Source organism: Aeromonas sp. FDAARGOS 1410 (assembly GCF_019048745.1).
In the GTDB taxonomy this organism is placed as follows: Bacteria; Pseudomonadota; Gammaproteobacteria; order Enterobacterales; family Aeromonadaceae; genus Aeromonas; species Aeromonas jandaei.
Genome location: NZ_CP077401.1, coordinates 357,501 through 405,000, shown reverse-complemented (window position 1 = coordinate 405,000; position 47,500 = coordinate 357,501). Strand labels below are relative to the sequence as shown.

46 protein-coding genes, 1 tRNA gene and 2 rRNA genes (2 of these 49 only partly in view) are annotated in these 47,500 nt (G+C 60.6%); 29 read left to right on the top strand and 20 right to left on the bottom strand.

Annotation, left to right across the window (positions count from 1 at the left end; translation table 11 throughout):
• The 3 genes from I6L40_RS01900 to I6L40_RS01890 all read left to right on the top strand — a co-directional run.
• Positions 1-2,659, top strand: a 23S ribosomal RNA gene (locus I6L40_RS01900) (it extends 231 nt beyond the left edge of the window).
• Positions 2,660-2,740: 81 nt separating this feature from the next.
• Positions 2,741-2,855: ribosomal RNA gene (rrf, locus tag I6L40_RS01895) — 5S ribosomal RNA — on the top strand.
• A gap of 29 nt (positions 2,856-2,884) precedes the next feature.
• Positions 2,885-2,961 (top strand) — tRNA-Asp (locus I6L40_RS01890).
• 273 nt (positions 2,962-3,234) lie between these two features.
• Here I6L40_RS01890 and I6L40_RS01885 read toward each other — a convergent pair.
• Together I6L40_RS01885 and I6L40_RS01880 are read right to left on the bottom strand one after the other, a co-directional pair.
• Positions 3,235-5,811, bottom strand: a complete 2,577-nt coding sequence (locus I6L40_RS01885) for a bifunctional acetate--CoA ligase family protein/GNAT family N-acetyltransferase (protein ID WP_216994907.1) — start codon at positions 5,809-5,811, stop codon at positions 3,235-3,237.
• A 73-nt stretch (positions 5,812-5,884) separates the two neighbouring features.
• Positions 5,885-6,076 (bottom strand): hypothetical protein, encoded by a 192-nt coding sequence (locus I6L40_RS01880; RefSeq protein WP_019446537.1) that lies wholly within the window; start codon positions 6,074-6,076, stop codon positions 5,885-5,887.
• Between the two features lie 191 nt (positions 6,077-6,267).
• Here I6L40_RS01880 and I6L40_RS01875 point away from each other — a divergent pair, with 191 nt between their 5' ends.
• On the top strand, positions 6,268-7,134 hold the full coding sequence (locus I6L40_RS01875; protein ID WP_071914938.1) for a hypothetical protein: 867 nt from the start codon (positions 6,268-6,270) through the stop codon (positions 7,132-7,134).
• On the opposite strand, the gene ilvY is transcribed toward I6L40_RS01875, so the two are convergent.
• Positions 7,123-8,016, bottom strand: coding sequence for an HTH-type transcriptional activator IlvY (gene ilvY, locus I6L40_RS01870; RefSeq protein WP_071914935.1), 894 nt, complete (start codon positions 8,014-8,016; stop codon positions 7,123-7,125). The genes I6L40_RS01875 and ilvY overlap by 12 nt on opposite strands.
• A gap of 221 nt (positions 8,017-8,237) precedes the next feature.
• Between ilvY and ilvC the strand changes: the two genes are divergently transcribed.
• A complete protein-coding gene (gene ilvC, locus I6L40_RS01865; RefSeq protein ID WP_041210772.1) occupies positions 8,238-9,719 on the top strand; it encodes a ketol-acid reductoisomerase in 1,482 nt (493 codons plus the stop codon).
• A 156-nt stretch (positions 9,720-9,875) separates the two neighbouring features.
• Here ilvC and pgi read toward each other — a convergent pair whose 3' ends face one another.
• From pgi to coaBC, 5 genes are all read right to left on the bottom strand, one after another.
• A complete protein-coding gene (pgi, locus tag I6L40_RS01860) occupies positions 9,876-11,525 on the bottom strand; it encodes a glucose-6-phosphate isomerase (protein WP_005339491.1) in 1,650 nt (549 codons plus the stop codon).
• A 338-nt stretch (positions 11,526-11,863) separates the two neighbouring features.
• Positions 11,864-12,700, bottom strand: coding sequence for a mechanosensitive ion channel domain-containing protein (locus I6L40_RS01855; RefSeq protein ID WP_041210774.1), 837 nt, complete (start codon positions 12,698-12,700; stop codon positions 11,864-11,866).
• Between the two features lie 165 nt (positions 12,701-12,865).
• On the bottom strand, positions 12,866-13,462 hold the full coding sequence (slmA, locus tag I6L40_RS01850; protein ID WP_005339495.1) for a nucleoid occlusion factor SlmA: 597 nt from the start codon (positions 13,460-13,462) through the stop codon (positions 12,866-12,868).
• A gap of 68 nt (positions 13,463-13,530) precedes the next feature.
• Positions 13,531-13,989 carry a dUTP diphosphatase gene (gene dut, locus I6L40_RS01845; protein WP_005339498.1) on the bottom strand — a complete coding sequence of 153 codons (459 nt, stop codon included), beginning with the start codon at positions 13,987-13,989 and terminating at the stop codon, positions 13,531-13,533.
• 81 nt (positions 13,990-14,070) lie between these two features.
• Positions 14,071-15,273: a bifunctional phosphopantothenoylcysteine decarboxylase/phosphopantothenate--cysteine ligase CoaBC gene (coaBC, locus tag I6L40_RS01840; RefSeq protein WP_071914933.1), complete on the bottom strand. Its 1,203-nt coding sequence runs from the start codon at positions 15,271-15,273 to the stop codon at positions 14,071-14,073.
• Positions 15,274-15,421: 148 nt separating this feature from the next.
• Here coaBC and radC point away from each other — a divergent pair, with 148 nt between their 5' ends.
• From radC to I6L40_RS01810, 6 genes are all read left to right on the top strand, one after another.
• Positions 15,422-16,096 carry a DNA repair protein RadC gene (gene radC / locus I6L40_RS01835; RefSeq protein ID WP_033113596.1) on the top strand — a complete coding sequence of 225 codons (675 nt, stop codon included), beginning with the start codon at positions 15,422-15,424 and terminating at the stop codon, positions 16,094-16,096.
• Positions 16,097-16,232: 136 nt separating this feature from the next.
• Entirely contained in the window at positions 16,233-16,469 is a 237-nt protein-coding gene (gene rpmB / locus I6L40_RS01830) for a 50S ribosomal protein L28 (RefSeq protein ID WP_005307492.1), read from the top strand.
• An 11-nt stretch (positions 16,470-16,480) separates the two neighbouring features.
• On the top strand, positions 16,481-16,648 hold the full coding sequence (gene rpmG, locus I6L40_RS01825) for a 50S ribosomal protein L33 (RefSeq protein ID WP_005307500.1): 168 nt from the start codon (positions 16,481-16,483) through the stop codon (positions 16,646-16,648).
• Positions 16,649-16,741: 93 nt separating this feature from the next.
• A complete protein-coding gene (locus I6L40_RS01820) occupies positions 16,742-17,197 on the top strand; it encodes a hypothetical protein (protein ID WP_071914931.1) in 456 nt (151 codons plus the stop codon).
• Positions 17,198-17,231: 34 nt separating this feature from the next.
• Positions 17,232-18,044, top strand: a complete 813-nt coding sequence (mutM, locus tag I6L40_RS01815; RefSeq protein WP_041210777.1) for a bifunctional DNA-formamidopyrimidine glycosylase/DNA-(apurinic or apyrimidinic site) lyase — start codon at positions 17,232-17,234, stop codon at positions 18,042-18,044.
• Between the two features lie 176 nt (positions 18,045-18,220).
• Positions 18,221-19,093 carry a VirK/YbjX family protein gene (locus I6L40_RS01810; RefSeq protein WP_071914929.1) on the top strand — a complete coding sequence of 291 codons (873 nt, stop codon included), beginning with the start codon at positions 18,221-18,223 and terminating at the stop codon, positions 19,091-19,093.
• 73 nt (positions 19,094-19,166) lie between these two features.
• Here I6L40_RS01810 and coaD read toward each other — a convergent pair whose 3' ends face one another.
• Positions 19,167-19,652 (bottom strand): pantetheine-phosphate adenylyltransferase, encoded by a 486-nt coding sequence (coaD, locus tag I6L40_RS01805; protein ID WP_071914926.1) that lies wholly within the window; start codon positions 19,650-19,652, stop codon positions 19,167-19,169.
• Between the two features lie 134 nt (positions 19,653-19,786).
• On the opposite strand from coaD, the gene I6L40_RS01800 reads away from it, so the two are divergent.
• Positions 19,787-20,824 (top strand): glycosyltransferase family 9 protein, encoded by a 1,038-nt coding sequence (locus I6L40_RS01800; protein WP_071914924.1) that lies wholly within the window; start codon positions 19,787-19,789, stop codon positions 20,822-20,824.
• Between the two features lie 333 nt (positions 20,825-21,157).
• Here the strand turns inward: I6L40_RS01800 and I6L40_RS01795 are convergent, their stop codons facing one another.
• Positions 21,158-21,934 (bottom strand): glycosyltransferase family 2 protein, encoded by a 777-nt coding sequence (locus tag I6L40_RS01795; RefSeq protein ID WP_031227896.1) that lies wholly within the window; start codon positions 21,932-21,934, stop codon positions 21,158-21,160.
• Positions 21,935-22,142: 208 nt separating this feature from the next.
• Here I6L40_RS01795 and waaF point away from each other — a divergent pair, with 208 nt between their 5' ends.
• Both waaF and waaA read left to right on the top strand, forming a co-directional pair.
• Positions 22,143-23,177, top strand: coding sequence for a lipopolysaccharide heptosyltransferase II (waaF, locus tag I6L40_RS01790; RefSeq protein WP_071914922.1), 1,035 nt, complete (start codon positions 22,143-22,145; stop codon positions 23,175-23,177).
• 1 nt (position 23,178) lies between these two features.
• Positions 23,179-24,444, top strand: coding sequence for a lipid IV(A) 3-deoxy-D-manno-octulosonic acid transferase (waaA, locus tag I6L40_RS01785; RefSeq protein ID WP_071914921.1), 1,266 nt, complete (start codon positions 23,179-23,181; stop codon positions 24,442-24,444).
• 78 nt (positions 24,445-24,522) lie between these two features.
• On the opposite strand, the gene I6L40_RS01780 is transcribed toward waaA, so the two are convergent.
• From I6L40_RS01780 to I6L40_RS01770, 3 genes are read right to left on the bottom strand one after another with little or no spacing between them, the layout of a single operon-like run.
• Complete coding sequence (locus I6L40_RS01780) at positions 24,523-25,782, bottom strand: PTS ascorbate transporter subunit IIC (protein ID WP_071914948.1); 1,260 nt, start codon at positions 25,780-25,782, stop codon at positions 24,523-24,525.
• A gap of 51 nt (positions 25,783-25,833) precedes the next feature.
• Positions 25,834-26,121 (bottom strand): PTS sugar transporter subunit IIB, encoded by a 288-nt coding sequence (locus tag I6L40_RS01775; RefSeq protein ID WP_005356014.1) that lies wholly within the window; start codon positions 26,119-26,121, stop codon positions 25,834-25,836.
• 35 nt (positions 26,122-26,156) lie between these two features.
• Positions 26,157-26,600 carry a PTS sugar transporter subunit IIA gene (locus I6L40_RS01770; RefSeq protein WP_071914919.1) on the bottom strand — a complete coding sequence of 148 codons (444 nt, stop codon included), beginning with the start codon at positions 26,598-26,600 and terminating at the stop codon, positions 26,157-26,159.
• 251 nt (positions 26,601-26,851) lie between these two features.
• On the opposite strand from I6L40_RS01770, the gene I6L40_RS01765 reads away from it, so the two are divergent.
• The 4 genes from I6L40_RS01765 (at position 26,852) to I6L40_RS01755 (ending at position 29,559) form a co-directional block, all read left to right on the top strand.
• Entirely contained in the window at positions 26,852-27,874 is a 1,023-nt protein-coding gene (locus tag I6L40_RS01765) for a LacI family DNA-binding transcriptional regulator (protein ID WP_041210783.1), read from the top strand.
• Between the two features lie 34 nt (positions 27,875-27,908).
• Positions 27,909-28,889 carry an MDR family oxidoreductase gene (locus I6L40_RS01760; RefSeq protein WP_071914917.1) on the top strand — a complete coding sequence of 327 codons (981 nt, stop codon included), beginning with the start codon at positions 27,909-27,911 and terminating at the stop codon, positions 28,887-28,889.
• 73 nt (positions 28,890-28,962) lie between these two features.
• Positions 28,963-29,088 (top strand): hypothetical protein, encoded by a 126-nt coding sequence (locus tag I6L40_RS21100; protein ID WP_255940094.1) that lies wholly within the window; start codon positions 28,963-28,965, stop codon positions 29,086-29,088.
• A 138-nt stretch (positions 29,089-29,226) separates the two neighbouring features.
• On the top strand, positions 29,227-29,559 hold the full coding sequence (locus I6L40_RS01755) for a DUF2799 domain-containing protein (RefSeq protein ID WP_071914915.1): 333 nt from the start codon (positions 29,227-29,229) through the stop codon (positions 29,557-29,559).
• 18 nt (positions 29,560-29,577) lie between these two features.
• Here the strand turns inward: I6L40_RS01755 and I6L40_RS01750 are convergent, their stop codons facing one another.
• Together I6L40_RS01750 and I6L40_RS01745 are read right to left on the bottom strand one after the other, a co-directional pair.
• A complete protein-coding gene (locus I6L40_RS01750) occupies positions 29,578-29,742 on the bottom strand; it encodes a hypothetical protein (RefSeq protein WP_104016832.1) in 165 nt (54 codons plus the stop codon).
• A 111-nt stretch (positions 29,743-29,853) separates the two neighbouring features.
• Entirely contained in the window at positions 29,854-30,291 is a 438-nt protein-coding gene (locus tag I6L40_RS01745; RefSeq protein WP_033113609.1) for a flagellar basal body-associated FliL family protein, read from the bottom strand.
• 145 nt (positions 30,292-30,436) lie between these two features.
• Between I6L40_RS01745 and I6L40_RS01740 the strand changes: the two genes are divergently transcribed.
• Both I6L40_RS01740 and ubiA read left to right on the top strand, forming a co-directional pair.
• A complete protein-coding gene (locus I6L40_RS01740; RefSeq protein WP_043851864.1) occupies positions 30,437-30,973 on the top strand; it encodes a chorismate lyase in 537 nt (178 codons plus the stop codon).
• Positions 30,970-31,839, top strand: a complete 870-nt coding sequence (ubiA, locus tag I6L40_RS01735; protein ID WP_071914913.1) for a 4-hydroxybenzoate octaprenyltransferase — start codon at positions 30,970-30,972, stop codon at positions 31,837-31,839. The genes I6L40_RS01740 and ubiA overlap by 4 nt, the downstream gene beginning before the upstream one ends.
• Positions 31,840-31,907: 68 nt before the next feature.
• On the opposite strand, the gene plsB is transcribed toward ubiA, so the two are convergent.
• Entirely contained in the window at positions 31,908-34,331 is a 2,424-nt protein-coding gene (gene plsB, locus I6L40_RS01730; protein ID WP_071914910.1) for a glycerol-3-phosphate 1-O-acyltransferase PlsB, read from the bottom strand.
• 204 nt (positions 34,332-34,535) lie between these two features.
• On the opposite strand from plsB, the gene lexA reads away from it, so the two are divergent.
• The 4 genes from lexA (at position 34,536) to dinF (ending at position 38,036) form a co-directional block, all read left to right on the top strand.
• Entirely contained in the window at positions 34,536-35,162 is a 627-nt protein-coding gene (gene lexA, locus I6L40_RS01725) for a transcriptional repressor LexA (protein WP_071914908.1), read from the top strand.
• Positions 35,163-35,623: 461 nt separating this feature from the next.
• Positions 35,624-35,839 carry a hypothetical protein gene (locus I6L40_RS01720; RefSeq protein WP_081849401.1) on the top strand — a complete coding sequence of 72 codons (216 nt, stop codon included), beginning with the start codon at positions 35,624-35,626 and terminating at the stop codon, positions 35,837-35,839.
• 206 nt (positions 35,840-36,045) lie between these two features.
• A complete protein-coding gene (locus tag I6L40_RS01715; protein WP_216994906.1) occupies positions 36,046-36,672 on the top strand; it encodes an SCO family protein in 627 nt (208 codons plus the stop codon).
• Between the two features lie 2 nt (positions 36,673-36,674).
• Positions 36,675-38,036, top strand: coding sequence for an MATE family efflux transporter DinF (dinF, locus tag I6L40_RS01710; RefSeq protein WP_216994905.1), 1,362 nt, complete (start codon positions 36,675-36,677; stop codon positions 38,034-38,036).
• 13 nt (positions 38,037-38,049) lie between these two features.
• On the opposite strand, the gene trmL is transcribed toward dinF, so the two are convergent.
• The 3 genes from trmL to I6L40_RS01695 form a co-directional block, all read right to left on the bottom strand.
• Positions 38,050-38,514, bottom strand: coding sequence for a tRNA (uridine(34)/cytosine(34)/5-carboxymethylaminomethyluridine(34)-2'-O)-methyltransferase TrmL (gene trmL, locus I6L40_RS01705; protein ID WP_042030399.1), 465 nt, complete (start codon positions 38,512-38,514; stop codon positions 38,050-38,052).
• Positions 38,515-38,588: 74 nt separating this feature from the next.
• Complete coding sequence (locus I6L40_RS01700) at positions 38,589-39,959, bottom strand: ATP-binding protein (protein WP_242526716.1); 1,371 nt, start codon at positions 39,957-39,959, stop codon at positions 38,589-38,591.
• Positions 39,941-40,636: a response regulator gene (locus tag I6L40_RS01695; protein ID WP_041210792.1), complete on the bottom strand. Its 696-nt coding sequence runs from the start codon at positions 40,634-40,636 to the stop codon at positions 39,941-39,943. The genes I6L40_RS01700 and I6L40_RS01695 overlap by 19 nt, the downstream gene beginning before the upstream one ends.
• 85 nt (positions 40,637-40,721) lie before the next feature.
• Here I6L40_RS01695 and I6L40_RS01690 point away from each other — a divergent pair, with 85 nt between their 5' ends.
• From I6L40_RS01690 to I6L40_RS01675, 4 genes are all read left to right on the top strand, one after another.
• Positions 40,722-41,633 carry a cation diffusion facilitator family transporter gene (locus I6L40_RS01690; protein ID WP_182926535.1) on the top strand — a complete coding sequence of 304 codons (912 nt, stop codon included), beginning with the start codon at positions 40,722-40,724 and terminating at the stop codon, positions 41,631-41,633.
• 8 nt (positions 41,634-41,641) lie between these two features.
• Positions 41,642-42,421 (top strand): serine O-acetyltransferase, encoded by a 780-nt coding sequence (gene cysE / locus I6L40_RS01685; RefSeq protein WP_071914897.1) that lies wholly within the window; start codon positions 41,642-41,644, stop codon positions 42,419-42,421.
• A 20-nt stretch (positions 42,422-42,441) separates the two neighbouring features.
• Positions 42,442-43,722 carry a hypothetical protein gene (locus I6L40_RS01680; protein ID WP_216994904.1) on the top strand — a complete coding sequence of 427 codons (1,281 nt, stop codon included), beginning with the start codon at positions 42,442-42,444 and terminating at the stop codon, positions 43,720-43,722.
• Between the two features lie 167 nt (positions 43,723-43,889).
• On the top strand, positions 43,890-44,099 hold the full coding sequence (locus I6L40_RS01675) for a cell division protein ZapB (RefSeq protein WP_033113622.1): 210 nt from the start codon (positions 43,890-43,892) through the stop codon (positions 44,097-44,099).
• Between the two features lie 72 nt (positions 44,100-44,171).
• Here I6L40_RS01675 and elbB read toward each other — a convergent pair whose 3' ends face one another.
• On the bottom strand, positions 44,172-44,822 hold the full coding sequence (gene elbB, locus I6L40_RS01670) for an isoprenoid biosynthesis glyoxalase ElbB (protein ID WP_071914944.1): 651 nt from the start codon (positions 44,820-44,822) through the stop codon (positions 44,172-44,174).
• A 400-nt stretch (positions 44,823-45,222) separates the two neighbouring features.
• On the opposite strand from elbB, the gene polA reads away from it, so the two are divergent.
• Positions 45,223-47,500, top strand: the 5' portion of a protein-coding gene (gene polA / locus I6L40_RS01665; RefSeq protein WP_071914892.1) for a DNA polymerase I. The gene runs 476 nt beyond the window's last position; only the first 2,278 of its 2,754 coding nucleotides appear in the window; it begins with the start codon at positions 45,223-45,225; its stop codon lies off the right edge, out of view.

Below are 47,500 nucleotides of genomic sequence, written 5' to 3'. Positions count from 1 at the left end.
AGATTCCCTCAGTAGCGGCGAGCGAACGGGGATTAGCCCTTAAGCATCTTGGAAGTTAGTGGAACGGTCCTGGAAAGGCCGGCGATACAGGGTGATAGCCCCGTACACGAAAACAACCTTGATGTGAAATCGAGTAGGGCGGGACACGTGACATCCTGTCTGAATATGGGGGGACCATCCTCCAAGGCTAAATACTCCTGACTGACCGATAGTGAACCAGTACCGTGAGGGAAAGGCGAAAAGAACCCCTGTGAGGGGAGTGAAATAGAACCTGAAACCGTGTACGTACAAGCAGTGGGAGCCCTTCGGGGTGACTGCGTACCTTTTGTATAATGGGTCAGCGACTTACATTTTGTAGCGAGGTTAACCGTATAGGGGAGCCGTAGGGAAACCGAGTCTTAACTGGGCGTCTAGTTGCAAGGTGTAGACCCGAAACCGGGTGATCTAGCCATGGGCAGGTTGAAGGTTGAGTAACATCAACTGGAGGACCGAACCCACTAACGTTGCAAAGTTAGGGGATGACCTGTGGCTGGGGGTGAAAGGCCAATCAAACTCGGAGATAGCTGGTTCTCCCCGAAAGCTATTTAGGTAGCGCCTCGGACGAATACTACTGGGGGTAGAGCACTGTTTGGGCTAGGGGGTCATCCCGACTTACCAACCCCATGCAAACTCCGAATACCAGTAAGTACTATCCGGGAGACACACGGCGGGTGCTAACGTCCGTCGTGAAGAGGGAAACAACCCAGACCGCCGGCTAAGGTCCCAAAGTTCTGGTTAAGTGGGAAACGATGTGGGAAGGCTCAGACAGCTAGGATGTTGGCTTAGAAGCAGCCATCATTTAAAGAAAGCGTAATAGCTCACTAGTCGAGTCGGCCTGCGCGGAAGATGTAACGGGGCTCAAACCAGGCACCGAAGCCGCGGATTCACACTTATGTGTGAGTGGTAGGGGAGCGTTCTGTAAGTCTGCGAAGGTGTATCGAGAGGTATGCTGGAGATATCAGAAGTGCGAATGCTGACGTAAGTAACGATAAAGGGGGTGAAAAGCCTCCTCGCCGGAAGACCAAGGGTTCCTGTCCAACGTTAATCGGGGCAGGGTGAGTCGACCCCTAAGGCGAGGCCGAAAGGCGTAGTCGATGGGAAGCAGGTTAATATTCCTGCACGACTTGTAATTGCGATGGGGGGACGGAGAAGGCTAGGTGGGCCAGGCGACGGTTGTCCTGGTGAAAGTGCGTAGGCGGTACCTTTAGGTAAATCCGGAGGTGCAACGCTGAGACACGAGACGAACGCACTACGGTGCGGAAGCCATTGATGCCCTGCTTCCAGGAAAAGCCTCTAAGCTTCAGATTACAAGTCATCGTACCCCAAACCGACACAGGTGGTCGGGTAGAGAATACCAAGGCGCTTGAGAGAACTCGGGTGAAGGAACTAGGCAAAATAGTACCGTAACTTCGGGAGAAGGTACGCTCTTGTTGGTGAAGTCCCTTGCGGATGGAGCTGGCGGGAGTCGCAGTGACCAGATGGCTGGGACTGTTTATCAAAAACACAGCACTCTGCAAACACGAAAGTGGACGTATAGGGTGTGACACCTGCCCGGTGCCGGAAGGTTAATTGATGGGGTTAGCGCAAGCGAAGCTCTTGATCGAAGCCCCGGTAAACGGCGGCCGTAACTATAACGGTCCTAAGGTAGCGAAATTCCTTGTCGGGTAAGTTCCGACCTGCACGAATGGTGTAACCATGGCCATGCTGTCTCCACCCGAGACTCAGTGAAATCGAATTCGCCGTGAAGATGCGGTGTACCCGCGGCTAGACGGAAAGACCCCGTGAACCTTTACTACAGCTTGGCACTGAACATTGAACCTACATGTGTAGGATAGGTGGGAGGCTTTGAAGGCGTGACGCCAGTTGCGCTGGAGCCGTCCTTGAAATACCACCCTTGTATGTTTGATGTTCTAACGCAGGCCCATGAATCTGGGCCGCGGACAGTGCCTGGTGGGTAGTTTGACTGGGGCGGTCTCCTCCCAAAGAGTAACGGAGGAGCACGAAGGTTGGCTAATCCTGGTCGGACATCAGGAGGTTAGTGCAATGGCATAAGCCAGCTTAACTGCGAGACGGACAGGTCGAGCAGGTACGAAAGTAGGTCATAGTGATCCGGTGGTTCTGAATGGAAGGGCCATCGCTCAACGGATAAAAGGTACTCCGGGGATAACAGGCTGATACCGCCCAAGAGTTCATATCGACGGCGGTGTTTGGCACCTCGATGTCGGCTCATCACATCCTGGGGCTGAAGTCGGTCCCAAGGGTATGGCTGTTCGCCATTTAAAGTGGTACGCGAGCTGGGTTCAGAACGTCGTGAGACAGTTCGGTCCCTATCTGCCGTGGGCGTTGGATGATTGAAGGGAGTTGCTCCTAGTACGAGAGGACCGGAGTGAACGAACCTCTGGTGTTCGGGTTGTCACGCCAGTGGCACTGCCCGGTAGCTAAGTTCGGAATCGATAACCGCTGAAAGCATCTAAGCGGGAAGCGAGCCCTGAGATGAGTCATCCCTGACCCCTTGAGGGTCCTAAAGGGCCGTTGGAGACCACAACGTTGATAGGTGGGGTGTGTAAGCGCGGCGACGTGTTGAGCTAACCCATACTAATTACCCGTGAGGCTTAACCATACAACACCCAAGAAGTGTTCTAAGGCTTGTAGCAAATACGAACGAATTACTTACGTCAGCTTTCTCAGATTGAAGATTTTGCCTGGCGGCAATAGCGCCGTGGAACCACCTGATCCCATGCCGAACTCAGAAGTGAAACGCGGTAGCGCCGATGGTAGTGTGGCATTCGCCATGCGAGAGTAGGACACTGCCAGGCACCAAATTAGCAATAAGCTAGCCGAATGCGGAGCGGTAGTTCAGTCGGTTAGAATACCGGCCTGTCACGCCGGGGGTCGCGGGTTCGAGTCCCGTCCGCTCCGCCACTAAATAGAAGGCCTTCCCGATTGGGAAGGCCTTTTTGCTATGGATGATTTGCCCGTTGGCCGCAGCGTTGCACGCCAGAAGAGACACCAAAGCCCGGTTATCAGACCGGGCTTTGGCATTTTCAGCATCCAGAAGCCACTGAACAGTAGCTTTTGCCTGAGGGGGGGGGGCACTGGCAGGCCAGCCATTCCCTCCTTTTGGTGTGTAATCACAGTCATTTTTGAATAATTCACAACCATTTATGCTGGATTACTCGCAGCCATCCATCCCAGTCACCCTACGCCAGCGCCACAGGAAAGAGCCATATTGACCACTCCCTCTTCCATCTGGACATCAATGGTAAAGCCGAGGCGCTTGGCGAGGGTTACCATGCCGCGATTACTGGGCATGGTCATGCCGGAGAGCTGGCCAATGCCCTGTTCGCAGGCGTAGCGGATTATCTTCTCCATCATCAGTTTGCCGAGCCCCAATCCTTTCAGGTCGGAACGAACCAGAATGGCGAATTCGGCATCGCTGAGATCCGGCGTCGAGATGGCGCGCACCACCCCGAGAATCTGATCTTTGCGCTCCCCATCCTGCCCTACGGCGACAAAGGCCATTTCGCGGTCGTAATCGATCTGGGTCATGCGGGCCAACTCTTCGTGACCCAGCTCACCCACGTCGGCGAAGAAGCGTTTGTACCTGTCCTCATCGGAAACCTGCAGCACGAATTGTTTGTGAGCCGGTTCATCTTCCGGGCGAATGGGGCGCAGCAGAACATGACTCTGATCCTTGAGCCAGGCCCCTTCCTCCAGCTCGGTCGGGTAGGGGCGGATAGCCAGCCGACTGGCGGGTGGAAGTGCTGGGTCGGCCAGCGTGACGCTGGCATCCAGCACTACCATCTCGGTGCCACAGGCTTGCAGCGGATGAAGATCCAGCTCCTGTATTTGCGGGAAGGCGAGCAGCAGTTCGGATAGCTGGCAGAGCACTTGACCGAGGGCATCGATATCCAGCCGATCCGGAGTGGCATGTTCACGGATCTTGCGACTCTTGAGCGCACCGATGATCTGGTAACGGGCCAGCGCCTGATTGAGGGGCGGCAGCGCTGCAACCATCTCCTGTGGCTCCGCGCCCGATTCACCGAGCAGGATGACGGGGCCAAAGATGGCGTCTTGCTGGATACGAACCCGAAGCTCCAGACCGCCACTGCGCCGCGCCATACGCTGTACCAGCAACCCTTCAATACGGGCGCCGGGATCGTGCTGTTTCACCCTGTCCAGAATGGCATCGGCAGCCTGTGCTACTTCGGCCGAGGTACGCAGATTGAGTACCACACCGTGCACAGCAGATTTGTGCAGGATATCGGGCGAACGGAGTTTGACTGCCACCGGGTAGCCGATCTGCTCGGCTGTCAGGGTTGCCTCGATGGCGTCGGTGACGATCCAGGTGGGCAATGTTGCGAGCCCGGCTGCTTGCAAGATGGGGTGGGCGAGATGGGTATCCAGCCTCAGCTGTTTGCGCTCCTGCGCCTGGCGGATCAGCTGTTGGCAGAGCTCGATATTGAGCTGGTTGCCGTGCAGGGAGGCGGGGGTCTCCATCAGCTGCTTCTGGTTGCGGCGGTACTCCACCATGTGCATGAAGGCGGCCATGGCGCTTTCCGGGGTACGGTAGGTCGGGATGCCCGCTTCGGTAAAGAGTTTGCGCCCCTCCTGTGCCGAGTACTCGCCCGCCCAGTTGGTAAGAATATTGAAACGGCGTGCTCTGGGGTGCTGTTTCAGGTGGGCGATAAGGTGGCTGGCCAGTGGTGCACTGGGAGCTGTAAGCGAGGGGGCATGAATGATCAGGATGGCATCGATCCCCTCTTCCCCGAGCAGGTTGTCCAGCGCCTCCTGATAGGTGGCGATGGTGGCATCGCTGCCGATATCGAGCGGTGGGCGTGCCAGTTTGCCGCCCCGCTCCAGCAGCACATCCACCGCCATATTGGCCAGCCCGCGGCCATTGGAGATGATGGCGAGCCGCTCCCCCTTGAGGGTCATGGAGTGGCTGAGGGTTTCAACTGCGGCAAACAGCTCGTGGGTATCCCGTACTCGCAACATGCCGGCGCGGCGGATGGCGGCGTCATAGACGTTGTCGAGGCCGTGAGCCGGATCGTGGCGTCCGCTTTTCAGTACCAGGATCGGTTTGTTGCGCGAGGCGGCTCGCGCCGCCGAGAGAAAATGGCGGGCATCGTGCAGCTTGTCCATATAGAGCAGGATGGCGCGGGTCACGCTGTCGCGGGAGAGCTGGTCCAGCAGCTGGCCGAAGTCGATGTCGCAATGATCGCCAAGGGAGATGAAGGCAGAGAATCCCAGCTCATGCTGCTTGGCCCAGTCGAGAATGGTGGTGCTGACCGCGGCAGACTGGGAGAGAAAGGCGACTTGCCCGGGCTTGGCGGCAATCGGTGAAAAGCTGGCATTGAGCCCCTGACCGGGCAGCAGCATCCCCATGCTGTTGGGTCCGAGCAGGCGGATACCGTATTGTTTGCAGAGCCGTTTCAGCTCCTGCCGCTCATCTTGTGAAAAATCGGCGGCGAGGATGATGGCTGCGCCTGTTCCCTTCTGGCCGAGAGCCTCCAGCAGGGGGATGACCCGCTCCCGGCGAGTGCAGATGATGGCGAGATCCGGAGCCAGTGGCAGGCTGGCAATGTCGGGATAGGCCAGCACGCCGGCCACTGCCTTGCTGCGCGGGGTGACCGGCAGGATGGGCCCTTTGAAGTGGCCCGCCAGCAGGTGGCGGACGATGACATGGCCCGCTTTGTGCGGATCGGTCGAGGCGCCGATGATGGCGATTGATTGGGGTTTGAACAGCCGATCCAGACCGCTTGCGTTCATGGGCACTCCCGTCGAAAGGGGGAAGATACCAGTCTAATACCTCTTTGTTGCAGGTTCTGTGACCGGCTCCCGATCACCGTTTGTTGAGGGCGTTGGCGCGCAGGTAAAAGCGCAGCTCCCCCTGTACCCGGCGGATGGCACCGAGGTGACGCTCCTGCAGATAGATCTCCTGCTCCCTGTCCAGCAAGGTGCTGGGCAGACCCATGCTCTGCAGATACTCCTCAAACAGGGTTGATCCCTTGATCTCGACCAGATGCTGTTTCATGGTGCTCCTCCCTGATGTAGTTCGATGATGGCGAATATTCAGTCTGCGATCCCTTGCCCGGTTTGCCTATTGTCACTTCTGACATGAGACGGGACAGGAGAAGGTTCACACATCTGGCAGCGAACGCCGCATCAGGCCCTTGGCTGGCGTTATAGTATGACCAGAAGCATGGCGCTTGGATGGTGCAGGGAATGAAGCGAGTCGGATTGTGGTGCATGGTGTTGTGGCTGTGGGCGGCGGATACGTCGGCTGCCGTGCAGTCGATCCGCACCTGGAATCTGCTGCTGGAGCATCCCAACCCGGCAGTGGTGCAGTTGCTGCGGCTCTCTCTAGATCTGACGGTGCCTGAATATGGCCCCTACCAGCTGGTCTCCAGCCCGCCGATGGAACAGGGGCGGACGGTGAAAGAGCTGCACAGCGGCGAGCTGGTTCAGGTAGGAGTGTTTGCCCCCGATGAGGAGCGGGAAAGGGATCTGCTGGCGGTACACATTCCATTGGCCAAGGGGCTGCTCGGCTGGCGGGTTTGTCTGATCCGGCAGGGGGATGAGGGGCGCTTTGCCGCCATTCATTCGCTGGCCGACTGGCGCCGCTCTGGGCTCATCATCGGCCAGCACAGATCCTGGCCTGACACCCAGTTGCTGAGGGCCAACGGCCTCAATGTGATGGCGGGCAACCTCTACGAAGCGCTGTTCAACATGTTGCGCAAGCAGCGTTTCGACTGTTTTTTGCGCTCCGTCATCGAGGTCGAGGATGAGCTGAAACAGCACCCGGATCTGGCCATCGAGCCCCATCTGGTGTTTCGCTATCCGCTGGCGCTGCTCTTCTTTGTTTCGCCCAAATATCCGGAGCTGGCGCAGCGCATCGAGCTTGGCCTGCAGCGGGCGCGGCAAACTGGGGATTTTGACCGGATCTTCGAGGAGGGGTTTGGCAGCACCATCCGCCGTTTGCAGCTCGACCAGCGGCAGCGCCTCGAGCTGAACAATCCTGATCTGCCGTTGTCGAGTCGCAAGATGATGGCCGACCCGACGCTCATCTACCAGCCCGTCTCAGCGCAGTGAGTTCTGGTTCTGTGCCGTATCCCAGAAGGCGCGGATCAGCGGCTCTTCCAGTCGCTTCTTGAGCACCCCGATCCCCACATCAAATGGCTTGAAGGCGGGCTTGAGGTCGATGATCCGCACCTTGTCGCCGAGCGGGCTATGGTCGATCACCGCCGCCGGCACCAGCCCCACGCCGCACCCGAGCGCCACCATGGCAACGATCCCCTCGTTACCCGCCACTTCGGCGTAGATGTTGGGGGCGATCCCCTTGTTGCGAAACCACTGATCGCTGCGTTTGCGGGCCAGCCCCTGCTCGGAGAGGATGACCGGCAGCTGCTCCCAATCAGGTTCTCCCTGACGGAACCACTGGTTCAGTTGCGGGGCGTTGCGCGGCGCGATAAAGACCAGCGGTACCAGCTGCAGGCTGGCGAACTCCAGCTTGGCGGGCAGAGCATCGGGGCGGGCGGCGATGGCGAGATCGGCCTCATCGGCCAGGATCTTGTCCACCGCCAGCGCCGGGTCACCGGTCTCCAGCTTGATCTCCAGCTGGGGGTAGCGGCGGCGAAAGCGCTCCAGTACCTCGGGCAGCAGAAAGTAGCTGGCAGTGACCGAGCAGAAGACCCGCAGCCGCCCCTGCAGCGGTTCATCGCTGCGTTTGAGCTCCTGTTTGAGCTGACGCCACTCCTGCAACAGGCCGCCGCCAAACTCCCGCAGCTTCTCGCCGGCGGGGGTAAGCCGCACCGAGCGGTTGTCCCGCTCGAACAGCACGCAGCCGGTCTCCTGCTCCAGTCGCTGGATGGCGCGACTCAGGGTGGAGGGGCTGACCGCCATGGCATCGGCGCTCTTGCCGAAGTGGAGGGAGTCGGCGAGGTGGAGAAACAGCTCGAGATTGCGAAGGTCCATCTTTCAGCTCCTGGCGCGGCATGTGTGCCCGATATCCAGCGGTTGGCGGCTTGTTTCTGCCATCTCGCGGTACATTCAGCAGGCGATTATGAAGGGCTAACATTTCAGTTATTGCAACGTACTGTTTCGAATATATCAGTTCAGGCAATAAGTGTCCCGCGCTATAGTGGTTCAGACAACGCCGCTACCCGGCATGGAATCAATCGAACGGAGCAATCACCATGGCTAACTATTTCAACACCTTGAACCTGCGTCAGCAGTTGGCCCAGCTGGGCAAGTGTCGTTTCATGCAGCGCGAAGAGTTCGCGGACGGCTGCAACGTGCTGAAGGGCAAGAAGGTGGTGATTGTGGGCTGTGGTGCCCAGGGTCTGAATCAGGGTCTGAACATGCGCGACTCCGGGCTGGATATCTCCTACGCCCTGCGCAAGGCCGCCATCACCGAGAAACGAGCCTCCTGGCAGAAGGCTACCGACAACGGCTTCGCGGTCGGCACCTATGAAGAGCTGATCCCGACCGCCGATCTGGTGCTGAACCTGACTCCGGACAAGCAGCACTCCGACGTCGTGAAAACCGTGATGCCGCTGATGAAGCAGGGCGCCGCGCTGGGTTACTCCCACGGCTTCAACGTGGTGGAAGAGGGTCAGCAGATCCGCTCCGACATCACGGTCGTGATGGTGGCGCCCAAGTGCCCGGGCACCGAGGTGCGTGAAGAGTACAAGCGCGGTTTCGGCGTACCGACCCTGATCGCCGTTCACCCGGAGAACGATCCCAAGGGCGAAGGCATGGCCATCGCCAAGGCGTGGGCCTCTGCCACCGGCGGCGACCGTGCCGGCGTGCTGGAGTCCTCCTTCGTGGCAGAAGTGAAATCCGACCTGATGGGCGAGCAGACCATCCTCTGCGGCATGTTGCAGGCCGGTTCTCTGCTCTGCTACGACAAGCTGGTTGCCGAAGGCACAGACCCGGCCTACGCCGGCAAGCTGATCCAGTTCGGCTGGGAGACCATCACCGAAGCCCTGAAACAGGGTGGCATCAGTCTGATGATGGACCGCTTGTCCAACCCGGCCAAGCTGCGCGCCTTCGAGCTCTCCGAGCAGCTCAAGACCCTGATGCGCCCGCTGTTCGAGAAGCACATGGACGACATCATCGCCGGTGAGTTCTCCCGCGGCATGATGGCCGACTGGGCCGAAGACGATGCCAAGCTGTTCGGCTGGCGCGAAGAGACCGGCAAATCTGCCTTCGAAAACGCGCCGGCGTTTGCAGGCAAGATTGCCGAGCAGGAGTACTTCGACAATGGCGTGGTGATGGTGGCCATGGTCAAGGCGGGTGTCGAGCTGGCGTTCGAGACCATGGTGGCTTCCGGTATCTACGAGGAGTCTGCCTACTACGAATCCCTGCACGAGTTGCCGCTGATTGCCAACACCGTTGCCCGCAAGCGTCTGTACGAGATGAACGTGGTTATTTCTGACACCGCTGAGTACGGTAACTACCTGTTCGCCAACGCCGCCGTGCCCTTGCTGCGCGAGCACTTCATGCCGACCCTGAAAGCGGGCGATCTGGGTGCCAGCAAGGCGGAAGGGCAGAGCGTGGATAACCTGGCGCTGCTGGCGGCCAACGAAGCGACTCGCAACCACCCGATCGAGAAAATCGGTCAGGTACTGCGCGGTTATATGAAAGACATGAAACGCATCGCCGTCGGCGGTTAAGTCTGCATCGGGCAGGATGATGAAGGGGCGGGGATGACGATCCCCGTCGCCGGTCGGACTGGACACCCGACCGGCCAGCCAGAAAAATCAGCCTGACAGTCATAAAAAAGCCCCGCTCATCGAGCGGGGCTTTTGCATTCAGAAAGGCCGGATAAATCAGGCTTTCCACGCTTTCCAGGTGTTGATCAGACCGTTGGTGGAGCAGTCGTGGCTGGTGACAGCCTCGTTGTTGCCCAGCTCCGGCAGGATCTTGTTGGCCAGCTGTTTGCCCAGCTCCACGCCCCACTGGTCGAAGCTGAAGATGTTCCAGATTGCGCCCTGTACGAAGATCTTGTGCTCGTACATGGCGATCAGGGCACCCAGGGTTTTCGGGGTCAGGCTCTTGAACAGGATGGAGTTGGTCGGGCGGTTGCCTTCGAATACCTTGAACGGCACCAGATCCTTGACCTGCTCCAGGGTTTTGCCTGCAGCCAGGAACTCGGCTTCAACCTCTTCCTTGCTCTTGCCGAAGGCCAGCGCCTCGGTCTGGGCGAAGAAGTTGGCCAGCAGTTTCGGATGGTGGTCACCGATCGGGTTGTGGCTGATGGCCGGCGCCAGGAAGTCACAGGGGATCAGCTTGGTGCCCTGATGGATCAGCTGGTAGAAGGCGTGCTGGCCGTTGGTGCCCGGCTCACCCCAGATGATGGGGCCGGTCTGGTAGTCAACCGGCTTGCCGTTGCGATCCACGTACTTGCCGTTGGACTCCATGTTGCCCTGCTGGAAGTAAGCAGGGAAGCGGTGCATGTACTGGTCGTACGGCAGAATGGCTTCGGACTCGGCACCGTAGAAGTTGTTGTACCACAGGCCAATCAGCGCCAGCAGCACCGGCACGTTCTGCTCATAGGAGGCAGTGGCGAAGTGCATGTCCATCTCGAAGGCGCCTTGCAGCAGGGCTTCGAAGTTCTCGAAACCGACGGAGAGGGCGATGGGCATGCCGATGGCAGACCAGGAGGAGTAGCGGCCGCCAACCCAGTCCCAGAACTCGAACATGTTGTTGGTGTCGATGCCGAACTCGGCCACAGCCTTGCCGTTGGTGGAGAGGGCTGCGAAGTGCTTGGCAACGTGGGCCTTGTCACCGGCGATGTTGATGAACCAGTCGCGGGCGGTCAGGGCGTTGGTCATGGTCTCCTGGGTGGTGAAGGTCTTGGAGGCCACCAGGAACAGGGTGGTTTCCGGATCGATCTTCTTCAGGGTCTCGGCGATGTGAGTGCCATCGACGTTGGAGACGAAGTGCATCTGCAGGTGGTTTTTGTAGGGACGCAGTGCCTCGGTGATCATTACCGGGCCGAGATCGGAGCCACCGATACCGATGTTGACCACATGCTGGATCGCTTTGCCGGTGTAGCCTTTCCACTCGCCGGAGATGATCTTCTCGCAGAAGCCTTTCATCTTGGCCAGTACGGCGTTCACTTCCGGCATCACGTCCTTGCCGTCGCACTCGATGGGGCGGTCGGAGCGGTTGCGCAGGGCTACGTGCAGTACTGAGCGGCCTTCGGTCATGTTGATCTTGTCGCCATTGAACATGGCATCGATCGCGCTGCGAAGATCGGTCTCTTTGGCCAGATCAACCAGCAACTTGAGGGTTTCTTCGGTGATCAGGTTCTTCGAGTAATCAACCAGGATGTCGCCGCCGAAGGTAAGGGAAAACTTGTCAAAGCGCTTCGGGTCCTGCGCGAACAGATCCTTGAGTCGGGTCTCTTTGTTTGCAGCAAAGTGGGCTTCCAGTGCCTGCCAGGCCTGGGTTTGGGTTGGATTGATGTTTTTCATAGGATTCCTGAAATGCCAAGTTGTGTTTGAACCTTGCAGGCAAGGTCCCGCCAAACCTTATTATCCGAGCATTATAGCGAGCCGGCCGGGCGGCCCGTGTAACAGAGTTTTACCGATTGTCTTTTACCGCAATGGGGCAACCGTCGGGAGTATACAACCAGAACATCGGGATTATGAGTCACGAAAGCAAGGGGGATCTTGCGCTCGCTCATGATTGGGGCTGGCCCGCGGCTCTGAAATTGTTTTCATTCCGCCGGCCTGATTATGCAGCGGATGGCGCGCCAGAAATGACAATGCCAGCCCGAGGGCTGGCATTGTTGATTGCCGCTTTACCGCGATCACGCCTGCGGTTTTTGCATGTGCATCACCATCTGCGGGAAGGGAATTTCGATCCCTTCGGCATCAAAGGTGAGTTTCACCTTCTCGTGGAAGTCGAACCAGACACCCCAGTAGTCGCCGGTCTTGACCCACGGGCGCACCACGATATTGACCGAGGAGTCGGCCAGCGCGGCGACGGCGATGGTGGCAGCCGGATCTTTCAGGATGCGCGGCTCTTCGTTCACCAGACGCTCAAGGATCTGCTTGGCCTTGCGCAGGTCGGAGCCGTAGCCGATACCAAAGGTCATATCGACGCGGCGGGTATCCATGCGCGAGTAGTTGACGATGGTGCCGTTAAGGATGGCGGAGTTCGGTACTACCACCATCTTGTTGTCACCGGAGGTGAGGGTGGTGGTGAACAGCTGAACGGATTGCACCACGCCAGACGTGCCTGCCACTTCGATAAACTCGCCCGCCTTGATGGGGCGGAAGATGATCAGCAGGAAGCCGGCGGCAAAGTTGGAGAGCGAGCCTTGCAGCGCCAGACCGATGGCCAGACCGGCGGCACCGATGATGGCGACGAAGGAGGCGGTCTGCACCCCGACCCGGCCCAGCGCAGCGATCACCACGAACACCAGAATGGCGTACTTGAGGATGCTGCCGACGAAGTGGGTGACTGTGGTGTCGAGCTTGCGCGCCTGCATCACTTTTACCACGCCACCGCTGAGCAGATTGGCTGCGATATAGCCGACCAGCAGGGTGAGCAGGGCGGCCGCGATGTTGACGGCATACTCGATCAGCAGGCCCTGGTTATTGACCAGCCAGGTCTGCGCTTCGGTAATGATTTCGGGTTCCATAGGATGTCCTTTCGGGTGCTAAAGGTTTATGGCGCATGAATCTAACATCGCAGCGCGACAGTCCGGGTCGCATCTGGTGCTTATTTTACTGCCATAAAAAGCTGCCACAAAAAAGAAGGGAGGCCAAGGCCTCCCTTCTTCATGCTCGGTGAAAAGCGCTGCCGCTCAGCTCTGCAGCAGCTGGCTGCGGATAAACTGCCACTGATCCTCGAAGCCGGCGGTAGGCTTGAGTTTGAACTCGGAGCGGACAAACTGGCTGATGCGGCCCTCGGTATAGGCCAGCAGCAGATTGGCCAGCATGGTCTCATCGAGCTGGAAGCCCTGCCCCTCGCGCAGCCGCTTCTCCCGCAGTACCTGCTTGATCTGGGTCTCCAGCTTGTCAAACAGGATGCTGATGCGATCCCGCAGCCGGTCGTGCTCGCCCAACAGGGCATCGCCGTTGAGGATGCGGGTGATGCCGGGATTGCGCTCGGCGAACACCAGCAGTAGCTGCAGGATGTGGTGGCAGCGCGCCATGGTGTCTTTCTCTTCCGCCATGATCAGATTGACCCGTGACAGCAGGGAATCCTCGATAAAGTCGATCAGCCCTTCGAACATCCGCGCCTTGCTTGGAAAGTGTCGATAGAGGGCTGCTTCAGAGACGCCGACCTCGGCCGCCAGACGGGCCGTGGTGATGCGCTGGCCGGGACTGGTTTCCAGCATATGGGCGAGCGCCTGCAGGATCTGATCGCGCCGACTCTGTTTCTGATTACTGCTTGCCATGGATTCCCCTAAAAAAACAATGGCTTGATTCTGTTATTAGGCACCGCCCATCAGGCTGGTGTGGTCTGTTATTGGCGACCAGAAGAACCAAAACCGCCTTCACCCCGTTCGCTCTGGTTGAACTCATCGACCAGTTGGAAGCTGGCCTGAACTACCGGCATGATCACCAGCTGGGCGATGCGCTCGCCAGGTTGCATGGTGAACTCATCCTTGCCGCGGTTCCAGACCGAGACCATCAGCTGACCCTGATAGTCGGAATCGATGAGACCGACCAGGTTGCCCAGCACGATGCCGTGCTTATGGCCGAGACCGGAGCGGGGCAGAATGGTGGCACACAGACCCGGATCCTGGATGTGGATAGCCAGACCGGTCGGTACCAGAGTGGTATCGCCCGGAGCCAGAGTCAGCGGTGCATCCAGCAGAGCGCGCAGGTCCATGCCGGCAGAGCCGGGAGTAGCGTAGGCGGGCAGCGGGTACTCGGTACCGATACGGGCATCCAGAATCTTCAGTTCAATTTGTGTTGTCATGAATCGCTTTTTCAGTTGGATCTTGTGTTGGCGCCCCTCTTGGCAAGGCGGGGCGCCGTGAGTCTTGTTCTTTCGGGGCGCTTAGCGCCGATAGTGACACGCAATCAGGGCAACCAGATGACGGGCCAGCGTCAGCTTGTCGGCCAGCGGCAGAGGCGCCTGGCCCCCTTGCCAGAACACGGTCAGGGCGTTGTCATCGGCGTTGAAGCCTTGCCCCTCGCGGGATACATCGTTGGCGGCGATCATGTCCAACCGCTTACGCTGCAATTTATCGAGGGCGTATTGTTCCACATCCACGGTTTCGGCGGCAAATCCGACAGTGAAGGGTTTGTCTGAAAGGGCGCCGACGGCAGCAATGATGTCGGGGTTTTTCACCAGCTTCACCACCATCTGATCGTTGTCACCGCTCTTCTTGATCTTCTGGCTGGCAACCTGCTCGGGGCGATAGTCAGCAACCGCGGCGCAGCCGATGAAGAGGTCGCATTCGCCCACCCGGCTCATCACCGCCCGATGCATCTGCTCAGCGCTCTCGACATCGACGCGGGTGACCCCTGCCGGCGTGGCCAGCGCTACCGGACCGCTCACCAGCGTCACCTCGGCGCCCGCTTCACGAGCGGCGCGGGCGATGGCGTAGCCCATCTTGCCGGAGCTGTGGTTGCTGATGTAGCGCACCGGATCGAGGGCCTCGCGGGTCGGGCCGGCGGTCAGCAGCAGCTTGACGCCCGCCAGCAAGGGCTCGGCGGCCAGCTGCTGGCAGCAGCGCTCCACCAGTTCGAGGGGATCCAGCATCCGGCCCGGGCCTACATCGCCACAGGCCTGGCTGCCGGAGTCCGGCCCCCACAGCAGGACGCCGCGGCTGGCCAGGGTCTTGAGGTTGGCCTGGGTGGCTGCGTTGAGGTACATCTGCTGGTTCATGGCGGGCGCCAGGGCGACCGGTGCCGGGGTGGCCAGACAGAGGGTGGTGAGCAGTTCGTCGGCCATGCCGGCAGCCATGCGCGCCATCAGGTTGGCGCTGGCGGGGGCGATCAATACCAGATCGGCCCACTTGGCCAGCTCGATATGACCCATGCCCGCTTCGGCAGCCGGATCCAGCAGGCTGTCCGCCACCGGATGGCCGGAGACCGCCTGCAGGGTCAGCGGCGTGATGAACTCCTTGGCGGAGCGGGTCATCACCACCCGCACCTCGGCACCCTGATCTTTCAGACGGCGTACCAGCTCGGCACTCTTGTAGGCGGCGATCCCGCCGCTGACACCCAACAGGATGCGTTTATCGGCCAATCTCATCTGCTGTTTCTCTATCCGGCTCACTTTGACTGGTCGGCTAAGATACCACAGGCAGGGGATGACGACAGGGGTTGGCATCAAGGGGTTGTGGCGGGGAACACGCAAATATTTGCTATGTTTTTCCTCAACAGGGAGAGAGGAGAGACAAATGAGCATCAAGGAGTGGCCGGAAGATGAACGCCCCAGAGAGAAGCTGCTGCGACAGGGGCCGACGGTGCTCAGCGATGCCGAGCTGCTCGCCATCTTCCTGCGCACCGGCGTCAATGGCCTGAGTGCGGTCGATCTCTCCCGTAACCTGTTGAATCAGTTCGGATCGCTGCGCAATCTGCTGGGCGCGGATCAGCGCGCATTCTGCGAGGCACACGGCCTCGGCCCGGCCAAATATGCCCAGTTGCAGGCGGTGCTGGAGATGGCCAAACGCCATCTGGCGCAGCAGTTGCAGCGGGGCGATGCTCTCACCTCACCCCAGCTGACTCGCGACTATCTGCAGGCCCAGTTGCGGGATCGGCCGCGCGAGGTGTTTGCCCTGCTGCTGCTCGACAATCAGCACAGAGTCATTCAATTTGTTGAGCTTTTTTACGGCACAATCGATTCGGCGAGCGTCTGGCCAAGAGAAATCGTGCAGATCGCGCTCAAACATAATGCAGCCGCGGTGATTCTGGCGCATAATCACCCGTCCGGCGTCGCCGAGCCCAGTAGGGCCGACCGCCAGATCACGGATCGGATCACGGCCGCTTTGGCCCTGATCGATATCAGAGTGCTGGATCACTTGGTGATCGGTGATGGCATCACGGTTTCTTTTGCCGAGCGCGGTTGGCTATAACTGTGCTCTGGCACCGTATTAGTTGATCTTTGATCACGGATGCTGTATAAAATGCCGCCTTCTGTTTGCCCCGCAATCGAAGGCCAGCGGGGCAGATATTTGCTCGAGCAATGAAGTAAGATTTGGAGAGACTGACATGTCTAGAGTATGCCAAGTAACCGGCAAGCGCCCGGCAGTTGGTAACAACCGTTCGCACGCTAACAACGCTACCAAGCGTCGTTTCCTGCCGAACCTGCACACTCACCGTTTCTGGGTTGAGAGTGAAAAACGCTTCGTAAGCCTGCGCGTATCCGCAAAAGGCATGCGTATCATCGACAAGCGTGGCGTTGAAGTGGTTCTGGCTGAACTGCGCGCCAGCGGTGTTAAGGTATAAGGAATTAGATCATGGCTAAAGGTATTCGCGAGAAAATTCGCCTGAACTCCAGCGCCGGTACTGGTCACTTCTATACCACTACCAAAAACAAGCGCACCATGCCCGAAAAAATGGAGATCAAAAAGTTTGATCCCGTTGTTCGTCAGCATGTGATCTACAAGGAAGGCAAAATCAAGTAATTACTTGATGCTGCATTCCCAAAAACCCGGCCTTGTGCCGGGTTTTTTTATGCGCCGAATTCAGTACACTGCCGGTTCAAAGGGAGGCTTGCCATGTTCAAACTGAGCCGCAAAGGCTGGAACAATGTGATCATCGTGGTGGTACTGATCGTGATCACCCTGCTGCACCGGCTGGAACTGGCCCAGCAGGAGAACAGCGCCAAACGCGCGCGTCCACTGCTGCCGGAGGATGCGGTGGTGCTCACCTGGCAGGGGCCAAGCTGGCAGATTGAGCGGATCGGCCAGGGCTGGCGCAGCGGGCCGGATCTGGGGCTCGACAGCAATCAGCTGGCGGCCCATATCGAGCGCTGGCAGGGCTGGCTGCTGCCACCCGGCGAAGCGGTACGCGGTACCCCCGTTACCCTCAGGGTGTGGATTGCCGGGCAAAATGACCCGCAGACGATCGCCCTCTATCAGAACAGTGGCCAGTATGGTGCCCAGCTCCCCTCCGGCCTCTGGCTCTCCCTCACTGCCGAGCAGTATCGCGACCTGATGCGTCCTGCCCCCTGATTGTCCACCAGTCGACTCTGTTTGCGAGGTACCAATGCCTGAATTGCCAGAAGTAGAAGTCAGCCGGCAGGGGATCTCTCCCTGGCTTACCGGCATCAAGGTCACCCGAGTGGTGGTGCGCGATGGCCGCCTGCGCTGGCCGGTGCCCGGCGAAATTCAGGAGCTGGTGGATCTGGTGATCCATCGGGTGCGCCGCCGTGCCAAGTATCTGCTGCTGGAGACCGATTTCGGCACTGCCATCCTCCATCTGGGGATGTCCGGCAGCCTGCGGGTGCTGGATATCGGCACCCCGGCCGAGAAGCACGACCACGTGGATATCGAGCTGGAGAATGGCAAGCTGCTGCGGCTCAACGATCCGCGCCGCTTCGGTGCCCTGCTCTGGACCCGCGATCCGGCCGAGGCGCATACCCTGCTGGCCAAGCTGGGGCCGGAGCCGCTCACCGATGCCTTCAATGGTGATTACCTGCGTGAGCGTGCCAAGGGGCGCAGCACTGCCATCAAGCAGTTCCTGATGGACAATCAGGTGGTGGTCGGGGTGGGCAACATCTACGCCAACGAGGCGCTCTTTGCGGCGGGTATCCACCCCAAACGGGCAGCGGGCAATATCAGTGGCGAGCGGCTGGAGAAGCTGGTGGCCGAGATCAAGCGAGTACTGGCCGAAGCCATCAGGCAGGGCGGTACCACCCTCAAGGATTTCACCAGTGCCGACGGCAAGCCTGGCTATTTCGTGCAGCAGCTGCAGGTTTACGGCCGTGGCGGCCAGCCCTGTTTCCACTGTCAGACTTTGCTGAGTGAAGTGAAAATAGGCCAGAGAACCACGGTATTTTGCTCCCATTGCCAGCGTTAAGAGCACTTTTTCGCCGAATTTGCGGAAAGTTGTAACAGTGTATTTCCCGGCTGTTGAAGATTTGCACAGTTGTCTCTAGTATCTCGATCGTTCAGGCGGTTTGAGAAATAAAAATGACTGTTAAATCAATAGACTGGGAATATTTATCCCGGCTGGAGCGCTATTGCGCAAAATCCATGGCCTGTTACCTCTATCCAGAGGGAAGCGAGCGCCAGACCTTCAATCGCGGCAAGTTCGTGCTGCGCAGCCTGCTTTACCGCGAGCAGCTGACCCGTGTCTTTACCCTGTTTCAGGCAGAGCCGCTCAAGGCGTTGCCGGCCCGTTATCCCGAGCTGCTCGACAAGCCGATGCGTCCCTATCGCTTCGCCAGTGCCAGTGCCCGCCAGCGGGCCGAGATGCTGGAAAACCACTATCAGCTGCAGCTGAGTTGCTATCCACAGCTGGTCGAGCCGCTCTATCTGGCGGGTGGCATCGAGCTGGGGCGTTATCCCCAGAGCGATTGCCGCATCGTGCTGCGCCATGACGGCACCTTCCGCCGCGAGGCCGAGCTGGCGCTCTCCATCATCGATAGCGAGGGGTTGCGTCTCTACAGCTGCGCCTTCTCGCTGGCTGGCAGCGCCGAGCAGCTGCATCTGGTGATCGGCTCCATGCAGGGGCCGGAACCCGGAGTGGCCAACGCGCAGGATAAGGTGCGCGAGCTGACCAAGGAGGGCCAGGGGCTACGGCCCAAATCCCTGCTGGTGCAACTGGTGCAGCAGCTGGCGCTGGCGATGGGCAGCGGCGAGGTGCTGGCGGTGCGCAAACGGGCCCACGTTTTTCAGGCCAAGCGTTACAGCAGCAAGCAGAAAGCCAACCTGCAAGCCGATTACGACGAGCTGTGGCAGGAGTTTGGCGCGCAGGATGTGGATGCCAACTTTGTTGCCCTGCAGCTGCAGCCGCGCAAGCCGCTGGAGGAGATCGCCTCCAAGAAGCGGGCCATGTACCGGCGCCGTTACGAGTGGCTCGATCAGCTGGAGCTGGCGATCCGCGAGCAGTTTGCCCGCCGCTAGGCGTGCAGTGCGTTGATGCAACAAGGGCTACCCGCGGGTAGCCCTTGTTCGTTTCTGCCCATCAGGGGAGGGATTAGCGCTGCTGCTGTTTGGCGGCGATGGCCTGCGCCACCACGGGGTCGACAAACTGGCGGATGTCGCCACCGTGCAGCGCCACCTCTTTCACCAGAGTGGAGGAGATAAAGGAGTTCTCCTCGGCCGGGGTGAGGAAGACGCTCTCAAGCGTGGGCATCAGGCGGCGGTTCATGTTGGCCAGCTGGAACTCGTACTCGAAGTCGGAGACGGCGCGCAGGCCGCGGATCAGCACGTTGGCCTGATGCTCTTTGGCAAAATCGACCAGCAGCCCGGAGAAGCCGACCACCTTGACGTTGGGAAGCTGGCTGGTCACTTGCTGGACAAGCTGGACACGTTCCGCCAGATCGAACAGCGGGCGCTTGCTCGGGCTGTTGGCGACGCCGACGATCACCTCGTCAAACAGCTTGGCGGCGCGGCCGATCAGGTCGGCATGGCCATTGGTAACGGGATCAAATGTCCCGGGATAGATCACCCTGGTAGTCATCTTTGCGGTCCTGCAACCTGGAAATTTGGTCGCATTATAAGGTCGTCGCTTGAGAATAGCAGTGCATCAGGCAAGAATACGCCATCGCGCATCAAGCCTCCCTGCATTGGTGACAGGGAGCAAAGGGATTTTTTATGAAACGTATTCTGGTCGTTCGCAATGACAAGATTGGTGACTTCATGCTGGCGTGGCCGAGCTTCGCCATGCTCAAAGGCTCCATGGAGTGTCATGTGACTGCCCTGGTTCCGGCCTACACGGCCCCGCTGGCCCGGCTCTGCCCCTGGATTGACGAGGTGATCATCGATCCGGGCGTGCGAGCCGACAAGGAGCAACAGCGGGCACTGCTGGCCCGGATCAAGGCGGCGGCGTTCGACGCGTCCATCTGCCTCTTCTCCAACTCCCGCAACGCCATGCTGGTGTGGAAGGCACACATCCCTTACCGGCTGGCGCCGGCGACCAAGCTGGCGCAGGTGCTCTACAACCAGCGTCTGGTGCAGCGCCGCTCCCGCTCCCAGAAGCCGGAGTCCGAGTACAATCTGGAGCTGATCCGTCGCTTCCTGACCGATCATCAGGTCGCCGTGGTGGAGCCCAGGACTCCCTTCCTCAGTTTCGATGAGGCGAGCCTGCAGCAGGTGCGCGAGCAGCTGGCGGCCAAGCTCAAGCTCGATGCCAGCCGCCCCTGGCTGATGGTACACGCCGGCAGCGGTGGTTCGGCCAACAACCTCTCCATCGAGCAGTACGCCCGCATCATCATCAAGCTGAACCAGGCCTGCCCCGAGCTGCAGTGCGTGCTCACCGCTGGCCCTGGCGAGGAGAAGATGGCCGAACAGCTGGCGGCCGAGCTACTGGCCCACGGTGGCAACGGCTGGATCTACCGCTCCAGCGACGGTCTGCCGATGTTCTGTCAGGTGCTGGCCAACGCCGCTTTGTTTATCGCCGGCAGTACCGGCCCGCTCCATATCGCCGGGGCGCTCGACGTGCCGACCATCGGCTTCTTCCCGATGCGCCGCTCCGCCACCCCGCTGCGCTGGAAGCCCCTCAACAGCGAAGGACGTCACCTCGCCTTCAGCCCGCCCGAGGACAGCGACCATCCGGAGGATATGAGCCAGCTCGATCCCAAGGCCATGGTGCCGGAGATGGCCCGCTGGGCGGCGCCCTTCTGGCGCAAATAACCTATGTAGCAATGCAGACAGGGCCCCGCGGGGCCCTGTTTTGTATGGTGATGATCGCCGCTGATAGACCCGCAGATCGGACATTGCCCCCGACAGCCCTTTTACGCCCCTCTCAGTACCCCGCTGACACGGTTCCTGCCGGTATAAGCTGGAGTTGGGTCATGTAAGCAAAAACCATAAATTCAGCTTATAGCGATCGAGTTAACCCCTGTCGCCTCCTGTCATGGCCATTGCGCGCCCTGCAAGGGCTCCGCCCGATCTGCCACCATGCAATTCGCCCCTTGTTCCGCTGGAACAAGGGGCGAATTGACGAACTTGCGGTGGGGGACGGCGCTACTCCGGCTGCTGCGGTTGCTGGCGCACCCAGAGGTCGGCGTATTTGACGAAGGTGGAGTGGGCGGAGAGGATCGCCAGCAGCAACCCCTGCTTGCCATCGAGGAAGCCTGCCTTGAGCAGATACATCTTGATGAAGCAGCCGACGGCATGCATCAGCCCCTGACTGAGGGAGCCCTTCTTGCCGCGAGCGGTGCGCTGATCGGCCCAGGCGCGGGCATAACCGGCCGATTTGACCAGATAGTGCTCCAGATCCCGATAGGTAAAGTGGTGCAGGTCGCCGTAGAGGTTGACGATCTTCATGTTGGCGCGCACTTCCACCTTCTCGTGCACCAGCGCCTCGTTGTAGCTGGTGAGTGCCTTGGGATAGAGGCGCAGCACCCGATCCGGATACCAGCCACTGTGGCGGATAAAGCGGCCAAAGACCCAGGAGAGGCGCGGCAGCGAGTAGATGGTGTCGCTGGCCGGATTGGCCATCACGTTGGCGATGGCGGTTTTCAGCTCGGGGGTGAGTCGCTCGTCGGCATCCAGCCACAGTACCCAGTCGGACTGCACATGGGACTGGGCCAGTCGGCGCTGCTTGCCAAAACCGGGCCACTTGGCGTTGACGAAGAAACGGGCACCAAATTCGGCGGCGATGGCCGGGGTCTCGTCCTGACTGCCGGAGTCCAGAATGACGATCTCGTCCACCAGTCCGTCGAGGGAGGCGAGGCACTTGCGCAGGTTGTCGGCTTCATTCTTGACGATCAGAACGGCAGCCAGAGTCGGTTTTTTCACGAAATGGGGCTCTCGGTTGTTGCCCGTCTGGCGGGACATGCTCGAATTGGCGCCCATTCTAGCCTAAAAGCGTGGCCGGGGCATGACCCGGGTGGCGGCTGGCCGAGGCGACTACCAAGGATCTTCTGTTATTTATCCGACCATTCTTGGGGCATAATCTCGCCCAGTGATGATTAACCGCCGGGCCAGACCCGAGAGAAGACGCGTAATGAAAATATTGGTGATCGGCCCCTCCTGGGTCGGCGACATGGTGATGTCCCAGAGTCTCTACAAGGCGATCAAGGCCAACCATCCGGAGAGCGAGCTGCACGTGATGGCCCCCGCCTGGTGCTGCGCCCTGCTGGAGCGGATGCCGGAGGTGGACAAGGCGATCACCATGCCCCTCGGCCACGGTGACTTCAAGCTGGTGGCGCGCCGCCGCCTCGGCAAACAGCTGGCAGCCGAGAAGTACGATCAGGCCATCGTCCAGCCCAACTCCATGAAGTCGGCGCTGATCCCCTGGTTTGCCCGCATTCCGGTGCGTACCGGCTGGAAAGGGGAGCACCGCTTCGGCCTGCTCAACGATATGCGCAGCAACAAATCCGCCTTCCCGCTGATGGTGGAGGGCTATCTGGCGCTCGCCTATCCCAAGGCGCAGATGAAGAGCCGGGCCGATATTCCGACAATTCCCCACCCCTCTCTGCACGTCGATCTGGTCAACCAGAGCAAGGCACTGGAGCGACTGGGGCTGGATCGCGCCCGTCCGGTGCTGGTGCTCTGCCCCGGTGCCGAGTTCGGCCCGGCCAAGCGCTGGCCGGAGGGACACTACGCCGTGGTGGCCCAGCAGCATCTGGACGAAGGGTGGCAGGTGTGGATCTTCGGCTCCAACAAGGATGTGCCGGTGGCCAATACCATCCGGGATCGGGTCAACCTGCTGACTCGCCCCAACTGCCACGTGCTGGCGGGAAAGACCAGCCTGCACGAGGCGATCGATCTGATGGCGCTGGCCAGCCGGGTCATCTCCAACGACTCCGGCCTGATGCACATCGCCGCCGCCCTCAACCGGCCGCTGGTGGGCGTCTATGGCTCCACTTCGCCGCTCTACACCCCGCCGCTGGCGGATCGGGTCGAGATCGTCCACACCGACATCGAGTGCCGCCCCTGCTTCAAGCGCACCTGCAAGTTCGGCCATCTCAAGTGCCTGATCGACCTGGCGCCGGAGCAGGTGGTCGATGCCTGCAAGAAGCTGGAGCAGAGTCAGTAAGATGCCCTACCGTCTGCTCTACAACCTGCTGATCCATCTGGGATTGCCGCTGGCGCTGCTGGCCCTCTACAAGCCGAAGAAAGGCAAGCCCGGCTTTGGCAAGCGCTGGGCCGAGCATCTCGGGCGGCTGCCCGCCACCGAACAGGAGGCGCCGCTCTGGATCCATGCGGTGAGCGTGGGGGAGACGCTGGCCATCACGCCGCTCATTCGCGCCCTCAAGGCGGAGCGGCCCGATCTGCCGATCCTGCTCACCACCACCACCCGCACCGGCGCCGATCAGGCTGCCAAGCTGGGGGATCTGGTGATCCATCGCTACGCGCCGCTCGACTACCCCTGGGCCATTGCGGCCTTTCTCGACACCTTCAAGCCGCGCGCGCTCTGGGTGATGGAGACCGAGCTGTGGCCTAACTGGCTGGCCGCCTGCGAGGCGCGCCACCTGCCGGTGACCATCATCAACGCCCGCCTCTCCGAGCGTTCCTGCCAGCGTTATGCCCGCTTCCACGGCGCTTTCGACGCACTGAGCCGGCCGTTGACCCATCTGCTCTGTCAGCATCAGGATGACGCCGACCGCTTCGCCCGCCTCGGCATCGAGCGTTCGCGGCTGGCGGTGACCGGCTCCATCAAGTTCGACATCCAGTTTGGTGACGAGGTGCAGACCAAGGGGCGCGCCCTGCGCCAGCAGCTGGGCGCCGAGCGGCCGGTCTGGATCGCCGCCAGTACCCATCTGGGTGAGGATGAGCAGGTGCTGGCCGCCTTCGATCTGCTGCTCAAACGCCATCCCGACGCGCTGCTCATTCTGGTGCCGCGCCACCCCGAGCGGTTCGACCGGGTGGCCGAGCTGTGTGCCCCTTACGGCTGCGTGCGGCGCACCAGTCATGCTGCGGTTGGAGCACAGGATAAGGTCTATCTCGGCGATACCATGGGCGAGCTGCCGCTGATGCTGGCGGCGGCCGATGTGGCCTTCGTTGGCGGCAGTCTGGTGAAGATCGGCGGTCACAACCTGCTGGAGCCGGCGGCCCTCGGCAAGCCTTGCCTGACCGGCCCTGCCTACTTCAACTTCAGCGACATTACCCGCCAGCTGGTGGCTCAGGGGGGCGCCGCCATCGTGGCCAATGCCGCCGAGCTGGGCGAGCGGGTGAGCCAGCTGTTTGCCGACGGCAACGCCCGCCGCGAGATGGGGGAGCAGGCCCGCGCCGTGGTGCTGCGCAATCAGGGTGCGCTGGCACGTACTCTCTCGCACTGCCTCACTGCGCTGGAGAACGACTGAGTGTCAGCCTTTCATACAGCCCGGCCATAAAAAAACGGAGCGCGATGCGCTCCGTTTTGTTTTTGGCGGTGACCGGAATTAGCGAACGATCAGCCCCAGCAGGATGCCGACCACACCGAAGTCGGAGTCGCTGAAGGTGGTGTTGGCAAAGCCGAGGTCGCCCAGCACCGGCAGCAGGAACACCGGCAGAATGGTGAGCAGCAGCAGGCCGTTGGCGAAGGAGCCCAAAATGGCGCCGCGACGACCACCGGTGGCGTTGCCGAAGACCCCGGCAGCGGCGCCGACGAAGAAGTGCGGTACCACGCCCGGGATGATGACGGTCAGGCCCATGGCGTAGAGCAGCGCCATCCCCACCAGACCGGCGGCAAAGCTCGACAGGAAGCCGATCAGCACGGCGTTGGGGGCGTAGGGGAAGACGATGGGGCAGTCGAGTGCCGGCTTGGCGTTCGGTACCAGTTTGTCTGAGATACCCTTGAAGGCCGGTACGATCTCGGCGATGACCATCCGCACACCTTGCAGGATGACGTAGACGCCCGCCGCGAAGGTGATGGACTGCATCAGGGAGAACATGAACCAGTGCTTGCCCTTGGCGACGCTGGAGACAAACTCGGGGCCGGCGAAGGCGGAGGTCACCAGGAAGATGATGCCCATGGTGAAGGAGATGGCCACCGGGGTATCGCGCAGGAACAGCAGGCTCTTGGGTACCTGCACATCTTCGCAGCTGTGGGCCTTGTTGCCGAACTTGGCGCCGATCAGGGCGGAGAGCACGTAGGAGCAGGTGGAAAAGTGGCCCAGTGCCACGTCATCTGAGCCGGTGATCTGCTTCATGAAGGGGTGGGCGATGGCCGGGAAGAAGACCATGGCGACGCCGACCACCAGACTGCCCACCGCGATCAGCGGCACGCCGCTCATGCCGCCGGCAGAGAGGATCACCGCCACCATCATCGACATGAACAGGGTGTGGTGACCGGTCAGGAAGATGAATTTCCACGGAGTCAGACGGGCGATCAGGATATTCACCAGCATGGCGAAGAACATGATCATCGCCATCTCCTTGCCAAACGAGGTTTGGGCGATGGAGACGATGGCCTCGTTGTTGGGGACGACCCCCTTGATGCCGAAGGCGTGCTGGAAGATAACGGCGAAGTCACCCAGCGAGTTGATCACCAGGGTGGCACCGGCCCCCAGAATGACGAAACCCATGATGGTTTTGACCGTGCCCTTGATGCACTCGGTCACCGGTTTCTGCTGGGCAATCAGGCCGATAAGCGCGATCAGGCCGACCAGCACGGCGGGCTCGGACAGCACGTCAAACATCAGAAAGTTGAAAAATTCCATGGTCAGCTCCTGGCAATGGAAGATGCGGCCCGCAGGCCGCATGGAGGATCCTTAGAGGGCGCCCAGTTCGCGCAGGGCGGTGGCGAGCTTCTCTTTCATCGCGGCCTTGTCGACCATGTTGTCGAGGGCCACCAGACGGCCGTTGACGCCCATGGATTGCAGCTGCTCGGCGATGTCGCGGGTGGCGACAAAGATCTCGGCGGTTTCGCTGCCGGCGGAGGCCAGATCGCGGTGATCCACCTCGGCGGTGACAGCCAGCTCTTTCAGGATGCTCTTGATGCTCATCTCCATCATCAGGCTGGTGCCCAGACCGTGACCGCATACAACCAGAATTTTCATTGTCTCTTCCTCTGTCAGGTGCGCCGTGGCGCAGATCAGTAGCGCGCCAGAATGCGCAGGATGTCGTCTTTGGTGTCGGCCGCAATGATGGCCGCCACGTCCTCTTCATTCATAAACAGCTCGGCCAGCTGGGCGATGGTCTCCACGTGGGAGTTGCTGTCGCTGGCGGCCAGGGTGATCAGCAGCCGGATCGGGTCGTTGCCCTGGGAATCAAAGTTGACCCCCTGCTTGATGACGGTCAGCCCCAGACCCAGCCGGTTGACTCCGTCCTCGGGGCGAGCGTGGGGCATCGCCAGACCGGGGCCCAGTACGTAGTAGGGGCCGAGCTCCTCATGAGAGCGAAACAGCGCCGCCACGTAGGAGGGTTCGATGGTGCCATTGGCCAGCAGGGGCGCCGTGGCCAGCTCGATGGCGTGGCGCCAGTCGCGGGCTGCGGGTTCGATGCGGATGACATCCTCGGTCAGCAGTTGAGTCAGCATGGTAGTGATCCGGCTAGTTAAGATGGCGCCAATCTATCGATCTTGCGGTGGTGATACTGTGAGGGTGATCGCGAAAGTTAGCGCTATCAGATAGCGCTAACATGAAACTGTGATAGCGCTATCACTTCACCCATTAACGGGAGCCATCCTGCCCCTGCGGTAGGGGAAAGAGAGTAGAATCGGCCCTGAGCAAATAGTCAGTGGCGCTCTTTTGCCTTAAAGTGAGCAGCCGCAAGCCGAGGAAGGGATGGATGTCAGAAGCGAAAAAGCGCCGTAGCACGGGTCGGGTGACCCTCAACGATGTGGCCCAGCTGGCCGGAGTGGGGGCCATGACGGTCTCCCGTGCCCTGCGCACCCCCGAACTGGTCTCCGACAAGATGCGCGAGCGTATCGAAGCCGCGGTGGAAGAGCTCGGCTATATCCCCAATCGTGCCGCCGGTGCGCTGGCGTCGGGTATCTCCCAGACCATAGTGGTCATAGTGCCCAGTCTGGCGGATGCCGGTTGTGGCGAGATGATTGCGGGCCTGCAACAGGCCCTGCTCGACGAGGGTTATCAGATCATGCTGGGGGATGCCCAGCATCTGAAACAGCAGGAAGAGAGCTTGCTGACCAGCTTCTTGCAGCACAATCCGGCGGCGGTGGTGCTGTTTGGTGGCGATCCCGGCGAGACGATCCGTGCCCGCCTGAAAGCTGCCCGTTTGCCGGTGGTGGAGGTGGGTGCCATGGCCCGCAGCCCCATCGACATGAATGTGGGAGTCTCCAACTTCGATGCCGGTTATGAGTTGACCCGCCACCTGATCGAACGTGGCTATCGCAATATCGGTTTTCTCTGTGCCCGTCAGGAGCAGTGGATGCTGCAACAGCGGATGCAGGGCTGGCACAAGGCGCTGCTCGACAACTACCTCTCTCCCGATGCCATCATCAACACCTCGGAGCGCCCCAACTTCAGCACGGGGGCGACCATGCTGGGTGAATTCCTGCTGCGCTGGCCAGAGCTCGATGCACTTATCTGCGTCAACGACGAGCTGGCGGCCGGCGTGCTGTTCGAGTGTCAGCGTCGCCATTTGAATGTGCCGGGCAAACTCGCCATCGCCGGATTTGATGATCTGGATGTGGCGCGCGCCTGTTATCCGACCCTGACCTCGGTTCGGATCCCCTATCGCAAAATGGGGCAGGAGGCCGCCGGGCTGATCCTGCGCCAACTGGCCGGAGAGCTGGTAACCGGTACGGCACTGGCTCTCGATTTTCAGCTGCAAAAGCGCCAAAGCAGCTAACCGTTCCGTTTCAATCCCCATCAAAGAGGCAACCATGTTCAAGGCTCTGTTACTGGAAAACCAAGACGGCAAGACCATTCCGACCCTGACCCGACTGACCGAGAGCCAGTTGCCGGAGGGAGAGGTGCGGGTAGCGGTGAGCTACAGCTCCATCAACTACAAGGACGGGCTGGCCATCACCGGCAAGGGCAAGATTGTGCGTCAGTGGCCGCTGGTGCCCGGCATCGACTTCGCCGGTACCGTGCTCGAGTCTGCCGACAGCCGCTATCAGCCCGGCGACAAGGTGGTGCTGACCGGTTGGGGCGTGGGCGAAGGGCACTGGGGCGGCATGGCCGAACAGGCGCGGGTCAAGGGCGACTGGCTGGTGCCGCTGCCCGCCGGGCTCGATGAGCGGCAAGCCATGTGCATCGGCACCGCCGGACTTACCGCCATACTCTGCGTGCTGGCGCTGGAAGAGGCGGGCATTACCCCGGCAAGCGGTGAGGTGCTGGTCACCGGTGCGGCAGGCGGTGTGGGGGCCACCTCGGTCGCCCTGCTGGCGGCCCTTGGCTATCAGGTGGCGGCGCTGACCGGCCGCCCCGAAGAGCAGGGTGCCATGTTGACTGCGCTCGGTGCCAGCCGCATCGTGCCGCGCAGCGAGCTTCTGGAGCCTGCCAAACCGCTGGAGAAACAGTTGTGGGCCGGTGCCATCGATACTGTCGGCAGTCAGGTACTGGCCAAACTGCTGGCCCAGATGAACTACGGCGGTGCCGTGGCCGCCTGCGGGCTGGCGGGGGGCTTCGATCTACCGACCAGCGTGATGCCCTTTATCCTGCGCAATGTACGGCTGCAGGGGGTCGATTCGGTGATGTGCCCGCTGGCACGTCGTCAACTGGCGTGGCAGCGACTGGCACGGGATCTGCCAGCCAGCTTCTTTGCTCAGGCGGTCACCGAGATCGGGCTGGAGCAGGTAGTCGAGGCTGCCGAGGCCATCACGCTGGGTCAAATCGCGGGGCGCACTCTGGTCAAACTTTGAACTCTGACGACTGGCGAGCCCGACATTTCCGGATAAAATTGGATTGCGGGTGAACTATCCAAGGAGAGTGAAGATGGGTGGACACAAGCCGGATTACGACTCGTCAGACGATGATTGGGAGCCGGAATCCTGGGAAGAGGAGCTGGATCAGTGGGAAGACGAAAGCTGGCAGGATGATGACCCTTTCGATGACCAGTGAACCACAGCATTGAATGAACAGGCGGGCATTGTGCCCGCCTGATTTTTTTTGCGGCGCTCACAGGGCTGGCGTGTGCCTCTTGTGGTCACCGGGTGGCTGGATAAGAATGAACTGCTCAAACGACACTCAAGGATGACTATGCGACTCACCATCATACTGCTGGCAGCCCTGCTGGGTGGCTGCGCCTCCAACAACGATCCCTGCGAGAAGGTGTGGAGCGATGTCGGGGAGGCGGATGGCAAGGTGGGGTTCACCGCCGATCGGGTCGAGTTCCATCAGGCCCAGTGCGGCAAGAAGGTGGATAGCGAACTGTGGGAGCAGGGACGCCAGAAAGGGCTGGCCTGGTATTGTCGCCCGGAGCACCTCTATCTGGCCGGCCGCTCCGGTGGAGAGTATCGCGGCGTTTGCCCGAACGACATGCAGGCCCGCCGGCTGTTCGAACAGGGACGGCAGGGGTGGACGGATCAATAACGTCCTGACGGGGAGGCGTTACTCCTCTTTCAGCCGCAGCGGCTGGCAGAGGTAGCCTTTCTCGTTGGCGCTGCGGGCACATTTGCCGCAGACGAATTTGGGCTTGCGGATTATCTTGCGCAGCGCTTTGAGATCAGTGGGGATTTCGTGGCGGCGCCACTCACACAGGGTCTTGCTGCCCATAACGATTACCTCTACGACTCGACGGGCGTATTGTAATCAATTTTCATTTCGAATAAACGACAAACCCGCCAGCCGGGGAGAATCCCTGCTGGCGGGTTTGCGAATGAAACGTTACTGGTAGAGGAATTTGGTGAAGATGAGCTCGCGCACCGCTTTCTTGCCGGTCTCTTTCACCAGCAGCTCGTTTGCCTTGGCTTCGCACTCCTTGCGCAGCTCTTCGCGGCTGACCAGAGACTTGATCTGGTCAGCACTCTTGCTGCCCATCAGGCGGATGATGGCGTCGCGGATCAGCGGATCATGCTGCTCCAGCAGCTTGAGGTCGCCCTCGTTGGCTGCCATCAACTCTACCGTCACCCGGACGTAGCCAAGGGTTTTGCCATCGCTCAGGTAGTTGGTGATGATGTCCGGATCGAGCAGGTGATAGTAGAAGCCGGGTTTGGGAGCGGCGGCCGCTTCTCCCTCTGCGGGCGGCTCCTCTCCTCCGGAGGCATAGACCTGAAGTGCACCGCAGCTCAGCAACAATACCAGCAGAAATTTGAATAGCTTCATATGGATGGCTCATCAGCAAGAGATACCCCATTTTTGATGCTGCCATCGGGGCCGTCAAGCACGGATGTTCTTACATTTCGCGATTGATTTACGGATAATAAACCGGATTTTAACCTGAACACGGAAATCTCTGGATGGTGATGTTGTGAAGTCCGAGTTGACTGTTCCCCTCACACTCTCGGGTAGCTGGCTGGCTCCGGAAAGTTGTGAATTGCCAGCCTCGCTGCGCCCCTGGTTGCTGGAGCCGGGCTCAATGACCCGGCGGCTGCGCCAGCACAATAGCCACTTTTCGGTGGAGTGGCTTGGCAATCATCAGGTCTCTCTCACTGCCGATGAGCAGTGGCTGGTGGATGCGCCCACCCCGGCCGGGATCTGCCGCGAGGTGATCCTGCACGGCGATCGGGGGCCGGCGGTTCTGGGCTGGACCCTGTTTGCCGATGTGGCGCTGGAGGGAAGCGGGCTGGCCGATCTTGGCGAGCAGCCGCTCGGCGAGCGGATATTCGGCCACGAGCCGGCGCGGCGCGATCATCTGCAAGTGGCGCGCTTCGAGATCGCCGCCAACCCCCGCTGTCCGGCAGCCGTGGTCTGGGGGCGCCGCTCCCGCCTGTTTCTGGGGCCGTGGCCACTGCTGGTGCACGAGCTGTTTCTGCCTTCTCTCGTCTGTAACAAGGAGCTGGAGTGAATCTGTTGACCAAGGAGCGAGGGCTGGCCTATATGCAGTTGGCTCGCATCGACAAACCCATCGGTACCCTGCTGCTGCTGTGGCCCACCCTCTGGGCGCTCTGGCTGGCGGCAGGTGGTGTCCCCAATCTCTGGAACCTCATCGTTTTTGCCGTGGGCGTTTTTCTGATGCGCTCGGCTGGTTGCGTCATCAACGACTATGCGGATCGCGACTTCGATGGCCATGTCAAACGCACCTCCGGGCGCCCGCTGCCGACCGGCAGGGTCGATCCACGCGAGGCGCTGGCGCTCTTCTTCGTGCTGGCGCTCATCTCGTTTGCTCTGGTGCTGACCATGAACCCGCTCACCATCAGCCTGTCGTTTATCGCTCTGTTGCTGGCGGTCTGCTACCCCTTCATGAAGCGGCTCATCTCCAACCCGCAGTTTGTGCTCGGGCTGGCCTTCTCCTGGTCGATCCCCATGGCTTATGCGGCGCAGGCCAATGCTCTGCCCCTGGTTGCCTGGCTGCTCTTCCTGGCCAACCTGCTCTGGACCATCGCCTATGACACCCAGTACGCCATGGTGGATAGGGACGATGACCTCAAGCTCGGTCTCAAATCGAGCGCCATCCTGTTTGGCCGCAACGACAAGCGGATCATCGGGGCGTTGCAACTGGGCACCCTGCTGATCATGCTGGTGGTTGGCCAGCTGATGGCGCTGGGGGGCTGGTATTACTGGGGATTGCTGGGGGCTGGCGTGCTCTTCGTCTACCAGCAGCGGCTGATCCGCGAGCGTGAGCGTGAAGCCTGCTTCAAGGCGTTTCTCAACAACAACTATGTAGGGGCGCTGATCTTCATCGGCGTGGTGCTCGATTACCTGCTGGCGTGACCTGTTCCCGCGCAAACTCCGATAAAAAGAAGGCCGCATCATGCGGCCTTCTTTGTTTGCGTTGCAGATCAGAGCTGGTTGCCCGCCTGAATGGTACGGCGGATCTTGTTGCTCAGCAGCGGCACTATGTTGTCGGCCAGAGCCTGGAAGCGGCCGAGATCCGGCTTGCAGTCGGAGGAGAAGTAACCCTCCTTGCGCAGGGTGTGGATCAGGGTGCTGAACAGCTTCTGGTCGAAGAACTCGGGGGCGTTGATGCCGTGCAAAGTGCCGAGGCGCTCTGCCATCATCAGGCCGTCCGCTTCCAGCTGCTCCGCCTCGATATGGGGCTGGGCCAGCACCCGGGTCAGCACGATGGCGTAGCGCTGCAGGGTCTCCTGAATGCTCTCCGCCAGCAGCAGCAGGCGCATCTGGTTGGCCGGGTTGACCCAGTAGCCGCCATCGCGCGCCTCGATGAGTTGCTGACGCTGCAGTTCGGCCAGCAGGGCCTCGACCAGCTCCGGCAGCTCATCTTCTTCGTAGCGCAGGAACAGCTCGGTCTTGAGCAGCGGATAGATGTCGATGCAGCGGGCCAGCAGCTCGCTGTGGGAGATCCCTTCGCAGCGCTCGATCAGGGCTGCTACCAGCGAGGGCATGGCGAACAGGTGGAGGATGTTGTTGCGGTAGTAGGTCAGCAGGATCGCCTGATAGCGGTCGAGACTGATGATCTGGCCCAGCTTGTCCTCGCTCACCTCGAACTTGTTGAGCTCCATCGCCTGATCCAGCAGGGTAGCGGCATCTTCGGCCGGCATGGTGCTGTGCGGGCTGTAGGGCACCTGCTTGAGCAGATCCAGATAGGTGTTGAGCTGGGCCTGCAGTTCGTCGCGGGTCAGGGCGTGACGCTCGGCGGCCAGCAGTGCCAGCGCGCTCAGGGTCAGGCCATTGACCGCGGCAGCCCCGTTGATGCGAGTCATCAGCAGCTCGGCCAGTTCGTTGACGGTACCCGCCATCCACTCCGGACGCTCCTCTTCCCCGATGTGTTGTTTCCAGTCGGGAATATGCTCGCTCAGGTAGCTGTTGAGGGTCAGCGGTTCGCCGAAGTTGACGAAGCCGCGGCCGTAGTTGCGCAGTTTGCGCAGGATGCCGAGCACCTGCAGGAAGCTCTCTTTCTCCTTGCGGCTGCCCTTGAGCTCGTTGTGGTAGGTGTTCACCTCCATCACGTGCTCGTAACCCAGATAGACGGGCACCAGAGTGACCGGTCTGTCCAGCCCGCGCATCATCGCCTGCAGGGTCATCGCCAGCATGCCGGTCTTGGGTGGCAGCAGGCGACCGGTACGGGAGCGGCCACCCTCGGTGAAGTACTCCACCGAGTAACCCTTGGCGAACAGCAGGTTGAGGTATTCACGAAATACCGTGCTGTAGAGCGGGTTGCCCTTGAAGGTGCGGCGGATGAAGAAGGCGCCGCCGTGGCGGAAAATCGGGCCAGCCGGCCAGAAGTTGAGGTTGATGCCCGCCGCGATATGGGGCGGTACCATCCCCTGGTGATAGATGACGTAGGAGAGCAGCAGGTAGTCCATGTGGCTGCGGTGGCAGGGGACATAGACGATCTCGTGCCCTTCCTGTGCCAGCTGGCGTACCTTCTCGGCGCCGTTGACGGAGAGCCCGCGGTAGAGCTTGTTCCACAGCCAGCCGAGGAAACTCTCGCCGAGACGGATCAGCCGATAGGAGAAGTCGGAGGCGATCTCGTCCATATAGCCGTGAGCCCGCTTCTTGGCTTTCTCGAGGCTGATCCCTTCGCGCTGGGCCTCCTCTTCAATCGCCTGCTGGATCACTTCGGAGTCGAGCAGCTGTTTGAACAGCAGGTGGCGGTTCGGCAGTTTCGGGCCGGTGGCGGCCAGCTGCTGGCGGCTGAAATGGGTACGAGCCACCCGCGCCAGTTTGTGGGCGATCCCTTCGTCGGTGCCATGTTTGTCCGCCATATAGCGCAGGGAGAGCGGCGGCGAGAAGCGCACCAGATTCTCGCGACCTTTGAGGATCACGATGAGCGCTTTCTTCAGTCGGTTCGGCGCCAGACTGCTGATGATGTTCCAGCCGGATGCCTCTTCGCCTTCCCGACCCGGCGCACGACCCCAGAACAGGGTGACGGGCACCACCTGGATATCCAGCTCGGGATCCTGCTTGTGCAGATCCAGCAGCTGGTGGAACTCCTGCAGGAAGGGGAGCGGTTTGCTGCGTTTGCCAAACAGGGGAGGCGGACGATCCAGACAGACATAGCGCGGCAGCAGCTGGCCGTTAAGCTCCAGCGGGGTGAAGGGGCCGGGCAGACCGAGATCCTCACAGCATTGCTGCAGGGTCATCAGGTCAGTGATCGAACTGGTCTTCAGGGCGTAGACGATGGGTCTGGCCGGATCCAGATTGAGTTCTGTGATGGGATTTTCCGGCAGGCTCTTGTGATTGACCAAGCCGCTGACCGGCCATTGCAAGATGGCTCTGGAAATCTTCTGTCCTAGGGACATGTGCGTCTGCTCTCCAAAAAAATGCGGCGTGAGCATAGCAAATCGGCGGCCCCTTGTCGCCGAGAGGTACGATGAGTCAGCTGCGCAGGATCAAAACAGCGATAAATGAGCGGTTTGTCGCGACAAATGTCAGCTCTGCCTTGCCTTGGTCACTGCACTGTATATACTGCCAGTGTGCTGTATAAAAAGACAGGTGCCCATTCTATGAAACCCCTTACTCCCCGCCAGGCCGAAGTGCTGGAGTTGATCAAGGCGAATATGAGCGAAACCGGCATGCCGCCGACTCGCGCCGAGATTGCCCAGAAGCTTGGTTTCAAGTCGGCTAATGCGGCCGAAGAACATCTGAAGGCCCTGGCCAAAAAAGGGGTCATCGAGATCATGCCGGGCACGTCCCGCGGCATCCGCCTGCTGCTTGAAGAGGAGGAAGAGGTGCTGGAAGAGAGCGGCCTGCCCCTGATTGGCAAGGTGGCTGCCGGTGAACCTATCCTGGCGCAGGAGCATATCGAGAGCCACTATCAGGTGGATCCCGCCCTGTTCCATCCGCGGGCAGATTTTCTGCTGCGGGTGCAGGGGATGAGCATGAAGAACATCGGCATTCTGGATGGCGACCTGCTGGCGGTGCACAAGACTCAGGAGGTGCGCAACGGTCAGGTGGTGGTGGCTCGTCTTGATGAGGATGTCACCGTCAAGCGCTTCCAGCGCAAGGGTAGCCAGGTGTGGCTGCTGCCGGAAAACGAAGAGCTCTCCCCCATCAAGGTGGATCTCTCCAGCCAGCACCTCACTATCGAAGGTCTGGCCGTCGGCGTGATCCGCAACGCCGACTGGATGTAATTATCCCTTTGCCATGAGACGGCCTCCTGCGGGAGGCCGTTTTGTTTTTTGCGCCTTTCCTGTTAGCCCTGCCACTCGCCTATTGCTACAAGACTCGACAGGTGTTCGACGAAGGGAGTGGCTGCCAATCATTCATTTCGGATATATGCTCAAATCAGGGTCTCGCCAATAAAGAGACTTCTTGCCATGCGTTGCCGGCCTGTGGCGGGTAATAGGGGCAAAGTCAGAACAAGCGTGGACAATGCACCTTCACGGGATATGAAGGGAGAGGGGGCGCCCCTGCCATGGGGCGTCACTCGTGGTATGGCAAGTCGCCGTGCTGCCGGCAGAGTCGGGCAGGCGAAACAGCATAACTTGTCGGTCAGGGAGGACTGGTTATGGCATCGAGATCTCCATGGGATACAGGGGTGAGGGAACTGGCACCGGTATCCTCCATCACCCGTTTTTTCAGAGGCAGCCGGTTGACCTGGTTCTATGGGCTCTGGCTGCACCACAAGGGCTCGCACTGGACGCTCTGGCTGGGTTGCCCGAAAGAGAAGGTGGTACAGCTGGTGCTGCTGTTCAAGCGGAGCCATGGTGTTGCCAAGTCGCAGGAAAACTGGTTGGCACCAGTGATCCCCATCAGTGCCAGAGCACTCGGCAAAATGCTGCAGCAGAGGCGTATTAACCGCCCGTGAAGGGCATGGATGGCGACAGAGACCCACAAAACCGGCTCGTACACGAGCCGGTTTTTGTTTTTGCGGTTGCTGTTTAATTGAACCAAACGGTCTGTTCCTGACAGAGCCGTGTACAAGGAGTCTCCAGTTCATGTTCTGCTGGGGTACAATCCCCCACCTGTCTGGCTATCGATGCTGTGTGTACTGAACCGAAAGGGTCTCTTGTTATGATGAAGCTTCGCTATCCCCTGCTGTTTCTGCTGCTGACAGGATGCCTGATCCTTGCCTTCTACCTCACCCAGCCAAAACGGCCGGAGCACGCTGACTACTATCCGGTCGGGCGGGACATCAACAACTTCCAGCTGATCGATGCCGACAACAAGCCATTCACCCCGGCCAACTTGCTGGGCCACTGGACCTTTCTCTTCGTCGGTTACACCTTCTGCCCCGATATTTGCCCCACCACGCTGGCGGATATACGCTCCGTCTACGATCAGCTGAAGAAGCTGGCACCGACCACTCAGGTGGTTTTTGTATCGGCGGATCCCCAGCGCGATGATCCTGCCCGTCTCAAAACCTATACCGCCTTCTTCAACTCCGAGTTCAAGGCGGCGACGGCGCCACACGACAAGCTGTTCCCGTTCGTGCGCAATCTGGGGCTGGTCTACTCCATCGCCAAGGAGGGAGAGAAGGATTACCTGATCGATCACTCTGCCTCCATCGTCCTCATCAACCCCAAGGGCAAGTTGCAGGGGGTATTTCGGCCCAAGGTGGAGCGCGGCCAGGTACCGCTGGTGCAGATGGATAGCATGCTCTCCGACTTCTCCCGCATCCTGAAGCTGACAGGTCACTGAGAGTGACGCACCCTGTTGCTCCCTGGTGGCGAGATCCCTCTCGCCACCGCGCCGTCTTTGCCCTCGCCCTGCCGATGGTCTTCTCCAATATCACCACCCCCCTGCTGGGGCTGGTGGATACCTGGGTGATCGGTCATCTCGGGCAGGCCTGGTTTCTCGGGGGCGTCTCGGTCGGGGCGACCCTCATCAATCTCATCTTCTGGCTGCTCGGCTTTCTGCGAATGTCCACCACCGGACTGACGGCGCAGGCTCACGGTGCTGCCGACGGGCGGGCCCAGCTCGATACCCTGCTGCGCGGGTTGGGGCTGGCCGTTGCCCTCGGGCTGGTCCTGCTTCTGTTGCTGTTTCCCCTGTTGCCATGGTTAATTGCCCTGAGCGGCGGCTCGCCCGAGGTGCAGCTCTATGCCGGCCAGTACGTGGCGGTGCGGATCTGGAGCGCTCCGGCGGCGCTCTGCAATCTGGTGATCATGGGTTGGCTGCTGGGGATGCAGGATGCCCGCAGCCCCATGGTGATGCTGATCCTCACCAATCTGGTCAACATGGCGCTCGATGCCCTGTTTGTGCTGGGGCTCGGCTGGCAGGTGCGCGGCGTGGCGGCGGCCTCGGTGCTGGCCGATTACTGCGCGTTGGGGGTCGGCATCTGGCTGGTATCTCGTCAGCTGCGGCAATTGGCGCCAACGGTGTGGCAGGATGGCTGGCAGCGCTGGCGCCAGCTTGCTCCCATGGTGCGGCTGCTCGGCCTCAACCGCGATATCTTCTTGCGCTCCTTATCCCTGCAGCTCTGTTTTGCCTTTATGACTCTGCAAGGTGCCCGGCTGGGCGACGTGGCGGTGGCGGCCAATGCGGTGCTGCTCAACTTCCTGATGCTCATTTCCTACGGGCTCGATGGCTTCGCCTATGCCGTCGAGGCCATGGTCGGGCGAGCCATCGGCTTGCGGGATCGGCACCGGCTGCGGGAGGCTATCCTGCTCAATCTGGGCTGGGCGGCACTCATCGCCAGCGGTTTTACTCTGGTATTTGCCCTCTTCGGTAGCCACCTTATCGGCTATATCACCGATATTCCGGCGGTCGTGGCGGAGGCAACCCGCCACCTGCCCTGGCTGGTAGTGATGCCCTTGCTGGCGGTCTGGTGTTTCCTGCTGGATGGTGTCTTTATCGGAGCGACCCGGGCGAAGGAGATGCGCAACAGCATGCTGCTGGCGGCGTTTGGCGGTTTCTTCCCGATCTGGTGGCTCTGTCAGTCGTGGGGGGTGGCAGCACTGTGGGCAGCGATGGCGACGCTGATGGTGGGGCGTGGCTTGTCGCTCGGGATCAGCTGCTGGCGACTGGAGCGAAGCGGGCGCCTGCTGGACGCCCGCCACTGATCATCGGTGGCGCTTACATGGCGCCGGGATAACCGAGCTGGCGCCAGCTCTCGTAGACAAAGACCGAAACCGCATTGGAGAGGTTCATGCTGCGGCTCTGGGGCAGCATGGGGATGCGTACCCGCTGCTCGAATGGCAGGCTCTCGATGATCTCGATGGGTAGGCCGCGGCTCTCCGGCCCGAACAGCAGGGCGTCGCCAAGGGCAAACTGCACGGCCGAGTGCGCGGTGCGTCCCTTGGTGGTGCAGGCAAATACCCGCTTGGGCGCCACTTCTGCCAGAAAGGCTTCATAGCTCGGCCAGCGCTTCACCTCGGCAAACTCGTGATAGTCGAGTCCCGCCCGCTTCACCCGCTTGTCATCCCACTCAAATCCCAGCGGCTCGATCAGATGGAGCCGGTATCCGGTATTGGCACAAAGCCGGATGATATTGCCGGTATTGGGCGGAATTTCCGGCTGGTAGAGGACGATATCGAGCATGACGAGCTCCTGCAAAGAGATGTAAAGGCAAGAAGGGGCGCCAGCATACCCAGCGCCCGTGCCGATGAAAAGGGTCAGGCGATCGGTAGTTTGATGGTGACGGTGAGGCCGGTCGGGTGGTTGTTGCTGGCGGCAATGGTGCCGCCATGTCGCTGGATCGCCTCCGCCGCGATGGCCAGCCCCAGCCCGGTTCCGCCGGTCTTGGCATTGCGGGCATCATCGACCCGGAAGAAGGGCTGGAACAGCAGCGGCTGCTGCTCGTCAGGTACACCGGGCCCGTCATCCCGAATGGTCATTACCCACTCCTTGCCATCCCGATACCACTCCACCTTGATGAACTCGCGGGCATATTTGAGGGCGTTGCGCAGCGGGTTCTCGATGGCCCGCGAGAGCAGCTCCGGCCACATCTGGATCGACTCGGTCGGCAGTTGCGGCAGCCTGAGCTGTTTGCCGCTCTGGTTTGCCTCGAACATCGCATCTTCGAGCATGGGTTCCAGCAGATCGGCTAGCGGCTGCACGACGGGGGCCTCCACATGCTGCTGTACCCGCGACAGATCGAGCAGGTCCCCGATCAGCTTGTCCAGTCGCCCAATTTCCGATTCGATCCGGGCCAGCTCGGCGCTATCGCCCTGCTTGCGGCGGATCAGCGCCTGCGCCAGCTGCATCCGGGTTAAGGGGCTGCGCAGCTCGTGAGAGATGTCTGATAGCAGCTGTTTTTGCTTCTGGATCATGCTCTTGAGTGTGTCCACCATGCGGCTGACATGGTCGGCCAGCTGGCCGATCTCGTCGCGGCGGCCAAGGTTGGGGATCTGCACTTCAAGGTTGCCAGCTGCCAGCTGGGAGACCGATTTCTGCAACTGCAGGATCGGGCGGGTCAACCGCCAGGCGAGCAGCAGACAGAGCGGCGTGCTGATCAGCATGGCTACCCCGAGAATGCGGATCGGGTGATCCAGCACCTGAATGAACAGGAACAGGTAGGGATTTTCGGCATTGAGCCCGAAATAGACGTGGTAGCTGTGGCCGTGATGCTGCATCAGAAAGGGGCCGGCGATCGCCTTGCGGTGCTCGTTGCGCAGCATGGGCTTGCCCGGGTCGTCGGCATCTACCATAAAGCGCACCACAAATTTGCGGGGATGGGTGGTGGACTGGATCTGCCCCTTCTCGTCGCGGATATAGACGTTGTCCACCGGCAGCATGGCGATCTTGTCCATCGCCTTGGCCAGATCGAAATCCTGATCCGGGTCGGCGGCATTGAGCAGCGCCTGCACATTGTTCTGCATCCGTGCCACCTCGTGGGTGGGCAGCGGGATCTGGTTGCGGGGATCGAGCGTCGGCAGGCTGATCACTGCCGCGAGGATCACCAGCAACATAAACCAGAACCAGAGGAAGATGTGGGTCGAGATCCCGTTGAGAGAGGTGCCCCCCTTTATTCTTGCTCTAGCCACAGATAGCCGCGCCCCCGTACGGTTTTGAAGCGGGGCTGACCATCGGCGCGCTCCGGCAGCTTCTTGCGCAGGTTGCTCAGGTGCATGTCGATGGCGCGATCGAAGGGTTCCAGCTTCTTGCCGAGCACCTGCTCGGAGAGGTGACTCTTGCTGACGATCTGGCCGGGATTGCGCAGCAGGCACTCCAGCAGGCCGAATTCGGTGGCAGTCAGCTCCAGCAGCTGCTCGCCGCAGCGTGCCTGCTGCAGGCCGGGTTGCAGCACTATGTCCATAAAGCTGACTTCGTCGGAGGAGTTGCCGCGCTGGGGCGGGGCGCTCTGGGTACGGCGCAGGATGGCGCGCACCCGGGCCAGCAGCTCCCGATCATCGAAAGGCTTGGCCAGATAGTCGTCGGCCCCCGCCTCAAGACCGTTGACCCGATCCTGGCTGTCGCCACGGGCGGTCAGCATCAGTACCGGTGTTTCATGGGTCTTGCGCAGCTTGGCCAGCATGGCGAAGCCGTTGAGCTTGGGCATCATCACATCGAGCAGTACCAGATTGAAGCTCTGCTCTGCCAGTCGTTGCAGCCCCTCTTCACCATCCTCGGCGACCGTGACCTGAAATCCCTCCAGGGTCAGAATTTCGGTGAGCAACTGGGTCAATTCAAGATCGTCGTCGACCAGGAGTATTCTGTTCATCGGGTGTTATTCCGCAGATTTTCGCGCCAAACTGACGCCGGGGTCAGGGTATAATAAGTTTTTCATCGCCAGAGGAAAGCCGGTTTTGAGCCATCAACAATATTCCCGTTGGGTTACCTTTGCCAGCATGGCGGCCGTCACGACCGCCACCCTGCTCATCATCGGCAAACTGATCGCCTGGCTGATGACAGATTCATCAACCTTGCTGGCATCCCTGACTGACTCGTTCATGGATGTGAGCGCCTCCATCATCAACCTGCTGGCCATCCGTTATGCGCTGGCCCCTGCCGATGACGAGCACCGCTTCGGTCACGGCAAGGCGGAGTCGCTGGCCGGACTCATTCAGTCGGCCTTTATCTCGGGTTCCGCTTTGCTGCTGGTGATGCACGGCATCTCGTCGCTGCTCAAGCAGGCACCCATCGAGCGTCTGGAGGCAGGCCTCTGGGTCAGTGGTGGCTCCATCGTGCTGACCCTGCTGCTGGTCAGCTTCCAGGGCTTTGTCATTCGCAAGACCAATAGCGTCGCCATCAAGGCCGACATGCTGCACTACCGCTCCGATCTGCTGCTCAACGCCGGGGTGCTGCTGGCGCTGGTGCTGGCGGGGCAGGGGTGGTACTGGGCCGACGGCCTGTTTGCCATACTGATAGGCCTGTTCCTGCTGTGGGGGGCGTTGCATATTGGTTACGAATCGGTGCAGGCGCTGCTCGATCGTCAGTTGCCAGCCGAAGAACAAGCGAGAATAATGGCCCTCTGCTGCGCCGTCGAAGGGGTTCACGGCGTCCACGATCTGCGCACCCGCCAGTCGGGGCCGACCCGCTTTGTGCAGCTGCACCTGGAGCTGGATGACCAGATCCCTCTGGTCAAGGCCCATCAAATCGCCGATGAAGCCGAGCTGGCCGTGCGCCAGGCTTTCGAGCGAATGGATGTCATTATCCACATGGACCCCATCTCGGTGCTGACAAAAGAACAACAGAGCCCTCACCCTGAACAACAGTAGGCTGCAACATGGATGATCTGGTTGCCAAAACCTGGCAGAAAATTCAGCAAGAAGCACAGTGCATGGCGGCCCAGGAGCCGATGCTGGCCAGCTTCTTCCACTCCACCATTCTCAATCACAAGAATTTGCGCTCGGCCCTCAGCTTCCAGCTGGCCAACAAGCTCGACAGCGCCACCATGCCCGCCATCGCCCTGCGCGAGGTGATCGAGCTGGCGTTGCGCAGCGAGCCGGAGCTGCTGGCCGTGGTTGCCGCCGACATCTGTGCCGTACAGGATCGCGATCCGGCGGTTGACCTCTTCTCCACCCCGCTGCTCTACCTCAAGGGATTCCATGCTCTGCAGGGCTATCGGGTCGCCAACTGGCTGTGGCGTCAGGGGCGCCGCTCGCTGGCGCTCTACCTGCAGAACCAGATCTCGGTGGTATTCGGGGTCGATGTGCATCCGGCCGCCCGCATCGGCAAGGGGATCATGTTTGACCACGCCACCGGCATAGTGGTGGGCGAAACGGCGGTCATTGAGGATGACGTCTCGATCCTGCAGAGCGTGACCCTCGGTGGTACTGGCAAAGAGAGCGGCGATCGCCATCCCAAGATCCGCGAAGGGGTGATGATAGGGGCGGGCGCCAAGGTGCTCGGCAATATCGAAGTGGGCATGGGCGCCAAGATTGGTGCCGGCAGCGTGGTGATCAACCCGGTGCCACCCCATACCACAGTCGCTGGCGTACCCGCCAAGATCGTCGGCCGTCCGGAGTGCGACAAGCCTTCACTGGATATGGATCAGTGCCTCTGATCTCCCGGCCGGAGTAGTCGATGGTCAAACGCTGGTCGGGTTATCTGATCCTGGGGATGTGGCTGCTCAACCTGCTGCATCTCTATCTGGGGTTCTCTCCCTGGCCGGCGGCCATTGCAGCCTGGGCCGCTTCCCTGCTCACCTGGCCCTGGCTGGCCGGCGCAGCCAGACGGCAGGCGCTGGCACTTTACGGTGCTGCGTTTGTGCTGTTGCTCTTCTCCTGGTGGCGGGGAGCCAGCTTCAGGGCCGATGCCTGGCTGCTGCCCAACATCAATATGCTCACCATGTTTGCTGCGGTGAGCACCCTCAATCTCGCTACCTCGGGTCTCTTGACCGGCACTACCTCATGGCAAGGGCGCAAGGGGCTGTGGAGCACCATGGCCAGCCTCAATCTGCTGGGGGCCGTCATCAACCTCTCGGTGCTTTTTATCATCGGCGATCGGCTGGAACGTAACGGTACCCTTGAGCGACGTCAGGTGCTGGTGCTGAGCCGCATCTTCTGCGTCGCCGCCTTCTGGTCCCCCTTCTTTGTCGCCATGGCGGTGGCACTCACTTACGCACCGGGTCTCAAGCTGTCGAACATCTTGCCGTTTGGCGTGGTGGCGACCCTGCTGGCAATGACGATAACGGCCTGGCAGGTGGAGCGGATCGGGGTAGCGGATTTTGCCGGCTATCCACTGCGGCTGCAGACCCTGGGGCTGCCGATCACCCTGGCCGGGCTGGTGCTGCTCATCAAGCAGATCTGGCCAGATCTCGGCATCATGGCAGTTATTGCGCTGGTGGCACCCTTGCTGGCGCTGCTGTTTATGCCGCATTCCGGCCGCAAGGCTGCGCTCAAAAGGCAGGTGGTGGAGCGTTTTCCTGCCATCGGTGGTCAACTGGTACTGTTTCTGGGGGCAGGCCTGCTGGCTGCCGGCATCAACAGCGCCGTGTCGGTCATCGATCTCGGCGGCGGGCACGGTTTGCCGCTGTTCAACCACTTCGGCTGGTTGGAGGCATCTCTCGCACTCTTGCTGATCCTGCTGGTCGCCATCGTCGGGGTACACCCGCTCATCAGTATCTCCGGACTGGCACCGTTGCTGTGGCCGCTCTCGCCGGATCCCAGCCTGCTCGGCATGTGTTTTCTGCTGGGGTGGGGGATTGCCACGGGCACCAGCCCGCTCTCCGGATCCAATCTGGCGCTGGCCTCGCGTTACAACCTGAGTGCTGCCGCCATCTTGCGTGGCAACCTGTTCTATGGCCTGCTGATGTACGGGGTTGGTTGCCTGCTGATGGGGGGCTATATCGCTCTTCACCGGTGAGCTGCGCAGGATGCGAGAAAAATAGACGCATATTTAGACAATACCTCTGTGGAAGAGGCATTTTGCAGCGCACTGGCTTGTTTGTGCCGATAGGCTCGGGGTATGCTGGCTCCACGCGCTTGAATCGCCCTCTGTGGGGCATCGCAATTGAACAAACAGGTATGCATATGTCACTAGAAGTCCTTGAGCAACTCGAATCCAAAGTACAATCCGCCGTCGACAACATCTCCCTGCTGAAGATGGAACTGGACGATCTGAAAGAGCAGAACACCAAGCTGCAAGACGAGAACCATCAGCTGCGCAACGAGCACGCTGCATGGCAGGAGCGTCTGCGTGCCCTGCTGGGCAAGATGGATCAGATGGGCGAAAGCATCTGATCGGTCGCTATCCGCGAGAATTGAAAACGGGCCGCTCCATGAGCGGCCCGTTTGTTTTGGTCGGCTGGTCAATCAGAGTGCCAGCAGCTGCTTGACGGTTTTCTCGATACCGTCTGCCGCTTCTACGATATTGCTGGCCAGCATGTAGGCAGGAGTAGAGATCACCTTGCGCTCCTGATCCACCACGAACTCGTTGACCGGACAGTTGAGGTGGCTGCCACCCATCGCCTCGATGGCGTTGGCGGTGCCTTCGTCATGGCCTATGGTGGCCAGGGTGCCGGCGCCGTAGATGAGCGGGATCATGGCCGGAGCGATACAGATGTAGGCGGCCGGTTTGTTGGCACTGGCAAAGCTCTGGCACGCCTTCAGCACATCAGGCTGGATTTGGCACTCCGCCCCCTTGATGGCGAAGTCGCACAGGTTCTTGGCTGCGCCAAAGCCACCGGGTACCAGCAGGGCGTCATAATCGGCTGCATCCAGCTCGGCCACATCCTTTATCTGGCCACGGCAGATACGCGCCGCTTCGACCAGCACGTTGCGGCTTTCCCCCTCGCTCACTTCACCGGTCAGGTGGTTGATCACATGGAGCTGCGTGACATTCGGAGCGAAGCACTGTACGGCAGCACCCTGACGTGCCAGTGCCAGCAAGCTGATGACGGCTTCATGAATTTCTGCCCCGTCAAAGACGCCGCAGCCACTCAAAATCACGGCCACTTTTTTCATGGCAAACTCCTTGTTGTTGAAAATGTGAGCCAAGATGGATTGTTGTACTTTTGTATGGTTATCGCTCGCCATCCGCTGGTCAAGTCATCTTGCTGTGCTAGGATTGTTTCGTTTCGGATCCTGCCGTACCTACTCCCTTAAATTTTTTTCCACATTGATCGAGATCATTCTCATGGTCTGGCGATCAGTTTTTGTGATCCCAACATATTGTTATGTATGTATTTTTTGTTTTTTATCCACAGAGTTGTCACGGTGGTTTTTCCGCGACTCCATTTTTGAGCACAGAGTTATCCACAGATTTGAGGCTTGTCTGGCTCTTTTTGCCGGGTATCTGCCCCCCTTGGTGTGAGGGGGGCCCTGTGGCATCCTAGCGGCTGTTTATCTCTGGCAGGACGATTTCATGGCCCCTAGCAATCCCCTTATTCTGGTCGACGGCTCCTCTTATCTTTACCGCGCCTTCTTTGCCTCCCAGCAGGCCGATCTGCGCACCTCGACCGGTTTGCCGAGCGGCGCCGTCCGTGTCATGGCCAACATGATGCGCAGCCTACGCAAGCAGTACCCCGACTGCCACGTGGCCGTGGTGTTCGATGCCAAGGGCAAGACCTTCCGCGACGACATCTATCCCGAATACAAGGCCAACCGGGCCAGCATGCCGGACGATCTGCGCAGCCAGGTTGCCCCCATCCACCAGATGATCAAGGCGATGGGTTTCCCCTTCCTGATGGTGGAAGGGGTGGAGGCCGACGACGTGATCGGTACTCTGGCCCGTCAGGCGACCGAGAAGCAGCTGCCGGTGCTGATCAGCACCGGCGACAAGGACATGGCGCAGCTGGTCTCCGACCATGTCACCCTGATCGACACCATGAAGGACGTGAAGACCGATCGGGAAGGGGTGATCGAGAAGTTCGGCGTACCGCCCGAGCTCATCATCGACTACCTGGCCCTGATGGGGGATAAGGTGGACAACATCCCCGGCATGACCGGCGTTGGCGAGAAGACCGCACTGGCCCTGCTGCAGGGGATCGGTAGTATCGACGAGATCGCCGCCAACCTCGACAAGGTGGCTGCACTCGGTTTCCGTGGCTCCAAGGTGTTCGCCGACAAGTTCCGCGAACAGGAGGAGCAGGTGCGCCTCTCCTATGTGCTGGCCACCATCAAGACCGATGTGGCGCTGGATCAGAGTCTGGAAGAGCTGCAGCTCGGCCCCATCGACAAGGAGGCTCTGCTGGCGGTCTATCGCGAGTACGAGCTGCGCAACCTGATCAAAGAGCTGGAATCCGGCGGCGCTGATGAGATCGAAGCCGAAGGTGATGATGACGGTGCCGCCCCGGTAGCCGCCATCGAGACCGACTATCGCTGCATTCTGGACGAGGCTGAATTCGACGACTGGCTGGCCCGTCTGCAGGCGGCTCCGCTGTTTGCCTTCGATACCGAGGCCACCAGTCTCGACTATATGGAAGCGCGGGTCGTTGGCGTCTCCTTTGCCATCGAGCCGGGCAAGGCGGCTTACGTCCCCTTCGGCCACGACTATCTGGGGGCGCCGGTGCAGCTGACCGAGGCCGTGGTACTCGGCAAGCTCAAGCCGCTGCTGGAAGATCCGGCCCGCCTCAAGGTAGGGCAGAACCTCAAGTACGACCGCAACGTGCTGCTCAATCACGGCATCGAGCTGCAGGGTATCGCCTACGACACCATGCTCGAGTCCTATGTGCTCAACTCCACTGCCAGCCGTCACGACATGGATTCACTGGCTCGCAAGTATCTGAACGCCGAGACCATCTCGTTCGAGGATATCGCCGGCAAGGGGGTCAAGCAGCTCACCTTCAACCAGATCGAGCTGGAGCAGGCGGCTCCTTACGCAGCGGAAGATGCCGACATCACCCTGCGTCTGCATCAGGCGCTGTGGGGCAAGCTCTCTGCCGAGCCGGGCCTCGCCAAAGTATTCAGCGAGATCGAATTGCCGCTGCTGCCGGTTTTGGCGCGGATGGAGCGACTCGGTACCACTATCGAACCCAAGCTGCTGCATCAGCAGAGTCAGGAGATCGAAGTGCGTCTGGCGGAACTGGAGAAACAGGCCCACGAGCTGGCCGGACAGGAGTTCAACCTCTCCTCGCCCAAGCAGCTGGGGGAGATCCTCTTCACCAAGCTGGGGCTGCCGATCATCAAAAAGACCCCCAAGGGAGCACCATCCACTGCGGAAGAGGTGCTGGCCGAGCTGGCGGAGACCTATGAGCTGCCGCGCCTCCTGATGGAGCACCGTGGGTTGGCCAAGCTCAAGTCCACCTACACCGACAAGCTGCCGCTGATGATCAAGCCGCAGACCGGACGGGTACACACCTCCTATCATCAGGCGGTGGCGGCGACCGGTCGGCTCTCCTCCACCGATCCCAACCTGCAGAACATTCCTGTGCGCAACGAACAGGGGCGCCGGATCCGGCAGGCCTTTATCCCGTGCGCCGGTTACAAGCTGGTGGCGGCGGACTACTCCCAGATCGAGCTGCGCATTATGGCGCATCTCTCTGGCGACAAGGGATTGCTGACCGCCTTCGCTGAGGGCAAGGACATCCATAAGGCAACCGCTTCCGAGGTATTCGGGGTCGCACTCGATGCGGTGACCAGCGACATGCGCCGCAGCGCCAAGGCGATCAACTTTGGTCTCATCTACGGTATGAGCGCCTTCG

Bases quoted from the DNA above. Each gene is read 5' to 3' on its own strand.
- radC (WP_033113596.1), top strand. From the start codon at position 15,422: ATGAGCATCAAGGAGTGGCCGGAAGATGAACGCCCCAGAGAGAAGCTG.
- plsB (WP_071914910.1), bottom strand. From the start codon at position 34,331: ATGTCCCTAGGACAGAAGATTTCCAGAGCCATCTTGCAATGGCCGGTC.
- slmA (WP_005339495.1), bottom strand. From the start codon at position 13,462: ATGGCAAGCAGTAATCAGAAACAGAGTCGGCGCGATCAGATCCTGCAG.
- I6L40_RS01855 (WP_041210774.1), bottom strand. From the start codon at position 12,700: ATGGAACCCGAAATCATTACCGAAGCGCAGACCTGGCTGGTCAATAAC.
- I6L40_RS01760 (WP_071914917.1), top strand. From the start codon at position 27,909: ATGTTCAAGGCTCTGTTACTGGAAAACCAAGACGGCAAGACCATTCCG.
- I6L40_RS01875 (WP_071914938.1), top strand. From the start codon at position 6,268: ATGAAGCGAGTCGGATTGTGGTGCATGGTGTTGTGGCTGTGGGCGGCG.
- rpmG (WP_005307500.1), top strand. From the start codon at position 16,481: ATGGCTAAAGGTATTCGCGAGAAAATTCGCCTGAACTCCAGCGCCGGT.
- I6L40_RS21100 (WP_255940094.1), top strand. From the start codon at position 28,963: ATGGGTGGACACAAGCCGGATTACGACTCGTCAGACGATGATTGGGAG.
- trmL (WP_042030399.1), bottom strand. From the start codon at position 38,514: ATGCTCGATATCGTCCTCTACCAGCCGGAAATTCCGCCCAATACCGGC.
- dut (WP_005339498.1), bottom strand. From the start codon at position 13,989: ATGACAACACAAATTGAACTGAAGATTCTGGATGCCCGTATCGGTACC.
- ilvY (WP_071914935.1), bottom strand. From the start codon at position 8,016: ATGGACCTTCGCAATCTCGAGCTGTTTCTCCACCTCGCCGACTCCCTC.
- elbB (WP_071914944.1), bottom strand. From the start codon at position 44,822: ATGAAAAAAGTGGCCGTGATTTTGAGTGGCTGCGGCGTCTTTGACGGG.
- coaD (WP_071914926.1), bottom strand. From the start codon at position 19,652: ATGACTACCAGGGTGATCTATCCCGGGACATTTGATCCCGTTACCAAT.
- I6L40_RS01755 (WP_071914915.1), top strand. From the start codon at position 29,227: ATGCGACTCACCATCATACTGCTGGCAGCCCTGCTGGGTGGCTGCGCC.
- I6L40_RS01820 (WP_071914931.1), top strand. From the start codon at position 16,742: ATGTTCAAACTGAGCCGCAAAGGCTGGAACAATGTGATCATCGTGGTG.
- I6L40_RS01770 (WP_071914919.1), bottom strand. From the start codon at position 26,600: ATGCTGACTCAACTGCTGACCGAGGATGTCATCCGCATCGAACCCGCA.
- I6L40_RS01885 (WP_216994907.1), bottom strand. From the start codon at position 5,811: ATGAACGCAAGCGGTCTGGATCGGCTGTTCAAACCCCAATCAATCGCC.
- cysE (WP_071914897.1), top strand. From the start codon at position 41,642: ATGGATGATCTGGTTGCCAAAACCTGGCAGAAAATTCAGCAAGAAGCA.
- I6L40_RS01765 (WP_041210783.1), top strand. From the start codon at position 26,852: ATGTCAGAAGCGAAAAAGCGCCGTAGCACGGGTCGGGTGACCCTCAAC.
- waaA (WP_071914921.1), top strand. From the start codon at position 23,179: ATGCCCTACCGTCTGCTCTACAACCTGCTGATCCATCTGGGATTGCCG.
- pgi (WP_005339491.1), bottom strand. From the start codon at position 11,525: ATGAAAAACATCAATCCAACCCAAACCCAGGCCTGGCAGGCACTGGAA.
- I6L40_RS01780 (WP_071914948.1), bottom strand. From the start codon at position 25,782: ATGGAATTTTTCAACTTTCTGATGTTTGACGTGCTGTCCGAGCCCGCC.
- I6L40_RS01800 (WP_071914924.1), top strand. From the start codon at position 19,787: ATGAAACGTATTCTGGTCGTTCGCAATGACAAGATTGGTGACTTCATG.
- I6L40_RS01680 (WP_216994904.1), top strand. From the start codon at position 42,442: ATGGTCAAACGCTGGTCGGGTTATCTGATCCTGGGGATGTGGCTGCTC.
- I6L40_RS01880 (WP_019446537.1), bottom strand. From the start codon at position 6,076: ATGAAACAGCATCTGGTCGAGATCAAGGGATCAACCCTGTTTGAGGAG.
- mutM (WP_041210777.1), top strand. From the start codon at position 17,232: ATGCCTGAATTGCCAGAAGTAGAAGTCAGCCGGCAGGGGATCTCTCCC.
- lexA (WP_071914908.1), top strand. From the start codon at position 34,536: ATGAAACCCCTTACTCCCCGCCAGGCCGAAGTGCTGGAGTTGATCAAG.
- I6L40_RS01715 (WP_216994906.1), top strand. From the start codon at position 36,046: ATGATGAAGCTTCGCTATCCCCTGCTGTTTCTGCTGCTGACAGGATGC.
- I6L40_RS01775 (WP_005356014.1), bottom strand. From the start codon at position 26,121: ATGAAAATTCTGGTTGTATGCGGTCACGGTCTGGGCACCAGCCTGATG.
- I6L40_RS01675 (WP_033113622.1), top strand. From the start codon at position 43,890: ATGTCACTAGAAGTCCTTGAGCAACTCGAATCCAAAGTACAATCCGCC.
- ilvC (WP_041210772.1), top strand. From the start codon at position 8,238: ATGGCTAACTATTTCAACACCTTGAACCTGCGTCAGCAGTTGGCCCAG.
- coaBC (WP_071914933.1), bottom strand. From the start codon at position 15,273: ATGAGATTGGCCGATAAACGCATCCTGTTGGGTGTCAGCGGCGGGATC.
- I6L40_RS01695 (WP_041210792.1), bottom strand. From the start codon at position 40,636: ATGAACAGAATACTCCTGGTCGACGACGATCTTGAATTGACCCAGTTG.
- I6L40_RS01750 (WP_104016832.1), bottom strand. From the start codon at position 29,742: ATGGGCAGCAAGACCCTGTGTGAGTGGCGCCGCCACGAAATCCCCACT.
- I6L40_RS01745 (WP_033113609.1), bottom strand. From the start codon at position 30,291: ATGAAGCTATTCAAATTTCTGCTGGTATTGTTGCTGAGCTGCGGTGCA.
- waaF (WP_071914922.1), top strand. From the start codon at position 22,143: ATGAAAATATTGGTGATCGGCCCCTCCTGGGTCGGCGACATGGTGATG.
- rpmB (WP_005307492.1), top strand. From the start codon at position 16,233: ATGTCTAGAGTATGCCAAGTAACCGGCAAGCGCCCGGCAGTTGGTAAC.
- I6L40_RS01810 (WP_071914929.1), top strand. From the start codon at position 18,221: ATGGCCTGTTACCTCTATCCAGAGGGAAGCGAGCGCCAGACCTTCAAT.